The sequence below is a fragment of the Paenibacillus rhizophilus genome, assembly GCF_003854965.1.
GTDB classification, from domain to species: domain Bacteria; phylum Bacillota; class Bacilli; order Paenibacillales; family Paenibacillaceae; genus Paenibacillus_AQ; species Paenibacillus_AQ rhizophilus.
The window spans coordinates 1-57,671 of sequence record NZ_RQPI01000017.1; the positions used below are offsets into that span (position 1 = coordinate 1).

Below are 57,671 nucleotides of genomic sequence, written 5' to 3' on the forward strand. Positions count from 1 at the left end.
GTTCCCCTCCCGCGCCTTCGCTTGGGCTTTGCCCTCCACCTGTTCCCCGGGTGGTACACTGACTTTGTAATTATTTTCACACCTTAAAGAATTCAAATTCACTGTCTTGACATCGTGTAGCACCATACAATAACACATGTATTAATTGTTGAAAATATTCTCAAACTCTCCGTTTGCTCGCCGAAAGTAAAACAAGAACTGGGTATGGGCCCATATTGTGGATTTGAGGGAGCCGTTTCCCCAGCTTGATAGAGCCCTGTTTATTCTCCCATTCATCATAAATACTTGCGCACTGACCAAAAGAGATGGAGATAAAAGGCCACTATAGCCTTGAATTATTAATCTACGGACAGAAAAAGACACCACTGTGGTGTCTTTTAATTGGAAAATGTTCATCAATCCTCGTACTTCTCAATCTGCTTTTGTTGAGTTACTTTAGGATCATTTAGATATTCAATTAATTCACTTAGAACAATTAAATCCATTTCCCTTTGACCTGATGTAATGTTTGTCATAATGTGTGTCAGTCCATGGTATTGTCTTAAAGATAAATTATTCTCATCTAATAGTGAGGTTATTTTATAACTTCCCAAATAACTTTCACCTGTCTCCCACACAACTGCTAATCCAATATCGTTTGAATTTTTTGAACCATCGTGCATATTTTCTATTAATCCATCAAGCGAAAACTTATATTCTAAAATTCTTGGTTTACTTATAAAGGGAAAGTTTTTTATCGATTCAACATTTTCAGTCAATACTCCAAGCGGATTAGTCACTTCATTATATACGTGGTTTTCAATGGGCTCTTCGACGATAATTTTAAATAAGCCATCATATGTGAATCTTTCATTAGTAGACATTATTCTGATACCTCTAATTACACCACCAGCGATCATTTGATTAAACAATGCAATAACATCTTGCTCCCTTGATGGTGTCGATGTTATTGATATCTTTCTTAAAGGCAAGAAAAAGTGATTGCTAATTAGCTGCAGCGGGTGTTCTTTTTCATAATTTGCCATTTCTTCTTTCCAATCTTCTACTTCTTTTTCTCTAAATAAATCTGGTGGAGCACCGGTGTTAGTTTTCAGACAGTATTTTAGTTTCTGTAATGGTCCGTCAATTAATCTTTTCGAGATTTCTTTTGTAAATTCTACAATTTCACTTTGAAAACCCTTTCTACCTAAATCAGCACTGCAATTATCAAAATGAAAAACCATGTGCACTTGATTTTGTCTTCCTATATTTCTAAGCAAGGGAATTTGGATCATATCGCCTTGAGGCATATTATTAGCAGCTATTTGAATTCCACCGAATAATATTTTCGAGTTACTCCTTATGTTTAATGCCTTGTTAAACGTGTCCCAAACTTTCAAAGAATAAGCATATCCAAAGTAAACAGTTGGTGTGTATCTTGTACAAATTTCCAACTCATCTTTATCAACGATCTTCAGTAGAGATACCAGTTCTTCTTCTGACCATTTTCCATAGAATACGTCTAAATCCTTTAATGGTGAAGGTAATTTATGAATATCCTTTCCTTTTTCAAAAAGTTCCTTCCTTTTCTGATCCAGCTGTTTATATGAAGCTGCCTTTCTAACAATTTTTTCTGGCCATAAATATTCAATGCCATCCTGTTTAACAAAATCCTTTAAACCGTTCTTTTTGATTACGGTCAATTCTACTTTTATATTATTATTTGGGAAGAATGCCCCTAGCCCTGTCTTCACCGATAGAATCTTCAACCACGCATCAGCTGTATCAGCTTTTACCCAACTTAAGTCTTTTGGATGGGTATGCTGATCGAATTTCAAATAAATTGATACACCTTTATCAATATCGTTAAAAATCGGATCTAATGCACCAGTCTCATCATATTTCACCTGGGGATTGCCTGATGGATTTTCATCACTCAGCCATTTTCGGGCATCCACCATTTTCCCAATAGCTGTGAAGTCCTCTGCTTTTGTACTTACCTGGATAAAATTAAAACCATAAGCTAAATAAGTAGCCCCAACACCCTTATGTCCACGTGTCTTCCCAGATTTAAAAGAAAAATCAGGGGCCAGAAATGACTTGAATTTCTGTTCATTAAGACCCACGCCATTATCTGTTACAATCAAATAATTATCATTAATATTAACAGTTATCCAGATGCGTGGTATATAATCGACATTTTCCTGAAGCGCTCTCTCGTCCAACGAATCTAAAGAGTTTTGGATTAGTTCTGCAAAAGGGTCATACCATCCTACATAAGAACTCAGGATGTTTCTAATTTCCCTCTTTAGGGATCTAGCTGCTACATCAGAGGTAGCCGACTGCTTTACTTGCAACGGGTCAAAAGCTTCAAACTTATTCATACTCCACCTCCATAAATAGTTATTTCATGTATCGCTGATTGCCATATTATATTTCTTTAAGATGTCCCATTTGTATGTATTTATTGTATCTCATAGTATTTTCATGCCAACCACTGCTACTAAATAGTATAACCCTTCTAAATACAATTTAGAACAACTTGAACAAGTTACTGATAAAGTAGTCTAAACTCAGTAACTATATAGATTGAACTTAAGATCTGATCTTTTGAGAGTGTTAGCGTAACTAAGGTGAATGTTTGAACTTTCAGCCGCTGTTGTCTGTAGATTTCTTGATTTATACCGCAGTTTGCGGTGGAAATCCGCAGACAAGGCGGCCGCTACCGCTCCTCCAGTTCCAAAAATCTCCCTCCGTTACTTTCTCCTTTATGTAATTCAATTCATTAGTTCACTCCTATATAGCATCTTTATTAGAATTAAAAAATCCAATAAACTTCCATTCATGTCTTCCAATTATAACTTCGACTACACTATTCATCATTACTTAAATTTAATCATTGAAAGTACCCTTGGGGAGTTTCTCGGCTCGTGGGGTTACTCCACTCTAAAACTAGGAACCCCTTTAAGTTAGAATTGAGGATTATAATGGTTTCTACGATCTTGCAAAAAATATACCTCCTCTTTAAAAGAAAGGGACACCTAATTAGGTGCCCTTATATAGGTGCTATTCAATATAAGTGAGCACTTTCAAGCCCCCACCTTGAACAAGAAAATACTCTTGTCCATTAAAAGCTATACGTCCGGTTTGCGGCTTGCTTATTCCCTTAACTATAGGATAAGTTCCTGGTTCAATGTGACCCGTAACTTGATCAATAGAGGTAACCCAATAACATGTGCCATCTTTAACTTTTCTGTAAATACCGGCTTCTACCGGTTCTAATTTCAAACCCGTGGCACTTTCAAATACCTCTGATGCAGTTTTAAGGCCGTCTGAAACAACCAAAATTTCTGATGTAACAGCCGCTGAATCCCTTAATTTTTCCTTAATCTTTTCTGCATCAATATCATCCATTTTCTTAAGTGTGCCGTAATCATGTGTAGGTTCTGACAACAAAGTGAGATGTTTTTTACTGTTAAACCTAAGCCACTCCACATTCGGCAAATTCGCAAAAATTGTCTCCGGCTGGCTTCGACTTGAACTTGATCCGCTCAGCACACTATCTACATGAACGGCAGGTTCTTTGCAGAGTCTATCCCAGATCTTTTTTATTTCGTCAAAAGTCCGGGACAGCTCTTTACCGGAACCTGTTGTAATTAACTCAATTCTCTTTGTTGATCGGTTAACTTTGATGATTTTTATGCCTTCAGCCCTAGCAATACTATCTAATTCAAGTCCATTAAGTTTTTCAATTTCTATTAACAGGTCCTCAAAAGTCATTATATCCCCCTTGCTTAAATTATATTAATTTTTATACTTTTCTTTTATTTTCTCAGCCTTAGAATCATCCATCTTCTGCACTGTACCATATTTGCGCGTAGAATCACCTGATAAAGATAGATGCTTTAGTTTATTTACTTTAAGCCACTCGACGCTTGGTAAATTAGCAAGTATTGTTTCCGGTTGACTCCTACTTGAATTAGAGCCTTTCAGCACACTTTCCACATGGACCGCAGGTTCATTGCAAAGTTCTTCCCAAATAAGTTCTATTTTATCAAAACCCCATTTCTTCTTCTTTCTTTTTTCGAGGGTAACCATGTATATCATTTTATTCTCCCGATCAACCTCAGTAATTTCTACTCCTTCAGCTCTGGCAATACTCTTCAATTCTAAGCCAACAAGCTTATCAATCTCATTTAACAGTTCATCAAAAGTCATATTCTACCTCCTGGCATCTCTGGCGGAAATTTTAAAATGCTAGTGTCTTCCCCTGCCCCTTCTACTGCGGCGACATCTTCTAGCCATTGTCTCAGAAAAGTTTCAGTTTTATGATCTTCCCCTCCAACTTTTCTGAATGTAACCTTATGCTGCAAACTTATTCTTAAGGGTTTCCCTGGAGATGGGCTATCTTCTGAGAGTCCATCCTTCAATGAAATACCCGCTGCAAACCTTCTAATATCTGATACAAAGTCAAGCACAATTACTTTATCTTTATCCTTGGATAAGCGAAGTCCTCTGCCTAGTTGTTGAATAAAAATCCGTCTGCTGTGTGTCACACGCTGAAAAACTATAATGTTAACATCCGGCACATCTATTCCTTCGTTTAAAATATCAACTGCGCAAAGAACGTCAACGGCACCATCTTGGAAATCACAAAGCACTCTGTTACGCTCAACCGGATTCATGATACGGCCTGTTGCTGTTTGTGAGTAAATAGCTGAAGCGTTACAAAAGCCTAGAGCATTAATTCTGTCACGCATCGTTAATGCATGGTCAATGGTCCCACAGAAAACGATTGCCCGGGGTGATTTTTGTTCTAACCAGGCTCGTTTTAATTCGTGCACAACTGCATCATCCCACTCTGAAATAAAAAGTGACCGGTTGATTTGACGGGGGGAGAATTTCTTTCCGTCCAGCTTTGAAAGAGCTTCCCAATTTATATTATCAGTATACATTCTATAGTCAACATTTGACAAAAAACCTTTTCTCAACCCGTTTACAATATCAATCCGAACTACCGGTTCACCAAAATAATCAGATATTTCAACCTCGTCTGGCCTCCAGGGGGTAGCTGTAAGACCCAAGAGGAAGGGTCCTCCTTCTTGGCCTCCCTTTGACTCTTCAAGAATTGTATTGTACATTTTACCGCCAACATGGTGGCACTCATCGATAATTATTAAATCGAAATGGGGCAGTTCATTTCGGCGGTCAAAAAAATCGGCTACAGTGTTCAGACAAGCGAATACAGCACTTGCAGTGCTGATTTGTTCCATACCTGGCTGCTCATGACCGTTCCAGACAACAGTTTGTTGATATTTACTCAAAAAGGGCCAGAATGCACGTTCAATTTGATACACAAGCTCATTGGTATGTGCAATAACTAAAATACGTTTAGGCGCCAGCGCACTTATTCTGCGGACAGATTCGCTGGCAACAAATGTTTTCCCCAATCCTGTAGCCATCACAATCAGAGCTTTGTTTATTCCATTATTAAAGTTTTTCAAAATTTCTTTAATAGCATCCTCTTGATAAGGGCGCACTTCTTTATCTGATGCGCTTAATAAAGGCAATTTTTCAGCCCTTGCCACAAGAATATTGACATCCCAGAGTTGTAAAGGGATGCCTCTGCTCATCAACACCTGTTGTTGTTCTTTCACTTTTGCTTCGAAACCGTTCAAAGCAACTATTACAGGGACTTGGGCTCTGTATATTCTAAGAGATTCCAGAGTTTGATCCACTACTTCCATTCCAACTCTGTTACGCCAATGTTTCATCTGGAATAACCAGCGCTTACCAGCACGGTGGGCTAAGACATCAGCCCCCCTGTCACCGGACTGACCAACAAGCCTGATGCCCTGATACCCTTCATGAGCTAATAAGCGGCTGACTACCCTTTCGAACGCTTGCCAAGAACCAGATCTGAGGGCTTCTGCAGTAATAAACATCTATTTGCTTACCTTTTGTTGTAAATATTCAAGTGACAACCGCGTTTTAAGAGCAATACCCGGCTCCGGAATACGAAACCTGATGAAGTCTGTAATGTCGTTCAGACAATTCATATATAAACTCCGGATTCTTAATTGAGCTTGGATGAGTACGTCTCCACTAAGTTCAGCGGAACGTGAATATGACACATCCCAAATCCCCCCATCAAAAAATACCTCAGAATATTTTTTAAAGATATCTGTAATTGCCGACTCATCTAAATAAATTATAAATTGCCCATTATTTTTCATCTCACCAATAAGGCTTATATCCACCCCGTTATTAAGCATGTTGTTAACCAAATTCTTAATCTGTTCTTCAGTGAGCTCGTTATATACATCCACAGAAATACCTTCCAACAGAATTGTCAGCCGTTCTTTAATCAAAACAAAGAAAGAGATAATTTCTTCCCGGATTTTATCCGAGTTATCCTCCAACTTATTCGCCCATCTGGCATTTAATATTTTCCATTCAATATTTGTAAGTGTATGCTCTCCCTGGTACTGCTTTACTGATAATCTCCGGTTTACGTCATAAATATAAAGCGCCACTTCTGCGGCAATAAGTTGCTCTGCACGGACACGGAAAGATTTAAAAACCTTATGCATCCTGTCAACGAAGATAATTATTTCTTGATCTTTAAAAGCAATTAGAGGTATACCTTCCTTTTTGCCGGCAGGTATAATAGCGTGGGTTGTTACATAGACGTCCACATTTATGGGCGAACTATAGCTGCCGTCAGCCAGCTGAATTGAACATCCTGGATAGGACAACTCATCTGATTTATTTGAATTAGCCAGCATATATTCTAATGATACAGGGTTCTCTCTACCCTTAACTTCCCCGCAGGAATTACAATGAAGGTCATTTGCCCTGTTCCGCCCTCCGCAAACCTGGCACGTCCAAGGCTCCTCCATTTTGGGAGATTGAGAAATTCCGCAATGGGGACAGGACTGTGCTGATTTGGGGATTTCCCTTCTGCAATCGGGATTAAGGCAAGTTTTTTCAATTAGAACGTGCCCGCAAACTATACACATATCGTAATCTTTTGGATTTTGTGCTGAACATCCGGGACACTCGATAAGTTCCTCAAGAGGCGGGTTATCAGCTTCTTCAACCTTCTTCCACCACTCAGCATCATCATAATAACCAGGTAACCTCTGCAGAAATTTATCGTAGAACTCTTGCTCATCACTGCGGGAAAGGCGTTCAGGTTTATTTGATTCCTTGTCAAAGTAACCCATATACATATCTGTCCTGCCTGGGGTTCTCACCCGACGATAGCCTTGATACAATTTGTAAATGAAACTGTCATTCTTATCTGCGTTTGGCTTGGTGGGTTGAAGGGAGCTGTCACCGCGAAGAAAACTCATTGCCCTTTGCCACTCAGGACTGCTGCGTTGAAAATCTTGCTTCAAGAAGTCAACAGGCACATGATTCAAATGAATTTCGCCGACAATTCTTCCAGCTCCATCAATCGGGTAATCTTTAACCGTCTTTTTGAACTCATCCGTAAATTCAAAAAAAGCAGATTTTTCAGCTATACGAATTGATCGGCCATTTCTGATTAAATCCACACCATATTCAGTGTTACTATCAAACCGTTGAATGCCCACCCACCCCTTTATACGTTCCTCAATACTCCGGATGTTTGAAGAACCGCATGAAGGGCATTCTAAATTTTCCATTGATACAAGGGCAGTGCAGTTTGCGCACCGGCGTTGTGTACCTATAGTTTGGTCAAAATCAAACCTTGCAGGAATCCGGCCATGGATTCTCCGCTCTACGAATCTCGAAGGTCCCCAAACACAGTGTTCAAACGGCTCACAGGGTTCCCCGTTAATAAGCAGTCTTATCTCCCGTTTTCTGAGAATACTGGCATAACGCCGTCCTAACTCTGACCTTACTGTTGCAGCACCATATTGTACAAGCCTTTTTACAAAATGGCTGTTTGCGTTTCCCTCTGGCCACCACTGATCTATTTCAATAACAGTACCGCTCTGTAATTCCTTTGGTTTGTCGACCCTGTTAAAAGGTAATTGATAGCTTTTTGTAAGATTAATATGGTCCAGGTTAATAACAACATCAATCGCAGAAGAATCATCTTTTCTGGCTGTTAAAAGCCGTGTCGACCGCCCTAACTTACCGGTTGAGATATTAAAACCCATACCGAATAAACCGAGGCTGTCGTATGGATTATTACCTGAAAATCCTGCTTTAATGGCCCTTTCAGCCATTTCAGCACTGAGTCCAGGACCATTGTCACGAACCCTGATTTTTCCTGTATCTTTATTAAGTTCAGATAATTTAGGAAGCTCAACAGAGATTAAGGGACTTTCAATTTTAATGCCCATCAATTTTGCGGCTGTAAAAGAGTCAATGGCATTATCCACAATCTCACATAATGCATCAAGCGGCATCATTGGTGTATGGGTTAAGGCGATGAGCACTTTCGGATCAGGGGTAAAATCAAAAAAATTATTATTTAACGTCATTTGGCTCCTCCTCAATCATTTTTCTGATGGATTCCGCGACAGCATTTGCTAATTTTACTGCAACACCGTTCCCAATGGTCTTAAACTTATGGGTCAATGGAACATTGTCAGGCATAATGTACATGTCAGGAACACTCTGTATCCGCAAGGCCTCTCTTACAGTAAGCCGCCGGGGCTGAGTAGGGTGCAAATGCACTTCATTATTGCCGTAAGCCGCCGTTGGACTGTAACGCCAACGGTGGAGTCTCTTAAAACTTTTTCTGGAGACATCCCCTTCCGGAATAATCATGAACTTATCACTTAAAGGAATAAAAGACTCCAGACCATTTGGCAATTGAGCCATCTCCTCAAGATTACAAATAATGGACCCTACCATTAACTCATCTGGAATCAATTCCGGCTTGTCAGGTTCACCGCCAAATGGTGTCGCTTCTGGCCATTCAAACCTTGTTTTAGCGTTATTATAACGTTCATCCTCGGGCCATTCGAACCATTGAAAATCTGAAGGAATTCTCCTCAAACCCAGCTTCTTCTGTAACCACTTCTTCTTGACTCCAATCATTATCACACGCTCCCGGTCTTGAGGCACGCCAAAATCAAGGGCATTCAGCACACGAAAGTCCGTTATGTAATCAGCAGAAAGCTGTTCTCTTAAGAGCTTGAAGAATTCTCTATGTTTTGCAGTTCTGAGCAGGCCAGGAACATTTTCGAAAAGAAAGAATGTTGGTTGAAGTTCAATAATTCTATTCACGTACACCTGCGAAAGCTTGCCATGATCCCCTTCCCGGCCCCGGTTCTTGCCACCTACAGAAAAGTCTGGGCATGGAGGTCCTCCTATCATTCCAAAAACTTCTGGTATTTGTGTATTGTTAAATGCTTCTCTTGCAATTTGGTTAGGTCCAAGTTCAATTATTGAGCTGGTGTTTGAAACGCTGTGTTCTATACCTGTTAAGGAGGCGAGGCCATATTCAAAGCTTTTTACAAAGTTCTTATCATATTCATTGCACCAAATCGTCTTAAACCCTGCTTGCATAAAGCCTATATCAAGAAACCCCGCTCCAGTGAAAAAAGAGAGGATGGGTATTTGAGAATTTTGGTTTACAGAGTTTAAGAAGGTATTGTTCTCAGATGGCATAACCTGACTCTCCCTCTAGTCTTATTTCATTACACGTATTTATCAATATGGAATGCTTTCTTAGCTACTTTTCAATTCTCTGAAATGGGAACGTATATTCCTCATTATACTATCCTTTTTATGAGAGTGGTAGGAAAAAACATTGATTGATTGTTCAAATTCATTCATAATCATACTTACAAGAAAGGCGGTAAAACATAATGTCATATTCTCTCGTTTCACTATTCTCTGGAGCTGGATTCCTTGACTTCGGCTTCTCTGAAAACGGCTTTAAGGTGATTTGGGGGGCAGAATTAGTTCCATATTTTGCTGAAGCTAATAATTATAATCACCAATTAAGATACGGTACTGCCGACAATCCAGTGCAGGCGGTCGATATTACAACGGTAGATCCGGCAGACATACCGAGAACTACAGGTATCATCGGTGGACCTCCTTGCCAAGATTACTCGATAGGCAACTCCAAAAGTCCTGGGGTCAGCGGGGAACGCGGAAAACTGGTATGGGATTTCTTAGATAAAATCTCCCGTTTGGCCCCAGAGTTCTTTGTGTTTGAAAATGTTGCCGCGCTTTATAGAACAAAAAAACACCGGGAAGAAGCTCTGGAGCCTCTTATTCATCAATTTAATGAATTGGGTTATGAAGTGTACTTTAAAGTGCTAAATACACTTGATTATGGCATTCCCCAAGACAGATCACGGGTTTTCATTGTTGGTTTTAAAAAGCAAATTATTCAAACTTTAAATGACAGTGGATCTGACGCTTTTCAATGGCCTGTCCAGACCTACGAAAATCCTAAAAAGGATTTTGAATGGCCAACGACCGGTGATGCAGTCCCCGTCCTTGATGAATACGAATTTATTGAACAAATGAACCTTCCTTATGAGTTAACTGTTCATTCTGCCATTGGAAACGAGTCAGAGATGTCAAATTTACGTAATCATGTTTATTTCACACCTTACTCTGAAAGGTTCCAAACAGTCGCTGAAGGGGATGTAAAAAGAAAATCTTTTAAAAGGCTGCACCGTTTCAGATACAGCCCTACTGTCGCGTATGGCAATAATGAAGTTCACTTACACCCAACATTGCCCCGCCGGCTTTCAGTAAGGGAGGCTTTGCGTCTTCAATCAGTCCCTGATTGGTATGCCTTTATGGATAATACTCCTCTAGACAAGATGTTCAAAATGGTAAGCAACGGAGTAGCCTTCAAACTCTCTTCATTATTGGCGGTTCAAATCAAATCCGTTTTGGATAATTATCACGCAATAATCGCGAAACAGCCTGAGAAAACTTCAGTACATTGAAACAAGGACGGGCCTTTGCCCGTCCTTGTTTTTTTGGGTAATATTAAGTAAACAGCATACTTGATACCGAAATCTATACCCATTCCTTTATATATTAATGCCTAATATCTCCGCTCCATTAGCAAGATACTCAGCAAGCGGGGCTTTTCCTGCTATTTGATTGATTACAATACTTTTATTATTCCAACTTTCAGTATCAAACTCCTTTCTAATATATTCATAGCGTTCTTCATATGAGGCGTCCGGATCGTAATGTTCGTCTCTTCCTAAATACATGACTACTAGAACAGTTTTTACATCATCTAAAGAAAGACTATCCAAAAAGTCCGACAATTTCTCTTTTCTGCGCGTAATCTCAGCATACTCGTGACTTTGCCCATGCTTCTTTTGTTTTTCAAAGTCTTCTGCCGATGTGGAGAATTCATTTAGAGCATATTTGTCGTTATACTCTTGATAATCTTTTGCCAGATTAATCACTTGTCTAAAGATATCTTCTTTACCTAAATAGCTCATTTACTTCTCACCTATCCTTTTATGTATTAATTTTATTGTACCATATTTTTGAATTACCACTCCAATAAGGAGTAGCGGTTTTGAAATTGTACTTTTAAGGCGGGGATTTATATGGCTGACAAAGTATCAAAAGAAATTCGAAGTAAAAATATGAAGGCAATAAAGTCTATATCCATACTAGAAGGGCTAGTTTCTAAAGCATTATGGAGGAATGGATTGCGGTTCAGAAGAAATGCAAAAGATCTGTTCGGCAAACCGGATATTTCAATTAAAAAATATAAAGTAGTGATTTTTATCGATTCTTGTTTCTGGCATTATTGTGACATTCACGGAAGATATCCAAAAAGCAATGAGGATTTTTGGAAAGAGAAATTCACCAGAAACAAACGGAGAGATAATGAAGTTACGGAATATTATAAAGACAAAGATTGGAATATTTTGAGAATTTGGGAGCATCAAATAAAGCAAGATTTCGATGGGACGATAGAAGATATTATGGATTTTATAAATTCGGCCCGTAATCTATCAAAGAGGTGAAATATCTCCGTGTCTTGGTCATAAATTGACCAGTTTCCTGCACCAAGTTACGTCAGCCTCTTTGCGGCCTCTATTTCCCACATTATGGTTGAATGTCTGTTAGTTCTTATCCTTTGGCGAATATTTTATTTATATCGTCCCCAAAATTTTCCCCCTCGGACGGAGAATGTACAATAAGAACTTTTCCAGCGTCACAGATTGTTGCTAGCACCTTTTCTTTGTATTTCCCCCGTATCCCCTTCGCTACCAACTTCTCATATCCCTCGTCACAGGTAATACAGGTGAAATCAATCGGATGATGCGCCTTCGCGTTCGCCAAAGCCAACAGCCCATCCAACGCCGCCCCCCTGCGATCTTCCTCCAAATTGGGGCTCACCACGTAGAAGCCTTCTGATGACTTGTCAATCTCCAGCACCTGCAGGTCCCGGCTGAGCGTCGATTGGCTAATGCCGAACTCCTCGTCCAGATTCTTCTCCCTTTCCTTCAATGCGTCCAATATTGCCTGCTGTGAATAGTACTTTCCACCGAGTATGAGGTCCACCAGCGCTTCCTGTCGTTTCCGCACGGCACGGCTTTTATGTCCATTTTCTTTGTTCATCATAGTCCTCCAGAAATTTTTTTTCGTAATTCAGTATGCAGCCTATGCATTAATTTAAGGCTTGCACAGTTCAAAAAGAGCTCAGTCTTGCTTTTTCCGCCTGTATCTCGCAGCGAAACAACTCTGCATAGATTCTTCCCATGGAAGTCTTTCACGAAAGAGAGCACACACATCTTTAATGAATATTTTTATTCATAAATACACAATTAACACATAATTATCTACAGGCAAGCACACTGAGGTAATGTTTACTTCTTTTATTTTTACTGCTATTATGCGGTTACCCCATAATTTCTCTTTATGTTTATGGGTAATGATATGAATAATTATAGAGGAGAAATGTTCAATGTTCAATCGTGAAAAGAACGACATGACAACCGAAACAACTCTGCCCTACGACAGCTCGAAATTCAAAGCCCCTTCATTCTCCGGAAAGCAACGTACCAGTCGTATCGGGAAACCCGCGCTCCTGACTATTGTGAACACACCCAAGTGTGGAAAAAGAGTTGCTATTTCCCCGAAGGTGTTGGAGCATTTCGGAGCACTCACAACAGTCCAGGTTGCCATTGGTGAAGACGGGGTGGCTTTGGGCGAACGTCTTCCCGAGAACGATGCACGCTTCACGCTGAAGACACTCGCCAACAAGTCCGTCATTTACTCCGCCCCGCTGGTCGATAGCCTGACCTACAGCTTTGAGCTGGACTTCAGCGGGCGCAGCAGCATTTCCTTCGGTGAATGTTCACTCATGGAGACGGAGGACGGCGAGCCAGTAGCCTTTTTCCCAATAAAGGCACAACAGCCAGCCAGCCTCCCTCTCTCCGTCCAATCAGAGGATACCTTCGACGAAGGACAACTTTCCTAACCTCTCTGCCGCTTCTCGTCCGCAACAGGTCCTGGCAAGCATCCAAGGATATAACAGTTTGAGATGGGTTTGCCCAGCACCTTTACGGAATTTGGCTCAGTTGTTCACAAAGCTTCAAAGGACATCATATTACTCAACCCAATCAAGGAGGTACAACATGAGTTATCCATTGCGGCAAAACAGCGGTCTTCCCGAAGAGGAAATGCCGGTCGGCATCATCACCAGGGCTTACAGCATCTTACCACGCCACATCACCGACGAAGGCGACCTGACCCGGCAGACTGAGAAGTTTTGGAGAAGGCTGGGGAAAGAGTTGGGCGCTGACTACTATACTTTTACGACCCGGCAAGGCCACAGACAAATGGGTTGCCGGGCCACTCGGAGCGTCATTGACTGCTTCTACGTCGAAGAGGCGGACATTCTCAGCAGAATCACCGACTTTTCCGACCTTTACAAAGAGCGGGTCGATCATCCGCACGAAGATTTAGTCAGTTTCGGATTGTGGGTCGAGTGGCAAGGGAAAAAGTACGCGGTTTCCCGTGACCCCGAATGCAAAGACGCCGTACTGCTTCGTAACTTGTAATTGTTCTTCTCGCAGCTCAGGTGGACAATGATGGGCCTGTTATATCTGCAAAGACTACATTGCCTGTTGTAACTATCCTGCTACGTCCTAAATACATCTATCTTCCCCTACCCGTATATGACGGGTAGGGGTTTTCTTTTCCGTAAAGCAAAAAAACACAGGCAAATATTAATATATTGAACGCCAATAAATTAGGAGGAGATTGACATGGACGAGGACTTTTACACAAGTGAAAGCCTGAGGCAGCACCTGCTGGAATTTCTGAAGGAAACATTTGATTACGACGGGACAATACACCTGCTGGCAGTCGCGGCCCGTAGAGATGGAGCGAGGGACAAGTTGGGTGAATCGTACTGGAGATTACGATTGGCGCTGACCTACAGTGAAGGTGACACAGTGAATCCTTACTGGGACGGGACAGATCTCGACGTCGCGTTGGCCGGGAATGTCCTCCGGCTACTTGACGAGGAGGCGCTGGCGAACGAACCGCCAATTGTCGAGGGAAGTCCCAATGCTTTAGCGGTGAATTGGGTCTCGGAGTTGGCTTCTCCGCTGTGGGTCTCGGATGAAGCTAGGGCAGCATTTGCCGATGGACTAGATAAGCGCGAATCCAAAGAGGCCGACTGGAGAGCAAACTCCCCCACTGAAGACCCGTTTGCCGACTATTTTGGCAAGTAGCTTGCTGATTGCCGGATGAAGGCGTTGTTTAAAAGGATTTCTTACAATGTAAACACTCGAAGGGAGCATATCATGATTACATTTAGCGAAAAAGAAAAGCGCGCTGTGTCCGCTGTCATTCAGGAGCGAATCGACGAACATTTGGGGCGTTTCCCCTACGCCCGATATCCGGTAGAACCGCTAGAGGAATGGCGCAAAACTTTCTGTGATCCGGCCTCGGTTCCCCCATTGACGATCAAAAAGGCCCTCGGCTGGCACTTCGGCGGGTGGCAGCGGCAGAGCCTGCCCTCTGCCGTGTCTCGCACGATCTCTGCCATTCTCGATGCCTGGACGGAGTTCTTGCCATTGGCTTCGGCAGAGCCGAAAGAGTTTTTTCAGTTCTGGCAGGCACAACTTCCAGACTGGAACAATGGCTTCAGCGCAGCTGCGCTTCTACTTCATCTCCAGCGCCCGAACGATTTTGAGCTTGCGGATCGTCACCGAATGGATGCCATGCGGGAGTTGCTCCAGGAAATTGGCCATGCCTACCAAGGAGAAGACAACCGGTTGGGGTTTGCCGATTTGGTGGACTACACCGCCTTTTTCCGTTCCGTCCTTCCAAAACTGCCCGACAAAGAAGATACACGGATAAAACTTAATCGTTTCCTGAAGGGTTACGGCAACCGACACGCCTACAAACTAGTGTCGCCGGATTTTCGGACCAAGGAGCCTTCCATAAGGGCATTCTCTTGGAATGACCTTTCCTCAAAGCGCTTCCGGTTGGACCAAATTGTGGGACGGGCCAACTGCGACATGCTGTTCACCTGCTTTCTTCTGACTTTGGAAGCCCAAGGCAGCACCACTACAGAGTTCACGGTAGGCGAAGTGGTGGATTTGCTTCCAGTCGGCACGGCTGGGATCTGTAACGAGGCGAGCTTTAAATATGCACTCGTGAGTCTCTTTAGTCAGCAACGGCAGAGAGACTTTTGGGTTTTTGACAAACCTGAGATAAGCCGTGCATTTACCGAACAGGCGAACCAGTCCACGCGAGACATGAAATTTTATGACAGCCATTCTAAGGAGAAGGTGAATTTGAATTCCAAGTATATCGTATAAAAAAATAGACCCAACTCTTAATGAAGTGGGCCTATCATTTTATTTTCTTTTCATTGTCAAAGGTTTCAAAAATCCTTCTTAGAACATCCAGTGCCATTTTGCTCTCTCCAAGGCTTCGTGTCAACAATAGAGAATGTGCAATTTGAGCAACCTGTCTTTTTTCATGAATCTCCGTGTCAATTTCAAGCTCTTCAAAACGAAATAGCTCCCATACTGTGACTTCAAGAGCCGACGCAAGCTTGCTTAAAGACTGAACTGATAAGTTACGTGATCCACGCTCAACTGCTCCCCAGTAAACGTCTGTCACACCTACCCTCTCAGCAGCCTCCTTTTGCGACAATCCTTTTATTTTTCTTAAATATCTTAATTTTGCTCCTACCAGTACTTGAATATCAGTATTTTTCAACTTTGCCACCTCTCTATTTGAGACTAGTAAAGTTAGGAGGTGACGTGTAGTTATCTATTTGGTCGAATATTCATTGCACAATAACTTATAGGTTATTATAATTTAATTAACTTTGGTAATTTTGTCCTGTAAATGTGGGGGATTGATCTTCAGATCACTATTACCAAATCTCATACTTTCTTAAATTATACGCTTATAAGTGAAGGTGGCATTAGAAAATGAAAATTACACATCAGGCTGTTAACCAAGCATTAGACTGGGCATACGAAAAGGCGGTGACGGGAGGCATACCTGGTACAAGCGATGCCTACGAGCTGGCGGAGGAATTTTCACAAAAGAAAGGTGACTTGAACGTCCAAATTAGTTCGCTGATCCGATGGCAGAACACCAAGAGCGCAACCAGCGGATTCCTGACAGGCCTCGGTGGGATTGTCACCCTGCCTGCCGCAATTCCGGCAAATCTGGCTTCTGTTCTCTACATCCAGCTACGGATGATCGCCGCTATCGCCGTCATGTCGGGACGGGATGTGAAAGAAGACCAAGTTCGCACCATGGCGTACCTCTGTCTGTGCGGCAACGGAATCACAGATATTTTGAAGGATGTCGGTATTGTAGTGGGCAAAAAGGCAGCGGAGAGCGCACTCAGAGGTCTGTCTGGTAAGGTGCTGATAAATATCAACAAAAAAGTGGGTTTTCGTCTACTTACCAAGTTCGGAACCAAGGGGGTCATCAACCTTTCCAAGATGATTCCGCTGGTCGGAGGGGTTACAGGTGCCGTATTTGATGGTGTCTCTACCAATGTAGTTGGTAACACTGCCCGTAGACTTTTTACGGAATGAATTCAGAAGACACTGTTCATACCCTCTATGAAGCGCTTAGTTTAACAGCCATTTTCACATTATTTATTATCCAAGGAGATATTACATGAAAAGAAACTTCATTACTTTTGCTATCTTGGCAGCCACTCTGCTTATGTCCGGCTGCGCCTCAAAGAACGCCGCTGACCCGGCTCCTTCGCCAACCACAAGTACCGATGTCGTAACAACACAAACTCAGGCACCCACAACCGACACCAGTACGACAGCGGCAGAGCCTCCAGCCGGCCATCTGTGGAAAACGGAGTACAAGGGGCTTCTCATCCAAATCAACAGTGCGGAAATGACCAAAGATGTGTTCGATCATGAATTCTTGGTGTTTGACCTCACTCTGCAAAACGGCACTGACAATCCGCTGGAAGTCTCCGGTCGGGCATTCAACCTGCTCACGGTCAACAAGGAACTGTTGGAGAGCGATCCAACTGCGGAAACCGTGGAGTCCGGCGATATCCAAACCGCGACGGTTTTGCCTGGCGGACAGCGAACACTTCGCGTAGGCTTCGTCGTCCAACCTGAGGAAGTGAGTGAACTCATTTTCAACGTAGGGCAAAATGCTGTGTACCGAATCACTTCTTTTGAAGGCGGCTCGTCTTCCCCTTCTGACGCAACTGCTACTGTTACTCCTGCGGAAGAACCTTCATCTGTGGAGAACAGTCCGATCATCGAAGGCGGCGACGCCAAGTCTGACGATTTCATTTTTGAGGACAACTACCTGGGATACCTAAACTCTCTGATCGAAGCCATTAACACCGGGGACTTTTCCCTCGTGGAGATTCATTTACTATATGATAGTGACCTCTACACTCAGCAGCAAAAACTTGTCCAAACGCTCAGCGCGAAGGGCACCCGTGAAGAACTGGTTGATTACGAGATTCAATCCACGTCCTACGACGAGGACAGCAGTACGCTCGGCATGAAGGTACGAGAACAAATTAAGGTCATTTCAGCAGATGGCACAGAGAAGACGACTGAAAACGTTTGGACGTACACCGCCCTTCAGGTCGATCAAGGGGTATTTCAATTTAGTTCAATCGACAAGGCAGAGTAATTTTATTATATCTTGTTATTTTCCACATTATTTCCGTTTAGCTTCACAGCATTGCTCCTCAGCGGGCAATGCTTTTTTTGTTACCGTTGACCGCACGCGTTATAATAGACTAAAAAAACAGGAGCTAAGCATGGGAATTGAGGTACTCATACAACTAAAGCAATCCAACAATAAGCGGGCAAGCCTGCGGGCAACTTGTATATTGATGTATCTAAAAGACGGATATTCAACCACAAAAATATCTAAAGAAATGGGAATTAGCCAGCGTAGCGTTCAACGGTACATAAGGGACTTTCAACAAAATGGAATCAACAGAATACAGCAAGAAAATCGTGGAAGGAAAAGACTCATAATTCCAGAGGATATTAGCAAGCTTATCGAAGAAAGCCCTCTGAAATATGATTTTATCTTGAATAAATGGCTTCCTTCTATGTTACAAACGCAGACGGGTTCGTCGTCTTATTTAGAGTGCAACAAAGTACTCTTTGAACACTATAAAGAAAACCCCTCCAAATCTGTTGAAGCTCTTTCAACTGATCTCAAAGGTTTACGTAAGCACCTAGAACTGCATTCACTAGCAGATAGCGTTTGGCTAGTGCATGGATTTAAACTAGGTAATGATAGAGGAAAACGGGGTACGGTAAATGTTCATTATTTAATTGACTACTACTGCTTTTTTGCAATAAATTTAAATCATTATTCAGAAGGCGATAACTGTCAAGAGGACGAACCCACGGAAAGCTTGTCAAAAAAGCCGTACCTTTTTTCCATATCGCCCTTTTCTCGATCTGCGAAAAACAGCTTACAACGAGAGACTAATTTCAGAGAACTCTATGCCTCTTTTTTTCACAACATCATTGAATACTCTTTTGAGAATTTTGAACATAGTATGCATCTTCTTCTACTTCCTACACAGAAAAACAAGTCTGTTCTTTACAGATTTAGAATTTCGGAGAAGTACAAATCAACTGATAAACCAAGAGTGGAAGCTCATTTTTTAAATTCGAATCTTAAGAACGGTTATAAGCACCTTCAATATCTGGAGTCAGAATTAAAAAGAGATTTCTCCGGGATAAGAACTATAGATGAACCTAGCATTGACGCGCTTCATCGAAGAGCTGAGAAAGAGATTTGCCTAATAGCACCAGAACTGACGACACTATTTCGAAAATAAAACTAAATTTCATCAATCATCAATCACAGCACGGCCTACAAAGGCCCTGCTGTTTTTTTGTTCTGGGAACTTCCTAGCCCAAATGATGGACCAACTCGCTGGTCTAGAGTGTGCAGATGTTAATGTAAAGACGCAAGTCCAACCTACTAATAGAGGAGACTGATTCTAATGGCAAGCATTAAAAAAATACCAGCTCTAAGAAGTTCTGTGGGCAACACCTCAAACAGACCAACACTCAGAACCAACCCGGTTAGCCAAAACCCAACCTTGAATCGCCCTCCTTCATCGTCCTACGGACCGCTGACCCGACGTGAATCAGTTGAACTGAAAGATGGACCTCACACAGCCAAGATTGAGCGGGCAAGCGTTGTCTCGCCTGACAACAACCCTCAACTACGAATTCAGGCTACCTTCACCAACGGTGATGGCGAATCTTTCTCCGATTCCATTCTGGTCAAAGTGGAATGGAAAAGAACCTCTCCCTTCGTAGAATTGTTGGAAGTCAGTGGCTGCATGCCGGAGCTGGGCGAAGATGTTCAGCTAGATGATCTTGTCGGACAAGAACTGCTGCTCACAATCAAGGTCAACACCAAAAACGGCAGGTCATACCCCAACCTTGTCCAGACGGAACTCATCCCCGACGATTTCGATACCGATTCTGACGACTCTTACCCGGAAGTGACAGAAGACGAAGATCAGTACGAATAAAAAACGGACGGTTCGCCTTCGTGGGTGAGCCGTCCGCATCACCACTACTGGAGGACATGCACTTTGACAACTGAAAATCAACGCGAGACGAGAGACTTCCCTGTGGGGCAAACGTTAAACGGTCTGAGAGGGGCATTGCTCATGGCAAGCCATAGTAAGCCCGTCTTCCCCATGTGTTCGCACGATCACAGCGGGGTCACAGAAGAACATCGGGAACGGTGCAAGCGCCCAGGCAAGGCTCCATTGATTGCAAACTGGAGCCACCGATCCAGCTCCGATCCGCTCCAACTCAAGGACTGGTTCGCCAAACACCTGGAATGGAATGTTGGGCTGGTTCTCGGTCAACGCTCTGGAATTGTCGCCATTGACGTAGACGGGGATTTCGGGCGAGAGAAGCTGGAGGAACTGTCCGGCGGCGATCTTCCCCCCACTTGGCGATACTCGACGCCTGGCGGAGGTTACCGGCACTTGTACGAGGTTCCGAACGGTTGGGTGTTCAATAAAGCCTCTTTTTCCTCGCCTATCTCCAAACACGAGGCCCTTGAACTGTTGGGGGACGGCCAATGTACGGTCATTCCCGGCTCCGTTCACGCCAATGGCGGACGCTACGAATGGGAGGAAGGCGGTAGCCCCAACGACTTGCCGCTGGCCCCGGCACCGGAGTGGATGCTGCGAAGGATGAACCTCGCTTGGGCAGCAAACGACCTTTTTGACGACGATGTCCAGAAGGAGGATGCCGATCCCTCGCAGGAGGACGTTCAAGAAGTCATTCTAAAAGAGTTGGACCTTCACCCAGCTTCAACCGGAAAAAGCGCTTTAAACGCCTCCTTCGTCGTTTCTTCCCCAGCCGTCAATGTCGCTGCGCTCCTGGAACAGACCCCGACACTGGAGCGGATGTCCCGGGGGTGTCCTCGCCTCCTCCAAATCACCGACGAACAGGCGGACGACGGATGCAGCGAGGACGACTGGTTCAAGACCATCTCCCTGCTCACACGCTTGGGGAAACCGGAAGAAGCCCGTGTCTTCTCGGAAGCGTCGGAGAAACACGACGAACACAGCGAGTCCAGATTGGCCAAGATGGAGACGGACTCCAAGGCCGAAGCCTTCGGTCCTCCGCGCTGCGCCTCCTTCGGCTGTTCGCCCGATCAGGTGAAGTCCTGCTTCAGTTCCGTCCGGTCAAAAGACGGACAGATTTCCAACTCCCCGGCGGATGTGGTAAGGCAAAAGAAATCCAAGTCCGCCCTGCCGGAGCATATTGAGAAAAGGCTGGCAGAGGGACAGTACCAGATCAAGGACGGCAAGGTGGGAGAGATCTCTTACGGCAAGAAGGGCGCGGAGACTTTCCACCCCATTGCCAACTTTGTGGCTTACGCCTCCGCAACGGTTCTTGCAGATGACGGCGCAGAGGCACGGCAATTTTTCACGATTCAAGGCGTGTCCCTGGACACCTGGAAGCCCTTGCCCCCCCTTGAGGTCAAACAGGAGGAATTCGAAGCCTTGGCCTGGATTTTTCGCTGGGGGTTAAGCGCCAATCTGGAGCCGGAAATCGCGGTCAAGCAGAAAATGCGCCACCTCATCCAACATCTAAGCAAAGACGCGCTGAAGAAAACCGTGTACGCCCACCTCGGCTTCCGGCAGTTCCCCGGAGGCTGGCGGTACCTGCACGGGGGAGGTTGTGTGGGAGAGGAGAATGTCGAGGTCCAGTTGGACAAACGGCTGGAGAAGTACGTTCTGACAGAAACAGACGCTTCTCTTCAAGAACCGATTCGAGCCAGTCTGAACCTTCTGAAGATTGCCAAGCCCGAAGTCATGCTGCCGCTCCTGTCGGCCGTCTTTCTGAGTCCGCTCTGCGAGGCACTTCGGCAAGGTGGGATTGAGCCTGCCTTTCTGCTTTGGCTCTACGGCGTGACCGGCACCCGCAAGTCAACACTTTCGGCGCTGGTAATGTCCCACTTTGGACCGTTCACGCCCAAGAGCCCACCCGCCAGCTTCAAGGACACGGCCAACTCGCTGGAAAAAAGGGCCTTTGACTGCAAGGACTCTCTGCTGTGGATCGACGACTTCCACCCCAGCGCCAGCCCCGCCGAAGCGCGGAAGATGGAGCAGACCGCACAGTTCCTGATTCGCAGCTTCGGGGACAGGGTTGGCCGGGGCCGAATGAAAGCCGACGCTTCCCTGCGGACCGATTACGCCGCCAAGGGACTCGCGATTGTCACAGGGGAGCAGCAGCCCGACGGACATTCCAGCAGCGCCCGCCTCCAAGGTGTGGAGCTTCGTCCGGATGATATCAACTTAGCGAAACTGACCGTCGCCCAGCGGCAAAGCGGCCTCTTGACCCACACGATGGCTGGGTACGTCGCCTGGGTCGGGGAACAGATGTCGGAACCCGGATTTGTGGAAGAGCTCCGGCAAACGTTCCACGAACGTCGCGACCTCGCTCTGCCCGGTCAAAGCCACGGCAGATTGGCGGAAAACGCCGCCTGGCTGTTCCTGGGTTGGGACAACCTTTTGAAGTTCGCCGTCCTTGAGGGCGTTCTGACGGAGACGGAGCGACAATTGCGGCTGGATGAAGGCTGGAGCACCTTGCTTTCGCTGTCCGAACAGCAGAGTGAACAGGTTCAAGATGCCCGTCCAGGCGAACAGTTCCTGTCCATCGTCGGCGAACTGTTGCAAAACGGTTCGCTCTGCACCCTTCCGTCAAGTTCGACGAGCCAAGAGGATTTCGGAGGGACAATTTCAAGAGGAACTCACGTCGGCTGGCGTGACAACGAGCACTTTTTCTTTCTCCCGGACGTCCTGTACAACGAGGTCAGCGCCTTCTTGTCCAAGCGTCAGGAACAGGTTCCGCTCAAAATGAAAGATCTCTGGAGACAACTCCACTTCGACGGTCTGCTGGAACCAGAAATCACCCGCGAGGGCGGCAAGGAGAAGACCAAGTTCGCTCGGAGGAAGACCATTGACGGGGAGCGGATCAACACCATTTGGATCAAACGCTCGGCCATTTGGGAGAGAGACCCGGAGGCTGAAGATCGAGAAAAAGTCCGTAAGGCCGCTGTGGACCGTCCCAAGCCAAGCTCCGGCCCTTTTGAAACCTGAATCTCAACATTCCCCCCCAAAAAGGGGAACTTCCCCCCGGGCCTTTGGGCCAGGGGGCGGACAGAAGGCCAACAAAGTCAACATCATTCAAAGAAAAACCCCACCACCCCCCTGACTTTTCTCTAAAGATCCCTTTTTGTCGGTGTGGGCTTCCAGACCCCCGTTTTCTCGGTGGGTCGAGGGGGGACGGGGGGAAGTGCAGGCGAACACAGGTCGGGTCGCCTAAGTCCGTTCTAGTCTAATCAAAGCGAAACAATGTGATTTATTACCAAATATTATGATCTTGATTCCATATCTATCTACTGGAAAGGGGCAAGATCAAGACATGGTTACGATTCAATCACTGGAAGACCTGGCTAAGCCGAGAAAAGATGCACTTCCTCAGGTGCTGCTTCGCTTCGTCTACGAACTGTTGGAGAGGCTGCAGGCGGAGGCTGAACCTGGGGAGGAGGTAGAGTATCTGCTTTCACACCCACTCATTTTGTGTGAACCGGGGGACAACGTTTTGGCGTTGTTGAACGGGCAGCCCATGAGCTTAGAGTACGTAGAACGCATTGAGCTCCAAGGAACGTTTACCTTTAGGGCCGGAGTTCTGCTAGACAACGATTGGCTGGCTCAGTACATCATCCCAGCGTTTGTGCTGGACAACGAGACGTTGGACTGGCTTACCGAACGGTGTATAGGGGGCTCAACCCATGAGTAAGAGGAATGCTGCCAAGCGGATTGAGTATGTAACCCTTAAAATGTTCCGGGAAAAAACGTCGCTTCTCTACCCCCAAAGGATCATCCGCAGACCGGAGGATGCCGACGCACTCTTCCGGCAACTCATTGGGGATAGCGACTTTGATCGAGAGATTTTTGCTGTTCTAACGCTGGATACCAAGAACCAACCGAACGCCTTTCAAATCGTTTCGGTAGGAACTCTGAATGCTTCTCTTGTCCATCCCCGAGAGGTCTATAAAATCTGTATGCTTTCCAATGCTGCATCGCTGATGTGTTTCCATAACCACCCATCAGGCGACCCATCACCGAGTAAGGAAGATATTGAGGTTTCCAGGCACCTCTTTGAATCTGGGAAGCTGCTCTCTATCGACCTGCTGGACCATATTATCATCGGAGACGGCAGTTTCGTGAGCATGAAGGAACGGGGGCTGATTTAATGGCCTACGAGGGAAGTGAGCGCCTATGAAGAGGGCAGTCATTGGTTTGGTCAATGCTGTAACGTTGTTCATCTTTGAGATTATTGAGTACCGAAAGAAGAAAAAGTAAAGGAGCGTTGTCTATGGATATTCAAGTAACACAAGAAACAGGTCTAAGCCTTGCAATGGATATTCTGGCTGACATGATCGTTCGCTACTTGAACATACAGGCCCCGCCGCAGGTGAGGGCCGCCGTGCTCGAGCTGATGGAGCGCGAGGAGGAAGATCGTCTGCACTGGGAGTTGACCGCCGAGCTTCTCGGGACGAAGGACTTCCGGCTAGTGTCCTGATGTTCCTGTCCGGTTCAAGAGCCGCCGAATACCGCCGGGTCAGCTTGGAAAGGCAGGCCACCCACGGATTTAGCCTCCAAGGTCAGCACGAGGCCATTTCCAAGATGTGCGATGCAAGCCGCATTCCATTGGTTGCCGATTACGTGGATGCTGGCATTTCGGGGAAAGATGCGACAAACAGGCCCGGAGTTGACAAAATGCTGCGCGATGCGGAAAGGGGGCACTTTGATGTTCTTGTCGTGTGGTCGATAAGCCGATTGGCCCGGAATTTTCTAGACTTGCTGAACATCGTCGAACATCTTCGGCACTGCGGTGTCCGTTTGTACAGTCTCAGCGAGCGTTTTGACAGTGAGACTATTCAAGGAAGGCTGATGATGCAGGTCCACGGCATTTTCGCCGAGTTTCAGCGGTCGGTCATTGCCGAAAATGTCAGCTTGACCATGAACCGCAAAAGCCGCAGAGGGGATTGGAACGCAGGCAACAACGTGTGGGGCTACCGCCTCTCCAGCAATCCTCTCGATCCCAAAGGGACTATTGTCATTGTGCCTGAAGAAGCCGATTGGGTTCGCCGAGTCTTTAAATGGTATGCCGAAGATTCTCTGGGCTACAAGGCAATTGCTTCAAGGCTTAACCGGGAAGGCCTGAATACTGTTAACGGAAAGCGTTTCTCGGTGGCTTCAATACGGAATATCTTGCGCAACCGTAATTACCTTGGTGAAGTGAAGTACCGGGAATGGCCCGATCCATCCGGGCAAAAAACGACAGCGTTCGGTTGGACACAAGGTCCACAGCCTCCATTGATCGAACCCGCTCTATGGGACAAAGTCCAGGCCAGCCTTCAAAAAAGAAGTGCTATTCCAAGCAAGCAAATCCAGCGTCCCTTCCCGTTGGTCGGTGTTTTGAAATGTCCGTCTTGCGGAAAAGGCATGATTCCAGGCCATACTAAGAGTCCGAGAAAAGACGGAACGTTCCGAGTGAACTTTTACTATGTTTGTGGGACCTATAATAACCAAGGTGCAGGGACATGCAAGCGAAATGCCGTTCTGGCGGATGCTATTGAGGATTGGTTCTTCAAGCGGCTTCATGTGGCTCTTGAGGGAACGTTGGCTTTTGAGCCGCTGAGCAGAGCCGTGCAGGATAGGCTCGATCACCGCACTCAACCTTTACGACGGGAGCTTCTGCAGGTCAGTCACTCTCTGGCTGATACAGAAACGGAAATACGCAAACAGATGTTAAGTTTTGAGTCGGGAGAATTGGATGCCGCTACACTGTCTGAGAGTTCAGGACGGCTCAAAGCACATCTCCTCCAATTCCGGCAAGAGAAGGAACGTTTGGAAACCGAGATGGCCGAAGCCCAGCGTCAGCGCATTTCCGACAAGCAAATCCGGGAAGCGCTGGCTGTGCTCCGCTCCTTGCTGCAAGATCAGCCTCCGGGGCGACAACAGGAGTTAATCCGATTGTTGGTTGAGCGAATTGACTTGGTCTCCAACCGTAATTTTTCGCAAGCCGTGATCCACGGCAGTCCTGCTCTTTTTCAAATTCCTATTTCTGAGGAGGTATTATGACACCGCGATTACACACCACCGGGCCTCCGTCGCCCTTTCGAAGCAAGCGAAGTAAATCCCGAATTGACATTGATCAAGATCGACGCGTGGTGACCGCCATATATATCCGGGTGAGTTCCGTCCAGCAAGTCATTTTTGGTAATTCTCTGGAAGCTCAAGCGGAATTACTGCTTAAATTCTGCGAAGCTACGGGCAGAACGGTCTTCCGGGTATACGAAGACAGGGGCATCAGCGGTAAGAGCGCCGAGAACCGTCCGGGGCTGCAAAGACTGATATGTGATGCCCGGGAAGGACACTTCAATGAAGTTCTGGTCTGGAAGATTTCAAGGTTGGCCAGAAATAACTTGGAATTTTTGACACTCACCGAAGAATGGAAGGGACTCGGTATCTTCTTTCATTCATACTCCGAGCAACTCGACATGTCCACATTTCAAGGAAAAATGATGGCATCCATCATGGGTACCCTCAACGAAATGGAACGGGAGTCAATCCTGGAGAACGCTGAACTCGGCATCCATCAGCGGGTTTCCGAGGGAGGCCATATGTCCAAACCCCCTATTGGCTATCGTCTGAGAAGCAATCAGACCTCCGGACGGAAACAGGCGGGCACAGTGGAGATTGAGCCCACCGAAGCAGCCTTAGTCCAACGTATGTTTCAGCAATTTGCCTCCGGGCACGGCTACCGATATATCGCCAACGGACTGAACCGGAGCGGCTACCGGACTAAAAAGGGCAATCCCTTTTCCACCTGTGCCGTTAAGGATATTTTGGATAACCCGTTCTATATCGGTAAAATTCGCTACGGCCGGTTTATTAACTGGAATGAGCAGCGGCGCAAGGGAAAGAACGACGAACCCGTGATTGCCGATGGTCAGCATCCGCCCATCATTGAGCAGGCACTCTGGGACAAGGTCCAATTCCTCCGGCAGAAAAAATCGCACTTGTCGGTCAAAAAGTATCAGGGAGACTTCCTACTGACCGGGCTGCTTCGTTGCCCGCAATGCGGTTCGGCAATGACAGCCAGCCGCACCAACAATAAGGATAAGAACGGTAATCTGGTTATTCGTCTTTATTATTCTTGTTCGGCCATGAGAAGTAAGGGAAGCTCCGTATGCAGCGCCAACAGTGTCCGTAAAGCAGAAGCAGAGCAATATGTGTTTGATCGTTTGAAGGAAGTCATCGACAAGCCGCACATTCTGCGGGGAATCTTACAAAACGTCAACGCGCGGAGAAAAGGGGGCTCTGGGTCTCTCCGGCAAGAGCTTATCACTCTGACCGCGAAACTGGAAGATAACTCGGTCAAGCGGCAGAGGTATATGGAGCTGTTCGAGACTGAGGATTTCGACAAAGAGATGTTCTCCCGTCGCCTGAATGAACTGGAGGAAGAGTTTTCCGAGTTAGATTACCGCCGGGTTCAATTGGTAAGAGAACTGGAGAGAAGCGGCGGCGAGCCCATCGATTACGACACGTTGCGAACTTTGATCGGCCATCTGGAGGGCTTGCTCCGCTTGTCTGACACCGAGCAACGTAAGACACTGCTTCGGATGATGGTGAAGAAAATAACGATCGGTCCTGACAAAAGGATAGACCGGATTGAATTGGCTTTTGACGAGGAGAGCCAAGAGCATTTTTTAAACGCAGCCCCTTCTGGCGTGAACGCGCCGGAAGGGGCATTTTCTTTGAAAGGAGGTGAAACACTAAAGGGAGGAGTGACGGTGGTAATTTGATTTAGAACATTAGACAGTTGAAAATCTTATACTGGGAATAAGTATCGTGTCAATTATTTCCAAACACGTGAGCCCCTCCGCTCAAAATCGAATGAAGGGGCTCAAAAGGATAAGCGACATCAAGTGATTTCAGCATGCACAGTTCATACCTCTAAATCTAGAGTCTATGCACTATAAGGGGCATGATTGTTTTCTCTGGCATAGTGAACTCAAATTTTTGGGATATCAGTCCTGCATTAAGCATGTAAGTTTCTTCTGCTTCCAGTATGCTGCTTATTGCAAATTCGGAATACATCGTTCTTGCCAAAATATATTCGATGATGTCTTCTTCATCAATGCGTGTTGACCCTTCTTCCACTTCTGGACGTTGATCCATTACTAAGCCCTTTTCCTCTAAGAAATCCAACTCCGTATTTAATACGGTTTGTACTATGAATAACGGGTAGTTCGTTTCCTTTGCGACATACTGTTCCATTTCCTCAACATCCAAAACTCTCTCTTCCATTACCTCCAGCTCCTTCGTCATGTTGATAGATTAATAGTTTCAACTTAGGATATGACGAGAAATCGGAAATGTTCCGGAAAATTATATTATTTTAGCGATTGATCGAAGAATTCACAAGTTAGACTCAATTTAAAATGAAGGAACAAAAAATGAATGGCGCTAAATCAATTGTTCCCTCATGCATTTCCTCCCAGCATAATAGGCATAGATTAATATTAATACAGAAATAATAATCCCCCTGAACCAATACTCTGTTAAAAATACGACCAGAGGTGGCACAACAATAAATATTATAAATGTACTCCAATTTTTTAGAGAGTGTTTAAACCTCTTCTTTAGAAAACCTTCACTAATAACAAGATATAAAGTCATAAAATAAAATAACACGACGATTATTAAAGAAAAGATGGATATTTGTTCGGTTACGGAAGAAGCACCTATTATTAAAGTAGTGCCAAAAACTAGCATTAGTAAAATCATTAAATTGAAATAAGTATGGATCAAGGGAATTCCAAAAGGAGCAATCTTTGTTTTTATGTATAAATCAATACTGGACAATATGTCTTTATCCGTTTTGAAAGTCACTGAGTCAGTTTGCATTAACTTAAGTCTGTATATTTCATTCTCGACCTCTTTATGAAACTTAAGTAACAAATCCTTTTTTAGGGCTTCGTCAGTTGTTTCTTTAAACTTGATGTACTGTTTTAGTAAATCGTAGGTCATCAGAGAGGATGCTTTTGACATCTTTTCTGTAACAGTAAAAAGATCGGACCTCTCATTAGAATATTTGTATATCTCAAATTCTAAATCAGAGTAAGCTTCAAGAGCTTTATCAATTCGTTGTTGATTAGATTTACTACTTTCAAGGAAATTATTTCTTAATTCTTTATACATCCAAAAAACCAAAACTGTAAGAATAATCACAATGGCAGCAGTTAATGAATCCGGAAACATAGATTTTATGAATTCGATGGTATAACTCATTTTTTCACCCCTTTTATTTATAACTACGTACTAAAAGTTATTTTGTTCCATTAAAAAAGAGAAGCAACATGCTTCTCTTTTCTATATCTTTGAACTTCTGATTTAGTTTTGAAGATTTCCTAAATATCTCAGCTTGATAATGGAATCTCCTCTTCTAAGGGATAATGTCCCTGGATTCAATTCACAAAGAGCTTCTACGTCCTTAGGATTCAAGCGAACGTGTTTTTGAACCAATTCAAATCCATCGATACCCGATTGTAATATAGCCTCAAACGCTTTTTTAAACAACGTTGGGTATGGAACAGGTAGTACATCGTCAAGCGGTTCTTTATGTCTCATTTTGCGCATAGAGATTTGCTTTTGCAATGATGTATACCGACTAGCCGATAATATCCCTAAGTCCTTGGCACGGTGTATCATTGCACCAATGGAAACGCGCCAATACTTCTTTAGTTCAGTATAACCATCAAGCGTTGTTTCACTTGTAACCATGGAGGAGAATGCATCCTCTGGTAAAAGAAAAGCCGAGGCGAACTGATGGGCCTGATTCTCCATTATCTTGAACTCTTCTTTAGTCAAACTATCCTGATTATGAATATCTAAATGCATCAGCAAATGTCCTAATTCATGAGCAGCATCAAAATGCCGTCTAGCAGCAGATTTCTTGTCTTCTCCAAGTATTACAAATGATCTACCCGATCTGGGCTGGCAAAACGCATCTACCTTCACATCTCCCAGTTCAACTGAAGCTACAATGATGCCATTGCTTTCTAAAACGTTGACTAAGTTATTAATCGGCTTGTCGCCGAGTTCCCAATGATTTCTCATTGTGATTGCCAGTTCCTCTATCCTGTCTGAATCCCATTCTCCTTCCGGAAAATCCGAAAGATCAGGCAGATTTAGTGAAGGAAACTCAACATATTGATTGAGAACAGAATAAACCTTCGAAACCCACCCTGCACGTTCCTTTTGCATCTCTCTGACTCGTTTCGGAATCGAAGTTGAAGCCCGAAAAAAGGTGTTTCCAACGTATTGCTCCTCTTCAGCTTCAAAGAAATAACCTTTTGGAAAATCCAGTGTGTTTATAATGAGCATCATCGTCTCAGCTTTAGGGATGGCCTGCCCTAATTCAAACTGTGATATAGCTTGTTTACTGACTCCAATCCGCTCAGATAATTCTTTGATAGTGTACCCCCGAGCAATTCTAGCCGAGGATAACCGCTTAGGATTAAATTGTGTTTGCATCGTCATCACTCATTTTATTTGCTCTATCCTTATCCTTTTTGATGGTCACGTTCGGAGTATCTTGATATTCCTTGACTTGAGATGTATCTATTCTCAGCTTACGCCGCTTCTTCAATTCAATAGGTGCCTTAATCTCAAGTTCAGTGTCCTTAGATAGACTATACTCCTTTAGTAAGTCTATGTTGTCACAAAAGATATAACGTTCCTGATCAGGAGTTAAGGCAGCAAGTCGAATAGATACTTTAGGATCAGTGCCGTCGTAAATCAATAGCAAACCGAAAGGAATATCTTTTATATTTGATGGAATCTCAGGCTCGGTTACTAACGAAATTCCATTGTCAAAATCAATATAGGTTTGAAAATCGACTTCTGATACCATTCCGCGATCCTTCATTATTGCAAGATTGAACGCGGAAATATCACCACGATATCGACTTGGTTTAGGTAGTTTTGCATGAGAAAGAAGATGGATCGGTATCAGATTAAGGTTTAGATCTTCAAAGTGAACGACAACATAATCAAAATTGCCCCCAGCTCTTTTCTTTCTTGCGGACATTCTCCATTCCTTTGACAAACCATTCACAACCTTAAGAATGGCATTCATTACATCCTGCCGACGAACAAAAGGCTTGGCATCATCAACAAGTTCAGGATTGGGGGTATTCTCTTGTAAAGCTTTGATGACCTCAACCGTTGCTTTACTTAATACATTAATCCGTTCATAGGTAGGAACCAAGCTGTTCTTGTAGAATGAAGCCAGTTTCATTTATACCGCCGCCCTTGTCACTGGTAATATATTCTCATTAAATATATTACTTTCATCGACATTTTGTCAAGTGAATAAGGTATTAAAGATTATTGCTCCTGACATAACATTCTGAATTCCTTTAGAGTTTGATGTTGCCCAATTAATTGAAGGATTCATTGCACATGTACCGAATCTATATATTAAAGATTGTAAAGGAGCGGACAGAATGAATATTTTCAAGGCACTAAGTATGGGAAAAGGACGACTAAACGAAGAAAATATGAGTGCGATGCTCGGATACTTACTCTCACCCAGGCAGCCACATGGATTAGGTGATTTATTTCTCAAGAGATTTTTAAGTACGCTTAATAACTTTGGAGGATGTAACGGTAGATTTGATAATGTATTAGATACAAAAAATCCGCTGGAAGCCGAGGTTTTACTTGAAGAACCTTATTCTTATTTAGGTAAGAAGTGGTTTGTAGACTTGGTGATTCAAATATATACTAAGGGCAGCTCGCTCAATGAAAAAAATGAGGTTCACCGCATAATTATTGAAAATAAGATCCATCCCCAATCTTCTAACTTTATACAACTAAAGAGTGAATTTTTAGCAGTATTAGAGGACTTAAAGAGCCAACAAGCTCAGAACACCACCGATATTACTATGGTGTTCCTGACCCCTGATATTACAATTGGGCCACTACAATCCGAGTTCAGCGCTCTGCTAGATAGTGATTTAGAAAACCATCGGAAGGCTTGGTTAAAGTGGACTGGTGACTCCTCTATTATATCCATCATCCGCTCAGTACTTAAAGATGAGTCCATTGGGGATATAGATCCAATCTCTGACTACATGAGACATACTCTTAAAGCATTCATTCGACATGTTCTTGATAGTCAGGAGGAACTTAAAAATCCTTCTACAATAAAATCGAATGATCCAGGAGAGATCAAAGAATTCGTTCTTGCACGTATGGATGATGTCCTTTACCGCATTGAACAGTACGACAGTTCAACAATCAGGGTATACAATCTAGAAACCCAAGAGAATGAGGTTGCTTTGCCGATGCTAAAAAGGATCAATATTGAATTGCAGCTCGGATTGGACACCCATTTTTCCAGTGGACAACCTAAAAATACTCGCCACCTAGGAAAGGAAATCATTCGCTCCTTGAAGGAGCAAGGAAAGGCTGAATCAAACCCCTCGACTTAATTTTAAGGTTATCATAAATGATAATTTGGACCTGCAAACAGGCATTGTTCGATTCAAACTACCTTACTGGCACTTCCCAAAGAGCCTGGAGGCCCCGTTCCGCGCCCGGCAAACGCCTAAGGCCGATTTTTTCGCCTCATTTATGATACGGTTCCCCCCGATTGATCTTCACCGCCCGATAAATCTGCTCCACCAGCACCAGGCGCATGAGCTGGTGGGGCAGCGTCATGCGCCCGAAGCTGAGCGTCTGCTGCGCACGGCTCAGGACCGCATCGGAGAGCCCGTGGCTGCCTCCGATGACGAACACGACATGGCTCGTCCCGTAGGTGCCGAGCCTGTCGAGCTCCCCGGCAAGCTCCTCCGAGCTCCAGAGCTTGCCGTCGATAGCGAGCGCGATGACATGCGCGCCCTCTTTCACATGCGCGAGGATGCGCTCTCCCTCGCGCGCCTTCACGCCCGATACCTCGGCTTCGCTTAAGGTATCGGGCGCTTTTTCATCCGCTACCTCGATCATCTGGAATTTGAGGTAAGGCGTAAGCCGCTTGGCATATTCCTGGATGCCCTGAACCAGGTATTTCTCTTTCAATTTGCCGACCGCAATGAGCTGAATGAACATAAAGATCCGAACTCCCCTTTCTACGTCCTCTAATGATAAACAAGGTCCGATGAATACACAAACACGGATCTTTCCTTAACTTAAGTCAAGGAAGTCCCGTTTCCTCCTTAGTACAATGTAACCACGAAGAATTCTTAAGAGGAGGGTTATTCGAATGTCGACTCCAGCGGCCCGGGCTGCCGGGATTTCACTCATTTTGATGGCGGCTGCCGCCGCATTCTCGTACGGATATGTACATGGAGGTCTGGTCACGGAGGGAGACCCGGGTGCTACATTTGGCAGCTTGACCGCCGCTCCCCTGCTGTTCAGGGTTGAGATTTTGGGATGGACCCTGATTATGGTCTGTGACATCGTGGCTGCATGGGGATTATATAAGGTGCTGAAGCCGGTGCAACCGGACCTGTCCCTGCTGGGCGCATGGCTGCGCCTCTCGTATACGGCGGTCTTGGCTGTCGCCGTCTCGAGCCTTGTTGTGGTTTCCCTGATTACAGGCAGCGGAAACGGGGCATTTCCGGGCTTCACGGCCGGTCAGCTGGAGACGGAGACGATGCTGTTTCTGCGGGTTTTTGAAGCGGTATGGTCGGTTGGTTTGATCATTTTTGGCGGGCATCTTCTGATTGTGGGGGTTCTGGCTCTCCGGACAGGGAATATACCGAAGATCATCAGCGTACTGCTGCTGTTGGCCGGGGTGGGTTATATCGTCATCCATGTGTGCCGCACGCTTTGGCCTGAAGCCGAGAGTCTTGTAAAGGGGCTGGAATGGGTGTTTATGCTGCCGATGACGGCCGGGGAATTGGGCTTTGGGATCTGGCTGTTGTTCAGAGCTCCGTCTCCGCGCGTTCGCGGTGAAGCCGCTTCTTGATCCGGCTCAGCGACTCCGGCGTCATGCCGAGATAGCTCGCCAGCTGATGCTGAGGGACACGGTCGATGAATCCGGGTCTTCGAAGAAACAGGGTCTTGTAACGCTCCTCGGGAGAAGAGGCGATAAAGGCGGCGAACTCCTCCTTAACCTGACCGAAACTCTCCTCAATCATCCGGCGCGTCATCGACTCCAACTGCGTGTATTTGGCGTACATCTCCCTCTCGGTGTCCAGCCGGCCGACGACCAATACAGAGTCCTCCAGACAGGTCAGGGTGTAATCCGACGATTTATCCGGCTTATGTACGTTGAAGATGGCGATCGCCTGCTCCTCCGTGTAGAAGTTCGAGGTCATGTCCCGCCCCATCACATCCACCGCATGCTGCCGGACGCATCCCTTCAGGACGAAATAGCATTTGCCGGGAATCTCCCCCTGCCTGTGCAGAACGGTTCCCTTCTTGTATTCTTCTACCTGAATTTCATCCAGAATGGCGTGCTGCTCTTCTTCGCTCAAGGAGGTCAGCCGGGTCATATATTTCAGTAAAAGATGCTTCATTTTTTCCAGCCTCCCTCCTTCAATGTAGAAGTTACCGCGTTCAGGGCACCTCAAAATTACCCGAGTGAAAGTGGTTGTAGTACCGCCCACTCTCCGCCGTAAATTTCAGCACGCAGTAGTCCGGATCGGTCACGCCGAGCGGATAATAGTCCGTATCGCCCTCACGCCAGATCAGGTCTTTGGATTCCTGGTCCTCCAGCACCTCCATCGTCTCTCTCAGCATAACGCCCTTAGTTGTACATTACTCACCTTTACGTAGGCGGGAGAATACCATGCCTTTGATAATATCGTGTGTCCTCATATGAAAGTGTTGGTCTTGAGACTAGCTAAGCTCCTTATCTCTATGCTCCGCCAGCTGCACCTCAAAGCCATCCGGGTCCAGGATATAAAAGAACCGCAGACGTGGATTGGGCGCGACCGGCCCGCGGACAGTCGGGATGCCCTCGCTCTTTAGGTATTCCATCGCCTCATCCAGGGATTCCACCTCAAAACCAATGGACACACCGCATTCCGCCTTCAACACCGGCTCGCTTCCCTGAATCAGCTCAACCTTCGGCTGCCCATCCGTCCCCAGCATGGCGATTTGCCTGCCTCTGCTCTCGAATCTTCGCTGAATCGGGAGTTTGAGAATCCCGTGATAGAAGTTCAGGGACGCCTCCAGATCGCGCACCCGGAGTGTAATCCAATTCATGCTCAAATTCATGCGTGTATCCCCCTCTGTTGATTGTCCCATCCGCTAATATGCGATCAACCAAGAAGAAACGGCTGCACCGTCCTCTGGAAGAGGACGGTATCCGTTTCTCGTAGAAATATCAGGCCAAGGATAAGCGCGAAGCTTATACTTTCTGATATTTGGAAAAAGACGGCGGGAAGCCGTCTTTTTCTCTCCCATTTCTATTTACACCACCAAATACTCCGCGTTCTTCTCACACTCCGCGCATTTGGCCGGCGGGTCCCAGTCCGAGAATTCCGTATCTTTCAGATCCACGATGTCGGGCGCGTCCTCGTATTCGTCGACAAACATATCAATGGCCAGCTCCAGATGTTCTTTACAGACAACATACATGTAATGCAAGCATCCCTTTCCCTTAGCTCATTAAAGCGTAATACTCCTCTTACTGTTCTACCACAATTCCGCCGAAAAAGAAATCCAAATAACCCGCAAAAGCGGCCGCCTGACGCAACCTTGCCTTTACGGGTCTATGAATGGCCTTGCACTATAAAAAATACTTCGTTTTCGCTCAATTCGCCGAAGTGGCGCGCTGCGCCGCATACCCCGGCCGGTCGAGCTCATACAATCTGCGGTAGCGGGGCTCGGAAGCCATCAGCTCGGCGTGGGTTCCGCGCATTTCGACTCTGCCATTCTCCATAAAAATCACCTCGTCCATCCGCTCTGCGCCGACGAGATGATGGGTCACCCAGATCAGCGTCTTGTCCTCCATTGCGGCAAAAATCGTCGAAAGCAGCTCCCGCTCGGTGCGCGGGTCAAGGCCGACGGTCGGCTCGTCGAGCAGAACGACCGGCGTGTTTTGCAGCAGGATGCGCGCCAGGGCGATCCGCTGGCGTTCCCCGCCGGAGAAGCGCTGGCCTGCTTCGCGCACCCGCGTGTCGTAACCTGCGGGCAGACAGGCGATCAGATCGCCCAGCTTCGCCAATGCTCCCGCTTTGGCGATATCCTCCTCCGAAGCATCCGGGTCGCCGAGGCGGATATTGTTCGCCACTGTTGTGTCGAACAGATGGGGGCGCTGGTTCAGCACGGAGATTATGGATGGAATCCGATCTCCATAGGAGGCGGCATCCCGGCCGTTAATGGTCACAGCTCCTGCGGTGGGAGCAATCGCCCCCTGGATCATCTTCAGCAGCGTCGATTTGCCTGCCCCGCTGCGGCCGATGATGGCGATTTTTGCGCCCTGGGGGATGTCCAGCGCCAAGTCTCGGACCGACCATTCCCCCGCTTCACCGTAACGGTAGCTTGCATTGTGCAACGATATATGCGCCGAATGACCTTCTTGGCCATTGGCCACAGACAGGTCCGAAGCAGCGCGGCTGGAATCGCTCCCGACTACACCACCAGCCTCAGACTGCTCCAAATTAGCGCTGCCCGATTCGCCGCCGTCTGCGCCACCTGCCTTAGACAGCGCTGAATCTCCTCCATCTACACCATCGGCCTCAGCAAGTTTTGAATCTCCCTCATATGACGTGTTACCCGCCTTTTCGCCACCCGCCGCCAACTCCGTTGGCCTCTCCTCCACACTAGCAAGCCGTTCCAGCGAATTGCGGTACTGCGGGATTTTTTCGATGGCCTCGGATATCGGCAGGAAAGCGTCAGCGACCGGAAAGACCACCAGGGCGAAGGCGGCGATCAGCGTGCCGGGAATGGCCCCCTGTGCGAACTCGCCTCCCGCCCACCAGATCATGGATACGACACCGATGCCGATAACCGTCTGGCCCAGGAACATGCGCAGTCTTGCCCAGCGCCGCAGAGCGGCATCTGTACGGGCGACCGCCCGCTCATCCGCTTCGTACGTTTCAACGAACTGGCCCTGCCGTCCGCTGATCATCCAGTCGCTCATGCCGAGCACTGCGTCCGTCAGCTTCTGGTACAGCCGGTTCCGTTCCTGCTTGATTTCACGCTGGCGCTTTTGCGTCAGCAGCAGCGAAACAAGCGGCAGCACGGCGACCAGCACCAGAATGTACAGGCCGACCAGCACCGCGAAGCGCACATCGAATGTACCGATGGCTATAACCGCCGCCGCGTAAAGAATCAGCGCGATGACGGCGGGGAATACGGTGCGCAGATACACATTTTGCAAATACTCAATATCGTCGGCCAGCATGCCGAGAATATCGCCCGTGCGGAAGCGCGAGGACAGGAATAATGCCTGCGGTTCCAGGATGCGGTACAGGCGCTGGCGCATTTTGGACAAAATCCGCAAAATCGTATCATGCCCGACCAGCCGCTCTACATAATGAATGACCGCCCGGCTTGTGCCGAACGCGCGCACGCCGACAATCGGAACATAAATCATCAGGATGTTCTCCGGCGGAATGGAAGCTTTGGAAATCAAAAAGCCGGAGGTATACATCAGGGATGAAGCCGAGAATATCGTCAGCGCGCCCAGCAGGACAATCAGCAGGAAACGCCAGAAATAGGACGACACATATGGAGCAAACCAGCCTTCCCGTTTCAATGAATCCCCTCCAGTTGCGCTTCTACAAGCTCGTAATAGGTTCCTTTGCGTTCAAGCAGCTCCTGATGGGTGCCCACTTCAGCAACCCTGCCCTGCTTCATGACAATAATAACGTCCATGTCCGACATCCAGTGCAGACGGTGCGTAGCCAGAAAGACGAGCTTGCCCTCAAACAGCGGCAGCATCGTTTCCTTCAGCTCATATTCCGTCTCGATATCCAGATGCGCCGTCGGTTCATCCAGCAGCATGATCGGACGGCTGCTCAGCAGAGCCCGCGCCAGCGCGACCCGCTGCTCCTGACCGCCGCTTAAGGAACGTCCTCCTCCGCCGATCATCTCGTTCAATCCGTCAGGCAACGAGTCGGCAAGCGGCGACAGTCCGGCGGCAGCGACTGCCCCTGCAACGGCATCCAGCGAGGCCTCCGGGTAATAAAACCGGACATTATCCGCCAATGTTCCGCTGAAAATGTACGGCCGCTGCGGAATATACGATGTCTGGCGCCGCCAGGTGTCATCGGTCAGCGCGCTTACTCCGTATCCGTTAATCTTTATACTGCCTTGGCTCGGATGCAAAAACCCGGCCAGCACATCGATCAACGTCGATTTTCCGGCTCCGCTCTCACCGATGATGCCGATTGTGCCGGTGCCGGTGAACTGCAAACTAATCTCCTCCAGCGAGGAAGGGCCGTCTTCTTCATGCCGTATGCCGATACCTTGGAGAGACAGCGAACTGCTGTCGGTCCAGGCAAATACAGAATCCGGCAATGCCGAAACGTCAGGACCGGAGGCTCCTGTTGCGTTCCCGCCGCCAGACGGATTCGTACCCGGTTTACCCGCCGCCGACGAGGCATACGCCGTGTCCTCTTCCCCGGAGAGGTCTTCCGGCCGCCCCTCATCTCCTGCCACAGCTTCCGAAGAAGATGGCGCCGAATGCTCCAACGCCACCGCCTTGACCGTCTCCCGGTCGATGATGCTTTTCATCGCTTCGCCCGCCTCCTTGCCGTCAAGCGTGGCGTGGAAGTCGGCGCCGACGAGCCGAACCGGCAGGAAATATTCCGGTGCGAGGATCAGGATCATCAGCCCCGTCACAAGCGTCATTTCGCCGTTCACCAGCCGCAGACCGAGACTGACGGCCACGGAAGCGACGGACAGCATCGTGAAGAAATCAAGCGCAAACGAGGACAGGAACGCGACCCGCAGCGTCCGCATCGTTGCCGAGCGGTAGCGGTCGCTCACCTCGGTAATGGCCTCGCTGTGGTCCTTGCTGCGGCCAAGAAACTTCAGCGTCTCAAGTCCCCGCAGAGAGTCCACAAAATGATTGGACAGCGTGCGGTACGACTCCAGCTGCCGGTCCATCTGCTTACGCGCCGTCATGCCGATCAGAATCATGAACACAATGATAATCGGCATCGTCAGAGTCAGTATAATGCCGCTCATTCGATCCTGCGTATACACATAAACGAGCAGCAGCGCAGGCGTTACCGCCATTCCAACCATGCGCGGAATAATCAGCTCCAAGTAGGTACGAAACTTGGTAACTCCCTCCAGTACGAGCGTCACCAGGGTTCCGGTTCCTTGATCCCCAGCCATTCTCGGCCCCAGCCGGAACAGCCTGTCCATCATCTCACGCCGCATGGCGCTGCCCGTCTTCTCGGCGAACCGATACGAGATGCTGCTCATCAGCAGCCCGCAGGCATGCCGCACCAGAAACGCAAGAAGGAACAATAGCGCAGTGCCCCATTGTTCCTTCAGCGGATTGCCCGCGAACAGCGCGGAGATAACTTCTGCCAGCGACGTGGCCAGCAGCAGGATGGACAAGCTTTGCACCAGGGTAAGGAAGCCCACCGCCAGAAAGACCGGCCTCACTCCTTTATACCCAAGCAAATTTCTATCCATTAATATTCAAGAGTCTCCTTATCGCTAAGCCGTTTATGGAAGATAAAATAGCTCCAGATCTGATAGCCCAGCACGAACGGCAGCATGGTCAGCGCCACGATCGTCATCACTTTAAGCGAATAATGACCGGATGCGGCGTTCGTAATCGTTAAGTTGTAAGCTTCGCCAAGTGAGCTGACCATAACCCGGGGGAACAGGCCGACGAATACTGAGATTACCGAGAGGCCCAGCACCGCGCCGGTCATGCCGAATGCCCAGCCGTCACGCTTGCGCTTGCAGAAGTAACCCGCCAGCACGAAAGCGACAACTCCGAGAACCACAATGGCCCACAGCAGCGCGCCGCGCACGTCGAAGATATCCGTCTGGAAGTAAGTCATGATGACAAAAGCCAGCAGCACTACGCCCGTCGGTAGCAGCAGAGCGCGTGCCCGCTTGCGCGCCCGTTCCTGAAGCTCACCGAAGGTGCGAAGCGCCGTGAACAGGAGGCCGTGGATGTTGCACATCAGAACGACCGCAATACCGGCCAGAACGGTATAGACATTGACAATGTCCCCGAAAAAGGCTGCGTGCATCTGCATGTCGCCGTCAATCGGCAGACCTTTGATGAAGCTGGCAAACACTATGGCCAGCAGGAAAGGCGGCAGGAAGCTGCCAATGAGGATCGACAGATCCCAGGTCGTTCTCCAGCCCGCTGATTGCGCTTTGCCTCTGTATTCAAAGGCCACCCCGCGGAGAATCAGACCGAACAAAGCGAATACAAACGGTACATAAAATCCGCTGAACAGCGTCGCATACCATTCGGGGAAAGCGGCGAACATCGCCCCCGCCCCGGTAATCAGCCATACCTCGTTCGCATCCCAGAAAGGACCGATGGAGTTAATCATAACCCGGCGCTGCCTTTCGTCCTTCGGGAGCATTTGAGACTGCATTCCCACACCGAAGTCGAAGCCTTCCAGGAAGAAGAATCCGACGAAGAGAACCGCAATCAGCACAAACCAAAGTTCATTAAGTGAGAGCATGGTGTCCCTCCTTTTTGTTATAAGGGTCCGTCGAATGTGAGTCTTCGTCGATGGCGTACGGGCCTTTTTTGATAACTTTGACGAACAAATAGATTAGCACAATAAACAGAGCCGCATAGATACCGTTGAAGGTAATGAGCGAGAATAATACCTGGCCTGCTGTAATATTGGGCGAGATGCTTTGCTCGGTGGTCATCAGACCGAATACCGTCCACGGCTGACGACCGAATTCCGTCATGAGCCAGCCCGCCGTATTGGCGATCGGAGGCAGCAGCAGTCCGGATAAGCAGATGCGCATAAACCGGGTGTTCGGCTGATCGAATTTCTTGCGCCACATCAGATACACGGCCCACAGTGTAATGAAAATCATGGCCATACCTGCCGCAATCATGATCCGGAAGCTCCAGAAGGTCGTACGTACTGGCGGTATGTAATTGCCCGGACCGTATTTTTGTTCATACTCGGCCTGCAGCTCATTCATCCCTTTGACTTCACCGGAGAATTTGCTGTAGGAGAGGAAGCTGAGCGCGTATGGTATCTTAAGTTCGTGAGTGCTTACCATATTCTCAGGATCAATATTGGCGACTACCGTCCACGGCGCAGGGTCGCCGCTCTTGCCCCACAGGCCTTCGGAAGCGGCCATCTTCATTGGTTGGGTCTTAACCAGGTATTGCGCCTGCCAGTGGCCGGCGAAGGCAACGCCGATCGAAGAGATAATGCCGACGATCGCCGCAATTTTGAAAGACTTTTGAAAGAACGAGACGTCTTGCTTTCTCAGCAGCTTGATTGCGCTGACACCGATAATCAGAAAGGCTCCGGTGGCAAAGGCTCCCAGTACGGTATGCGGAAATTCAACCAGAACTTGACCGTTGGTGATCAGCGACAGAAAATCGTTCATCTCCGCGCGGCCGTTGTTGATGGTGTACCCTACAGGATGCTGCATAAAGGAATTCGCCGCCAGAATCCAGAAAGCCGACAGCGTGGTGCCAATCGCAACAAACCAGATAGACAGCAGATGGATCTTCTTGGAGACCTTGTCCCAACCGAAAATCCAAATCCCGATAAACGTCGATTCCAGGAAAAACGCGAGTAAGGCTTCAACCGCAAGCGGAGCCCCGAATACGTCCCCGACGAAGCGCGAGTAGTCCGACCAGTTCATCCCGAACTGGAATTCCTGCAAAATCCCGGTCACAACCCCGATTGCAAAGTTAACCAGGAAGAGCTTTCCCCAAAATTTAGCCATTCGCTTGTACTCTTCGTTGCCGCTGCGTACGTACATCGTCTCCATAATCGCGATGATGAACGACAATCCGATCGTCACCGGCACAAAGAAAAAGTGAAAAATCGTTGTCGACGCAAACTGCATGCGCGACAGCATAAGTGTGTCCATGTTTTCCCTTCCTTCCCCCCGTTTAGTTGCTTATATTTTGTCAAAATTTTAAGATGTGAATTGTGATTTATGTCACACTATAATCCGCTTTTCCAGCATAAAAATCAATAAATTTGTGACATTGATCACAAATTTTTCGACAAAAACAAAAAAAATAAGACGGTTTTCCGTCTTAAACCTTTTCGGCTTATAAATCTATACTATACTTGTACCCTTGACTTGCACCCTTAAGAAATGGAAATGCCCTTTTTCAGCGATTTGGGATCGCCGTTGGAATTGAACAATTGTGGAAGCATTCTCATCCCCTGCTCCATTGGCGCGTGACATAGAGGGCAGGTAGGCGCAACATCAAACGAAAAATTATCTCTCATCCAGCCGTTGCAATCATCGTTCGTGCAGGACCATACGGCCGTATTCTCTTCCGGTATTTCTTCCAGCGGTTTCTTCCGGTAGTTCAATGCCGTTCCCTCCATTTCTCTACGTGCAAAGGTTGGTATAAGGTTTAAAAAAAGACCGTCCCGACTCTTCTCAAGCGGGACGGTGTTTGGTTGATTTACAGTTTTACAACGTTCTCGGCTTGTGGTCCACGGTTGCCTTGAACAACGTTGAATTCAACGCGTTGGCCTTCGTCCAACGTTTTGAAGCCGTCGCCGGTGATTGCGCTGAAGTGTACGAATACGTCGCTTCCGCCTTCAACTTCGATAAAGCCAAAGCCTTTCTCTGCGTTGAACCATTTAACTGTACCTGTTTGCATGGTGTATGCCTCCAAAAAATAAAATTAACATGTTATTTTTATCTTTGAACAAAGAAAAAATTCACACATTGAGAAAGGCTGTTCTTACCAACTTGACAACCCTTCTCAATGTGAAAATTCAAGTTCCAAATTAGATTATGATTAATATCATAGTAACACATCGCGGCAGCAAAGGCAAGCTAACGACCGGTAAATTCTCCATTTTTTGCCGTAAAAGGCTGGCGCTCCAATCCTGCACAGCCAGCCTTTTCTTCGGCGCTTTAGTATTATATCCTGCAAGTTCCGGAATTATTCCCCCGGTTTTTCTTCAAGCGTAAGCGTAATTTCTTTCTCTATCCCGTTCCGGTAAAAGGTTATGGCGAGCGGGTCGCCGATCCGGGTCTCATTGTACAAATACTTGCGCAGGCTCAGCGTAGAATCAATCGTTTGGCCATTGAATTTCGTAATGACATCATTCAGCTTGAGCCCAGCTTCCTTGGCCGGCCCGACGACATCAAGAACGACGACGCCTTCCTTGACGCTGCTCGGCAATTTGAGCGCCTTGCGTTGGTCTTCGGCAAGCGGAACATACGGGTTGTTCAGATCCATCGAGTATACCCCCAGGTAGGAGCGGGCGATTTTCCCTTTCAGGACCAGTTCCTCCGCAATCTTGATGACATGGTTGGCCGGAATGGCAAACCCAAGGCCTTCCACGCCGGTATCGGAAATCTTCATCGTATTGATGCCGATCACCCGGCCGTTCAGGTCGACGAGCGCTCCGCCGCTGTTGCCTTCGTTGATGGCTGCATCGGTCTGGATAACCTCCTGCTCCCAGTCATAAACGCCGTCCTGGTTAAGGGATACCGGAATCGTGCGGTTCGCATAGCTGACAATGCCCGAGGTAAGCGTATCGCCAAGGCCGAGCGGATTGCCGATCGCAATCACCGTCTCCCCAAGCTGAAGCTTCGAGGAATCTCCCAGTTTGGCGACAGTGTTGATCCCCCCGGCATCAATGGAGAGGACGGCAAGATCGCTGACTTTATCCGCGCCGACAAGCTCGGCTTTGCGGGTTTCGCCGTCCACGGTGACAATCTCAAGCTTGCCCGCACCGGAGATGACATGGTTGTTGGTTATAATAAACGCCTTGTCGTCCGTTTTCTTATAAATTACGCCCGATCCGAGCGCCGACTCATCCAGCGTATCTTTTGTATTCTCTTCTTTATGATTGATTATGCTGACAACCGCCGGACGGACGGTAGCCGCTGCCTTGATAATCCGGTCGTAAGGGTCCCCGCTGCTTGGCGTGACATTCTGAATGAAAGCGGGCTGGGCTCCTTTTTCATGGGACAACTGACCCGTAACAAGACTGAACAGCAGAACCGCGACTACCGCGCTGAACAGGGAGCAGATCGCGGAGACTTGCATCGTTGACAGCCTCAGCCGTCTGCTGCGGGCCGACCAGCGGCGGGGCATAGACCGCTGCTTCGAGACTTTTCGTTCTCTCCGTCTGGATACTTTGGTGGAATAGAAATCATCATCAAACAGTCCCAACTTGTCATCCTCTCCCCTCTTTAACTCGCGCCTGAAGCGTGGGGCAGCCTGCCCTGCAGCCGTCTCGTTCTCATTTTATAGACTGCGCCTTGCGCAAAAAGGTTTCAGCTATACTCATTCAATGTAAAAAGGCCATCTTGCTGCATTAAAGAAGCGCCCAATCTCTTAAGTGCGGAATACTTTAAAGCCTGTCAGACTATAATACTAGTAATACTGACGATAGGCAGCGTGCAAACGGACTGCTATGTCTCTCTATTGTATCATAGCGCCGAGAGGCAGCGCCGTGTTCATCAAAATAAAAAAACGACAAATAGTGGCAGGAGGCATGACTATGGATTCTTTTTCTTCAAACATGGATTTGGTGCAGTTCATCGGCAAGCTGGGCGATTTGAAGGACGATCACTATCATATGACGCTGACTCTTAGCGCAGCCGTAGAACTACTGATTGAAAAAGGATTGATCACGCGCCAGGAGCTGGAGCGCAAAATGTCGGAGCTTGACCATCTTATGATTCGCTCACCGTATCCCATGGCGTAGGCTGGTCGTAATACGTGTCGCAGAGCCGAAACTCGCTGTCTTTGTAGAAGCAGCCTCTGTCTTCCATCGCCCCGCGTACCGACATTCTCGCAAGCTCGATCATATTATGATCGCGGCTTAGATGGGCCAGGTAGGTCCGCTTGGTGCGTCCTGTCAAAATCTCGCTCAGAGCCGCGCCCGCCGCGTCGTTGGACAAATGGCCCATGTCGCCGAGTATCCGCCGTTTCGTATTCCACGGGTAGCGTCCCATCCGCAGCATCTCAATATCATGGTTCGCCTCCAGCACGAGTACGTCGGCGTCCGAGATCGCCGCTTTGACCTTATCGCTGACATAGCCGAGGTCCGTCGCTACGCTTAGTTTCTCTTTGCCTTCATAAAAGTTATAGCCGACCGGCTCGGCGGCGTCGTGGGAAATGGCGAAGGATTCCACCCGCATATCTCCAAAATCCTTAAATTGTCCGGTCTCCAGAACGAGCCGGTTATGCTCCTCGATGTTCCCTATCCCTTTCTCAATTGCGCTCCATGTGCTGCTGTTGGCGTAGATCGGCAGGCCATACTTGCGCGCGACCGCCCCAAGACCCTTGATATGGTCGGAATGCTCATGCGTCACGAGTATCCCTTCAATCTCCTCGCCCTTCAGTTCACGCATGGTCAGCAGTTCCTCGATCCGCCGCGCGCTTAGACCGGCATCGATCATCAGTGTCGTCCCGCCCCCCCGCACAATTGTGGCATTGCCGGTTGAACCGCTGGACAGCACCGTAAATGAAATCCCCATAGCTCCTGCTCCTTTTTTCTTAATCCATTCATTACTCAGATGTCTTGGGACTGATAATATCGGCGCTGATGCCGTTGACGTAATAGGATTTGCCGTCCTCGAGCATGAACCGCCACATCGGCGCCGCCACCTGGCTCTCGGAATTGAACAATTCCCCGTAATAGCCGAGTTCAATTTCCTTGACCGCTGCGCCCTGCGGGAAAAACTTCTCGATCAGACTGCCCAGCGCCTTCGAAGCCGGAAGCACCTTCTGCGCTTCGCCCTTTCCGCCTTCCCCGATATCGATTTGCGGCCGGCGGTAGGCAACGATTTTCTGATTGTCGTAGACCAGCTCCAGTCTTACGCTGAACAGCGGCCATTTGCCGTCGACCAGCGGATGCAGCACGAACCTGCCGACCTCGCTCTCCAAGGGATCAAACCGGTAGCTGCCGATATCGGGAATTTGAGGCTTCAACTGTCCGCTCAGTTCAGTGAAGGAGAAAATCAGTTTGCTGTCTACCGGCCGGTCCAGTTTGACCGTTCTTCCTTCACCGATCGAATAACGGTACGTTAAGTCGGGAAGCTGTGGCACAGCCGCCGGAATGGGGCACAGAATGCGAATATCCTTCTGTTCCATAATCTGCTGGGTCGTATCGGAGAGAGAGGTAAAGTCAAGATTGGCGCTGACCTGCTCCCGCAGGTCGATCCACAGCTGGTAGCACAGCAGCAGATTCAGCAGCAGAAACGAATAGATCAGCACATTTTTCGCTCTTCCCCAGTCCATGCCTTTCCTCCCCTTCTCCTTGATAATTAATTCAGCGTAAGCGAACTGCCGTCTCTGAAAACGGCCTTCCAGACGGGAATCAGCTCCAGCTTGTTCCCCTTGACCACCGGCATATAGACAGGGTACAAGTCGCGGATCGGCGAAGATTTGCCAACCTCGGCCAGCCGCTTTCGCAGGGTATCCCCGCCGGAAAGCTCCACAATCTTTTTCGAACCCATATCATCCTTGCTGTACATTAAGGACCGTTCATAGGCCGTTACCGTTCCCTGCTGCAGCTGCAAATGGATGAGTCCGTAATGCAGCTGCGGCTGATCCAGAACAGGATAAGAGCCGTAGGGATAAGAGCCGTAGTACTGCTGGAAGGAAACGAGCCGGTCCTGATCGCTTTCCGCCGCCGCCTCCAGCCTGTAAGTTCCGTTCCATCCTCCATGCTGATTGACGAAGTCGACCGCCTCCAGCACATCTTTGGCATCGGTGCTCTCGCCTGCCGGAAGTGCCGTAGGGTCGCTGTAGCTCATCCAGTTCCGTTCCTGATCTACCTGCAGGCTGCGCTTGCTGTCCGTATAAATTTCGGAGCCGTCCTTTTCCCGGATATAACGGGTGCTGCCGGCATCGAAGAACAGACTGCTCTGCATCTGCTCTACCGTATACAGCCCGGAAGGCATCTCGGATGCCACCAGGGACAAGCTGCTCTCCGGAACGTAATACTCGCCGGTTAACGTTGAGTAAGGCGTCCACGACTTTCCGAAATCGACATGCTGCTGAACGTCCTGCACGGTAAGATCGGCTTTGGCCGCTTCATAGACGATATCTCCCCTTGTGCTGAAGAAAACGGCATGGGCTTTCGAATCATTCTTTGCGCTGTATATCCAGATCCGGTCGATGCTTTCCCCCGCGAACAGGGAATCCGGAGACAGCTGCATCACCCGCTGCAGCAGCGCTACGGGAATGCCCGAACCGAACGACAGCTCGATTCCGGGGTTCTCGCTGCGGATCTTGGTCCAGTCGAAATCCTGGACGGAACGGCGCTGAAAGCTCTCGAAGCTCCGCCCCTTCAGCCGGTTCAGAATCAGGTTATAGAAAGTCGAGCTTGGGTAAAACAGCGTGTGCTTGTTGTTTCCCAGATGAATAATCATTTTGTCAGGAAATAGCAAATTTTCGACTTTTTCCTCTGGCCCCATGTTGTCCGTCTTTACATATAGATTCTCGGAAAAGACCGCCGAATCGCTCCCCGGCAGACGGTAGATCAAATAGTAACTCTCCACCAGGCTGCTCAGGACGAGCAGCGCCAGAATCCATGACTTGATTCTTTCCTTCACGCCCGGTCCCTCCTTTGCTTCTCCAGAGGCAGCGTAAAGGTGACCTTAGAGCCTTTGTTCAGTTCGGATTGCAGGGATATGGCGCCCCCGTGCGCTTTTACAATTTCCCGGGCAATGGAGAGTCCGAGGCCGGTTCCGCCCATATTCCGCGAACGCGCCTTGTCCACCCTGTAAAAGCGCTCGAAAATACGCTCAATATCCTTCTTGGGAATGCCGATTCCGGTGTCGCGGACGGAAATCTCCAGCATCCCTTCGGAATTGCAGCCCGCCTCCAGTCCGATGCTCCCGCCCTCCGGCGTATATTTCAGGGCATTGGATACCAGATTGCCCAGCACCTGGTCGATCTGATCTCTGTCGAGCCAGGCCGTAGAGACGCCCCGGCGGATGACGGTGCTGATGGAAATCCGCTTCTGCCGGATTTGGAAGGAGAAGCGGTCGGCCACATCCTCCAGCATCTCGGAAATATCGGTCTCCTGATAGCGCAGCTGCGCTTCCCTGGAATCAAGGCGGGACAGATGCAGCAGATCGGTGACGAGGCGGATCATCCGCTCCGTCTCGCTGCGGATCACGCCGACAAAGCGTCCGGCCAGCTGCGGATCTTCCAGCGCGCCGTCATCGAGCGCTTCCGCATAGCTCTTGATGGTCGTCAGCGGCGTGCGCAGCTCATGCGACACATTAGCCACAAATTCGCGGCGGGACGCTTCCAGGTTCTCCTGCTCGGTGACATCCTGCAGCACCGCGATCGTTCCGGCGATTCCGCCCTCGCGGCGGTGAATCGGCGTGAATGTCACCCGCACGATGTTGGGCTCTTCCCCTTCGAAAGATTTAAGCCGCAGCATCGTGGACTGCGCGGTGCCGCCGGACAAAGCGAGCGTCTGATCGCCTTCGAGGCCAAGCAGCCCGTCCAGCGCAAGGCTCCGGGGGAGCGATTCATCCGCTCCCAGCATCAAAGATGCCCGGCGGTTCATCAGAATGACGCGGCCGGTTTCATCCGTCGCCACCACGCCGTCGCTCATATTGGTCAGAATGGAGGCGAGCTTCTCTTTCTCTTCCTCGTTCTGGGCAAGCGCATCCCGCAGCCTTCCGGTCATATAGTTGAACGCCTTGCTCAGCTGCCCGATTTCATCATTGCCGAATATCGGCATTTTCCGGTCGAAGCTTCCTTCGGCGACTTCCTTGGCATGCCGGGTCATCTCTTTGATCGGCTGCGTGATGGTATGGGCGAGGATAACGCCGAGCACGGCCGTCAATGTGAGCGCCAGCAGGAGGCCGGAGATAAACACGCTGTTGATCCGGCTCATCGTCGCGTACAGATCCTTCATGTCGGCGGCGATGTAAATGGCGCCAACCACCTTGCCGCCCGACCATACCGGCTTGGCCACGACCTTTTTCCGCACATTGTCATCGCCGATAATGTACTCCTCGTTGTCGCTGATGCCCTGCAGCGCGCGGCTGACTACCGTCTGCGTATTGCGCTGCCCGACATAGTCGCTCTGAGACGGCACCGAGGTCGTGATGATTTTGCCGCTCGCATCAAGCACTTGGATTTCCGCGCCGCTGATATACAGATTGTTGACCATGCCGCGCAGGCCGTCCACCGAAGACTGCTCATCCGCTCCGCCGGCTCCGCTGCTGAATTTGTCGGCCGTAAGAATCGACAGCATTTCCGCCCGGGCCTTCAGATCCTTCGTGAAGTTGTCGGTCAGCGAATTCTTCATCGAGCTTACAAAATACACGCCGATCAGCTGCATCGCAATCAGAATCAGCAGTACATAAATAATAATCAGCTTCGCCTGAATTGTCCGGAAAAAGGACATGACCTTCATCACAATCCTCCGTTTTTGGGACTGTGCATCAAATATCCGAGCCCGCGCCGCGTAAAGATATACTCCGGCTTGCTCGGGTTCTCCTCGATCTTCTCTCTCAGCCGCCGAATCGTCACATCGACGGTCCGTACGTCTCCGAAATATTCAAATCCCCATACCGCCTGGAGCAAATGCTCCCTGGTCATGACCTTGCCGGCGTTGCGGACCATATAATAGAGCAGTTCGTATTCGCGGTGCGTCAGATCCAGAGGTTCCCCGCCCTTATAGACGGTGTACATGTCGGTATCTATAAACAGATCGAAATGGTGGACGCCCTGCTTTCCTTCGTCCGGCCCGCTCTGCGTCTCCGCGGGAGTCGGCTTGTGCTGTCGGCGCATTTGCGCCTTGACCCGGGCAAGCAGCTCGCGCGTGCTGAACGGCTTGGTTACATAATCGTCCGCCCCAAGCTCAAGGCCGAGAACCTTGTCGATTTCCCCGTCCTTTGCGGTCAGCATGATGATTGGAAGATCCAGATGGGCAGACCGCACCTCGCGGCAGACATCCATGCCGTCCTTGCCGGGCAGCATGAGATCCAGCAGCATGAGATCGGGCCGTTTGGACAAGGCCAGATCCACGGCGCTTATACCGTCAAAAGCGCAAATGACCTCATACCCTTCTTTTTCCAAATTAAACTTTAATATATCGGCAATAGGCTGCTCATCGTCGACTACCAAAATCGTTCCCATTCCCATAATCCACCGTTTCACCCTTCTATCTTTCTGGTAAGTTTCCTATTCATTTTACCATACCTGTCCGCACGTCACATCCTACGAAGTACGCAGGCCGGCCTTTTAGAGCGCAAACCGGCGCTTACTCCTTATAATAACGAAGCCGTCCGGGAAACTCCCGGGCGGCCTCTATTCACGATAAACTATTGCAGGTATTTCAACGGATTCATGGCCGTGCCGCTCTTGCGGATTTCAAAATGCAAATGCGTACCCGTGGAGCGGCCGGTATTGCCCATGATGCCGATCCTTTCGCCCTGCTCCAGCTTCTGGCCGACCGATACGGAAATTTTGCTCAAGTGGCCGTAATACGTTTCATATCCGTTGCCATGGTTGATGATGACGACATTGCCGTAGCCGTGTTGTACTCCGGCAAAGCTTACCGTCCCGGCATCGGCGGCCTTGATCGTCCGGTTGCCGGATACGAGATCCACCCCTTTATGGCTCCGGCCCCAGCGTTCGCCGAAGGTGCTGGAAATGACCGCGCCGATAACCGGCCAGGCGAATGATCCGGAGGCTTCGTGCGCTATCTTGGTGCCGCGGTATACGACTTCAGGCAGCGAAGCCTTGACAACCGTCTGGCCCAGCCATTCCTCTTTGACGACCTCGCCGTTCTCCTTGGTCAGCCGGTACTGCATTACCTTGAGCCCGGTCTGGCCGGGACGAACCACCTTCGTCTTACCTTTAGGCAGCAGCTCGCTCGTGCGCACAATCACTTCGGGTTCCGTCACAATTTGCTCCTCCGCCTTCTCCGTCGTTACAACAGTAATCGGCGGCTGTGGAACCGTCAGTTTAAGCTCATCCCCGATCTGCAGCGTCAGTTCCTTCACTTCCGGGTTGTTCTGGAAGATTTCCTTCTGCGAAATTCCATAACGGCCGGCAATGCTCGAAACCGTGTCTCCTTCTTGAACCGAGTAAACCAGCGGCGCGTCCACGCCTACGGTAAGCGCCTTGACCGCCTCCTGCACGTCCATCACCTTGTTCGGGTCGGCCTTTATCGGCATGACGGATAACTGTTCGCGTATATCCGCAGACTCTACCTTATCTTCGGGGGAAGCCGAAGCCGATGACGCGGCCGTTTTTTTCAGCTGCGGCGCACCGGAGGCTTCCTTCTTCCCTGATATGTAGTAGGCTTTGACTCCCTGAAGCACGGCGCTGGCCGTTTCCTGGTCTTTAACGATACCGACGGCTTTGCCGTCCACGACCAGTTGAACGCCCACCGCATAGGCCTTAAGCAAGCCGTCCAGCTTATCTATCGTTCCCTCGTTGTCGATGACCGGCTTATAGTTGCGGGCCGCCTGCGTTGTGATGCCATCCGTCTGCAGGACCATAACCTCGTCCGGATATTTCTTCTGATACTCTTGCTGCTTTTCCTCAAACAAAGCCTTGAGCCGATCCTTGCCGGAAAGCGTTCCGATTTCCTTGCCGTGCAGCAGAACGCGGTAGTAGGCCTCCGTATTCGCTTCCACATAGTGCTTGTGCGCCCCAATGAACGAGACGGTCAGCAGCGCAATGCCAGCGGTTGCCGCAAGGCAGGTTAGGCGCAGACGCCGCAGTGAATCTTTCGGTACCGGAACGTTAACCATGCCCTCCCCGGCATCGTCATTCCGCCCTGACCCAGGCATGGAAGCTTGCCCTTCGTGCTTCTTCAGCCCGTTTATAAACTTCAATCCTTTCACGAAACTCTCCCTTTCAGCCTCTCCCTTATACTGCGCTATGCAGCCGGAACTATGGTAGACCGCTTAATCTATATTTTGCCGAAAATGTATCCTGTGTTAAATGAAATTGCTATTAAAATGATATGGCAAAAGGTTACAAAAAATTAACCAAATTCGGTCCCTGTTTACTTTACCATAGCCTGCGGAAAAATTTCAACTTCACCAAGAAGAAACAGTCTTCCCTATTTCCACGCAAAAACGCCGTCCACCCGCGCCCCTTCAGGCGTTTCGGAACAGCGTTTTTCCTGAAATATGCAAAGGTTGCAATCTGCGTGCCGGACAAGGAGTATAATTCTCTATTGTCCGCCCGTGCCGGAAGTCAGGATCTTCATCAGCTTATTATATTCCTCCTGGGTTACGTATTTGGAAATAATCGACTGAATCTCTGTCACCTCCTGTTCCGTTAGCCCGCCCTCCATGGCGGCGGAAATCTTCTGCATCTCATCCTGAGGAACCTTGTTCATTAGAATGTTAAAAATATTAACTTTTTCCTCAGACGGCAAATTGTCCTTCAAATCCTTCATCGCTTCCGGAGTCATGACCAATTGCTGGTCCTGCGCGCCGTTCTGCTCCTCCGTAGTCGCCTCGCCCATGACGGGAAGCGCGTTGTCCGGCGCCTTCTCTTCCACGGAGCTTCCGCCGCCGCTATCCGCTGTCGCTGCCGGAACCGTCTCATTTGTGCCGCCTGTCCCGGAAGGCTTGTTCGCATCTGGATTTCCAGCCGCAGTGCTGTCAACCTGTGCCGCCGGTTCCTTAGAGGGCGCCCTGCCGCTTGTACCCATAAGGCTGCTCAGCATTCCGCCGAACCCCGGAGCCGGCATATCCACCTTGAGGCCGAGCCCGGACATTACCGACTGAACATACGCATTTACGATAACGCCCGTCGTCAGTATGGACAGACTGCTGGCCAGTACTACGATCAGACATACGCCCAGCGCGCGTTTAACCCATTTCATTCCCATCTCTCCCTTGCATGAGTGCATTCCGCCTTCCCGCTTGTATCCAAATCCAAACGTTTGTCTGCTATCTTTCAAGTATTGACCGTTATCTGCTTCGGGAAACGTTAGGTACGCTCATTCATGCGGAAGTTAAGGAGTTGCGCTGAGGCAAATGGGCGACCATGTGCGAAATCTGCACACGCACAAAAACCGCAGGAAGCCGTTGAAGGCTCTCTGCGGTTCTTAAAATCAGCATTTCGCAAAATGCTCTAAATACGTATAATCGCGGGGTCTTGCCGCTTATTATTCGTAAATCGGCAGAACTTGGTTCGTCTGGTCGCGGTTGCGTCCGACTGAGAAGATCGCAATCGGAATACCGGTCAGCTCGGACACGCGCTCAACATACTTGCGTGTGTTCTCCGGCAGGTCGTCCAGCGTCTTGGCCGAGGTGATATCCTCGCTCCAGCCTGGAAGCTCTTCGTAGACCGCTTCGCATTCGGCCAGCATTTTCAGGCTTGCGGGATAATGAGTAATTACCTCCCCGCGGTATTTATAGCCGGTGCAAATCTTAACCGTCTTCAGGCCGCTAAGTACGTCCAGCGAGTTCAGGGACAGTCCGGTCAGGCCGCTGACACGGCGGGCATGGCGGACAACGACGCTGTCGAACCAGCCGACACGGCGCGGACGTCCGGTAACGGTGCCGTATTCATGGCCGGTCTCGCGGATTAAATCGCCGATTTCGTCGTTCAGCTCTGTCGGGAAAGGACCATCGCCGACGCGTGTCGTATACGATTTGGCCACTCCGATGACCTGTTTGATCTTGGAAGGTCCTACGCCTGAGCCAATGCAGACGCCGCCTGCGGACGGGTTGGACGACGTTACGAACGGATACGTTCCTTGGTCGATGTCGAGCATCACGCCCTGGGCGCCTTCAAACAGCACCTTGCTATCGGCGTCGATGGCGTCGTTCAGTACGACCGACGTATCGGTTACATAGCGTCGCAGAACTTCTGCATACTCCAGATACTGCTGCAGTGTCTCTTCCACATCAAGCGGCTCACCGCTATACACCTGAGTGATGACCTGGTTCTTCTCATTCATCAGGTGCCGCAGCTTCAGTTCGAACTCCTCGGCATCCATCAAATCAGCAATCCGGATACCGTTTCTGGCCGCCTTGTCCATATAAGCGGGACCGATGCCTTTGCGGGTCGTGCCGATTTTGTTCGGGCCCTTGCGGTCTTCCTCAAGTCCATCCAACACCATATGATAGGGCATAATGACATGGGCGCGGTCGCTGATGACCAGATTTTCCGTGTCGAACCCGTTTTCGTGAATATAATTGATTTCTTCAATCAGGGCGGCTGGATTGATTACCATGCCGTTGCCGATGACACAGGTCTTGTCTTTATAGAAGACGCCCGACGGGATCAGGCTGAGCTTGAATTTCTTGCCGTCAATCAGAATCGTGTGGCCGGCATTGTTGCCCCCTTGATAGCGGGCGACCACATCCGCGCTCTCTGCCAGAAAGTCCGTGATCTTGCCTTTGCCTTCGTCTCCCCATTGTGTTCCCACAACGACTACCGTGGACATGTTCATTCCTCCGTAGGTGCTGCCATAAGCACCATTATTTTTCTTATAGGGCTCTGTACTTTACCGCTATGTACGCAGCCCTGACGGACGCTTTAGACGGTTTAATCCGCTAAAGCACAATTATCAGTGTAACAGCCGTCTTTTTTAAAGTCAAACAAAAACGAACGATTGCACCAAGAAATGTACAATCGTTCGGAAATTGTCATGATTATCCTTAACCTGCAAATGGTTCGGAGTGAGCGCGCTCGTAGTTGACGAACTTGTTGAAATTTTTCAAAAATACAAGCTCCACCGTGCCGACAGGACCGTTACGCTGTTTGGCGATAATAATTTCGATAATGTTCTTCTTCTCGGTTTCCTGATTATAGTAATCATCCCGGTACAAGAATGCGACGATATCGGCATCCTGCTCGATCGAACCCGATTCCCGGAGGTCCGACATCATCGGCCGCTTATCCTGGCGCTGCTCGACGCCCCGGCTGAGCTGGGATAGGGCGATTACCGGCACGTCAAGCTCCCGCGCGATTTGCTTCAGCGTCCGGGAAATATCCGAGACCTCCTGCTGGCGGTTCTCACCGCCCTTGCCGCGGCCCTGGATGAGCTGGAGGTAGTCGATCACGATCATGCCCAGCCCTTTTTCTTTCTTCAGCCTCCGGCATTTGGCGCGAATATCGGCCACGGTTATGCCCGGCGTGTCGTCGATATAGATTTCCGATTCCGAAAGCGACGCAATCCCCATCGTCAGCTTAGACCAGTCATCGTCGCTCTTGAAATCGCCGGTACGCATAATGTTCGCATCCAGATTCGCTTCGGCGCAGATCATCCGCTGCACAAGCTGGGCGGCCGACATTTCCAGACTGAAGATGGCTACCGTCTCCTTCGCGCGCACCGCCACGTTCTGGGCGATGTTCAGCGCAAAGGCCGTCTTGCCCACGGAAGGGCGGGCGGCCACAATAATAAGGTCATTGCGCTGAAAACCGTTCGTCATATGGTCGAGATCGGCAAAGCCGGAAGGAATACCGGACGTGCCCCCCTTGTTCTGGTGGAGCATCTCCACCCGGTCGAACACTTCCATCAGCACGTCGCGGATGGCGATGAACCCGCTGCCGCTTCTCCGGTTGGAGATTTCGAGAATGCGGCGTTCGGCGTCGCTCAGCATATCCGCAACATCCTCGCCGCCGGTGTAGCCTTCGCTTACGATTTGCGTCGCGGTCCGGATAAGCCTGCGCAGCATGGCCTTCTCTTCGATAATCTGCGCATAATAATCGACATTGGCCGCCGTAGGCACCGCATGCGCAAGCTTGGCCAAATAGCTGACCCCGCCGATGTCTTCAAGCTCTCCCTTGTCCTGAAGCTTGGCCGTCAGGGTAACCAAATCAATCGGCTGGTTCTCTTCTCCGAGCTGTATCATCGCCTCAAAGATCATTTGATGCGGCTTGTCGTAAAAGTCTTCGGTATTCACCCGCTCCATGGCCGAAATCAGCGCTTCGTCCTGCAGCAGGATTGCGCCGATTACCGCCTGTTCCGCTTCCAGATTCTGCGGGGGAACCCGATCGAAAAAGAGATCTCCGCCCATACTACTCCTCCGTTACCTGAACCTTCAGCACGGCCTTGACTTCCGTATGCAATTTCACCTGAACCTGCAGCGTGCCCAGATGGCGGATCGGCTCATCCATCTCGATTTTACGCTTGTCGATGGTTATGCCGCTTTGCTTCACCAGCGCTTCGGCGATCTGCTTGCTCGTAATCGCGCCGAACAACCGGCCGCCCTCTCCCGCTTTCGCTTTCATCGAAAGCGTAAGCTCGCTCAGCTTCTCTCCAAGCTGCTGCGCTTCTTCTTTCTCCTGCTCCTTGCGGCGCTGCTCGGCAGCAGCCTGATTCTCAATTGTTTTCATATTTCCTTCGGTAGCCGGACGGGCCATGCCCCGCGGCAGCAGGAAGTTGGTAGCGTAGCCTTCCGACACCTCTTTGATTTGACCCTTCTTGCCTTGACCTTTAACGTCTTTAATGAATATGACCTTCATTCGAACAGACCCTCTTTCGCTTCAATTTCCGCCAGCACCTCGAGCAGTCTGGCCTCTGCTTCCTTGCTTGTTCCTTCCAGTTGTACGGCCGCGTTGGTCAAATGCCCTCCGCCGCCCAGCTTCTCCATGACGACCTGCACGTTCATCCTTCCGAGCGAGCGGGCACTGATGCCAATCAGCCCGTCTGGGCGCTCGCTGATCACAAAGGAGGCGAGCACATTCGTCATTCCCAGCAGCGTGTCCGCCGTCTGGGCGATCAGGAGCTGCGGAATTTTCATGCCCGGCGCCGTCACCACCAGGGCGATATGGTCATACACCATCCGGGCATGCTTGATAATTTCCGCTTTCGAGATGTACTCCTGCAAATCTTCTTTCAGCATCCGCTGAATCAAAATGGTATCGGCGCCGAGCCGCCGCAAGAAGCCCGCCGCCTCAAATGTACGCGATCCCGTATGGAGGGCAAAATGCTTCGTATCCACCGTAATGCCGGCAAGCAGCATCGTCGCCTCCAGCGTACTGAGCTTGACCTTCTCATGAATATACTGCAGCAGCTCCGTCACCAACTCACAGGTGGAGGACGCATACGGCTCCAGATAGACGAGCACGGCTTCGTTGATAAATTCCTCGCCCCGCCGGTGATGGTCTACGACGACAATCCGGCTGGCATATTGAACAAGCCGCGGCTCCATCGTCATCGAAGCCTTGTGCGTGTCGACTACGATCAGCAGCGTATGCTCGGTCATCACCTGCAGCGCCTGTTCGGTCGTGATGAAAGAGCTGTACAGCTCTTCATCTCTGCGAAGCTGCTCCAGCATGCGCGTGATGGACGGATTTGGCCCTTCGAGCACGATGTCGGCCTCCACGTTATACATCTGCGCTGCACGGAGCAGGCCGATGGAGGCTCCCACGGCGTCGATATCGGGATTGCGGTGTCCCATAATGATGACACGGTCGCTCTCCTGAATCAGATCGCGGAGGGCATGCGCGATTACGCGCGCGCGCACGCGGGTGCGCTTCTCCGCTGCGTTGCTCTTTCCGCCGTAGAACGAAAGTCGC

Annotated in this window: 55 protein-coding genes (1 of these 55 running past the window's edge); 19 read left to right on the top strand and 36 right to left on the bottom strand. The window is 48.9% G+C overall.

All coding sequences use genetic code 11. The features are described 5' to 3' along the window. Window positions 1-395 precede the first annotated feature (395 nt). From EH198_RS20720 to EH198_RS20745, 6 genes are all read right to left on the bottom strand, one after another. Window positions 396-2,363 (bottom strand): ATP-binding protein, encoded by a 1,968-nt coding sequence (locus tag EH198_RS20720; RefSeq protein WP_124697436.1) that lies wholly within the window; start codon window positions 2,361-2,363, stop codon window positions 396-398. 682 nt (window positions 2,364-3,045) lie between these two features. Next, the gene (locus tag EH198_RS20725; protein ID WP_124697437.1) at window positions 3,046-3,759 is read right to left on the bottom strand and encodes a hypothetical protein; all 714 of its coding nucleotides are present in this window, start codon (window positions 3,757-3,759) and stop codon (window positions 3,046-3,048) included. Window positions 3,760-3,783: 24 nt separating this feature from the next. Beyond that, entirely contained in the window at window positions 3,784-4,197 is a 414-nt protein-coding gene (locus EH198_RS20730) for a hypothetical protein (RefSeq protein ID WP_124697438.1), read from the bottom strand. Then, the gene (locus EH198_RS20735; RefSeq protein ID WP_124697439.1) at window positions 4,194-5,924 is read right to left on the bottom strand and encodes a DEAD/DEAH box helicase family protein; all 1,731 of its coding nucleotides are present in this window, start codon (window positions 5,922-5,924) and stop codon (window positions 4,194-4,196) included. Before EH198_RS20735 ends, EH198_RS20730 begins: the two co-directional genes overlap by 4 nt. Continuing rightward, window positions 5,925-8,459: a double zinc ribbon domain-containing protein gene (locus tag EH198_RS20740; RefSeq protein WP_124697440.1), complete on the bottom strand. Its 2,535-nt coding sequence runs from the start codon at window positions 8,457-8,459 to the stop codon at window positions 5,925-5,927. It abuts the gene before it with no gap. Further along, window positions 8,446-9,594: a DNA cytosine methyltransferase gene (locus EH198_RS20745; protein ID WP_124697441.1), complete on the bottom strand. Its 1,149-nt coding sequence runs from the start codon at window positions 9,592-9,594 to the stop codon at window positions 8,446-8,448. Before EH198_RS20745 ends, EH198_RS20740 begins: the two co-directional genes overlap by 14 nt. A gap of 200 nt (window positions 9,595-9,794) precedes the next feature. On the opposite strand from EH198_RS20745, the gene EH198_RS20750 reads away from it, so the two are divergent. Continuing rightward, window positions 9,795-10,898 carry a DNA cytosine methyltransferase gene (locus tag EH198_RS20750; RefSeq protein WP_124697442.1) on the top strand — a complete coding sequence of 368 codons (1,104 nt, stop codon included), beginning with the start codon at window positions 9,795-9,797 and terminating at the stop codon, window positions 10,896-10,898. Between the two features lie 87 nt (window positions 10,899-10,985). Here the strand turns inward: EH198_RS20750 and EH198_RS20755 are convergent, their stop codons facing one another. Beyond that, window positions 10,986-11,411 (bottom strand): DUF3775 domain-containing protein, encoded by a 426-nt coding sequence (locus EH198_RS20755; RefSeq protein WP_124697443.1) that lies wholly within the window; start codon window positions 11,409-11,411, stop codon window positions 10,986-10,988. A 111-nt stretch (window positions 11,412-11,522) separates the two neighbouring features. Between EH198_RS20755 and EH198_RS20760 the strand changes: the two genes are divergently transcribed. Beyond that, window positions 11,523-11,948 carry a very short patch repair endonuclease gene (locus EH198_RS20760; RefSeq protein WP_124697444.1) on the top strand — a complete coding sequence of 142 codons (426 nt, stop codon included), beginning with the start codon at window positions 11,523-11,525 and terminating at the stop codon, window positions 11,946-11,948. A gap of 106 nt (window positions 11,949-12,054) precedes the next feature. Here EH198_RS20760 and EH198_RS20765 read toward each other — a convergent pair whose 3' ends face one another. Beyond that, window positions 12,055-12,546 (bottom strand): arginine repressor, encoded by a 492-nt coding sequence (locus EH198_RS20765; RefSeq protein ID WP_185703001.1) that lies wholly within the window; start codon window positions 12,544-12,546, stop codon window positions 12,055-12,057. Between the two features lie 346 nt (window positions 12,547-12,892). On the opposite strand from EH198_RS20765, the gene EH198_RS20770 reads away from it, so the two are divergent. The 4 genes from EH198_RS20770 (at window position 12,893) to EH198_RS20785 (ending at window position 15,764) form a co-directional block, all read left to right on the top strand. Continuing rightward, entirely contained in the window at window positions 12,893-13,408 is a 516-nt protein-coding gene (locus EH198_RS20770; protein WP_124697446.1) for a hypothetical protein, read from the top strand. Window positions 13,409-13,565: 157 nt separating this feature from the next. Further along, window positions 13,566-13,991: a hypothetical protein gene (locus tag EH198_RS20775; RefSeq protein ID WP_124697447.1), complete on the top strand. Its 426-nt coding sequence runs from the start codon at window positions 13,566-13,568 to the stop codon at window positions 13,989-13,991. 207 nt (window positions 13,992-14,198) lie between these two features. Then, on the top strand, window positions 14,199-14,669 hold the full coding sequence (locus EH198_RS20780; protein WP_124697448.1) for a hypothetical protein: 471 nt from the start codon (window positions 14,199-14,201) through the stop codon (window positions 14,667-14,669). Window positions 14,670-14,741: 72 nt separating this feature from the next. Next, window positions 14,742-15,764 carry a hypothetical protein gene (locus tag EH198_RS20785; RefSeq protein ID WP_124697449.1) on the top strand — a complete coding sequence of 341 codons (1,023 nt, stop codon included), beginning with the start codon at window positions 14,742-14,744 and terminating at the stop codon, window positions 15,762-15,764. A 34-nt stretch (window positions 15,765-15,798) separates the two neighbouring features. Here EH198_RS20785 and EH198_RS20790 read toward each other — a convergent pair whose 3' ends face one another. Further along, the gene (locus EH198_RS20790; protein WP_185703002.1) at window positions 15,799-16,170 is read right to left on the bottom strand and encodes a helix-turn-helix domain-containing protein; all 372 of its coding nucleotides are present in this window, start codon (window positions 16,168-16,170) and stop codon (window positions 15,799-15,801) included. A gap of 218 nt (window positions 16,171-16,388) precedes the next feature. Here EH198_RS20790 and EH198_RS20795 point away from each other — a divergent pair, with 218 nt between their 5' ends. The 10 genes from EH198_RS20795 (at window position 16,389) to EH198_RS20840 (ending at window position 27,852) form a co-directional block, all read left to right on the top strand. Further along, window positions 16,389-17,009, top strand: a complete 621-nt coding sequence (locus EH198_RS20795) for an EcsC family protein (RefSeq protein WP_124697451.1) — start codon at window positions 16,389-16,391, stop codon at window positions 17,007-17,009. Between the two features lie 85 nt (window positions 17,010-17,094). Then, on the top strand, window positions 17,095-18,093 hold the full coding sequence (locus EH198_RS20800; protein ID WP_124697452.1) for a TcaA NTF2-like domain-containing protein: 999 nt from the start codon (window positions 17,095-17,097) through the stop codon (window positions 18,091-18,093). Between the two features lie 130 nt (window positions 18,094-18,223). Continuing rightward, on the top strand, window positions 18,224-19,267 hold the full coding sequence (locus tag EH198_RS20805; protein WP_185703003.1) for a helix-turn-helix domain-containing protein: 1,044 nt from the start codon (window positions 18,224-18,226) through the stop codon (window positions 19,265-19,267). 168 nt (window positions 19,268-19,435) lie between these two features. Then, window positions 19,436-19,975: a hypothetical protein gene (locus EH198_RS20810; protein WP_124697454.1), complete on the top strand. Its 540-nt coding sequence runs from the start codon at window positions 19,436-19,438 to the stop codon at window positions 19,973-19,975. 141 nt (window positions 19,976-20,116) lie between these two features. Continuing rightward, window positions 20,117-23,071, top strand: coding sequence for a bifunctional DNA primase/polymerase (locus tag EH198_RS20815; protein WP_124697455.1), 2,955 nt, complete (start codon window positions 20,117-20,119; stop codon window positions 23,069-23,071). A gap of 325 nt (window positions 23,072-23,396) precedes the next feature. Next, window positions 23,397-23,774 (top strand): hypothetical protein, encoded by a 378-nt coding sequence (locus EH198_RS20820; RefSeq protein ID WP_124697456.1) that lies wholly within the window; start codon window positions 23,397-23,399, stop codon window positions 23,772-23,774. Further along, complete coding sequence (locus EH198_RS20825) at window positions 23,767-24,231, top strand: JAB domain-containing protein (protein ID WP_124697457.1); 465 nt, start codon at window positions 23,767-23,769, stop codon at window positions 24,229-24,231. Before EH198_RS20820 ends, EH198_RS20825 begins: the two co-directional genes overlap by 8 nt. A 116-nt stretch (window positions 24,232-24,347) precedes the next feature. Further along, window positions 24,348-24,560, top strand: coding sequence for a hypothetical protein (locus tag EH198_RS20830; protein ID WP_148091525.1), 213 nt, complete (start codon window positions 24,348-24,350; stop codon window positions 24,558-24,560). Then, window positions 24,560-26,125 carry a recombinase family protein gene (locus EH198_RS20835; protein ID WP_124697459.1) on the top strand — a complete coding sequence of 522 codons (1,566 nt, stop codon included), beginning with the start codon at window positions 24,560-24,562 and terminating at the stop codon, window positions 26,123-26,125. Before EH198_RS20830 ends, EH198_RS20835 begins: the two co-directional genes overlap by 1 nt. After that, the gene (locus tag EH198_RS20840; RefSeq protein ID WP_124697460.1) at window positions 26,122-27,852 is read left to right on the top strand and encodes a recombinase family protein; all 1,731 of its coding nucleotides are present in this window, start codon (window positions 26,122-26,124) and stop codon (window positions 27,850-27,852) included. The genes EH198_RS20835 and EH198_RS20840 overlap by 4 nt, the downstream gene beginning before the upstream one ends. A gap of 157 nt (window positions 27,853-28,009) precedes the next feature. Here EH198_RS20840 and EH198_RS20845 read toward each other — a convergent pair whose 3' ends face one another. The 4 genes from EH198_RS20845 to EH198_RS20860 all read right to left on the bottom strand — a co-directional run bounded on the left by EH198_RS20845 (window position 28,010) and on the right by EH198_RS20860 (window position 31,352). Beyond that, window positions 28,010-28,378, bottom strand: coding sequence for a hypothetical protein (locus tag EH198_RS20845; RefSeq protein ID WP_185703005.1), 369 nt, complete (start codon window positions 28,376-28,378; stop codon window positions 28,010-28,012). Between the two features lie 138 nt (window positions 28,379-28,516). Continuing rightward, entirely contained in the window at window positions 28,517-29,341 is an 825-nt protein-coding gene (locus EH198_RS20850) for a hypothetical protein (protein WP_124697462.1), read from the bottom strand. A 102-nt stretch (window positions 29,342-29,443) separates the two neighbouring features. Beyond that, window positions 29,444-30,592, bottom strand: a complete 1,149-nt coding sequence (locus EH198_RS20855; RefSeq protein ID WP_124697518.1) for a helix-turn-helix domain-containing protein — start codon at window positions 30,590-30,592, stop codon at window positions 29,444-29,446. Next, window positions 30,570-31,352: a hypothetical protein gene (locus EH198_RS20860; protein ID WP_124697463.1), complete on the bottom strand. Its 783-nt coding sequence runs from the start codon at window positions 31,350-31,352 to the stop codon at window positions 30,570-30,572. The genes EH198_RS20855 and EH198_RS20860 overlap by 23 nt, the downstream gene beginning before the upstream one ends. A gap of 208 nt (window positions 31,353-31,560) precedes the next feature. Here EH198_RS20860 and EH198_RS20865 point away from each other — a divergent pair, with 208 nt between their 5' ends. Further along, window positions 31,561-32,550, top strand: a complete 990-nt coding sequence (locus tag EH198_RS20865) for a PD-(D/E)XK nuclease family protein (RefSeq protein WP_124697464.1) — start codon at window positions 31,561-31,563, stop codon at window positions 32,548-32,550. A gap of 136 nt (window positions 32,551-32,686) precedes the next feature. Here EH198_RS20865 and rlmH read toward each other — a convergent pair whose 3' ends face one another. Further along, complete coding sequence (gene rlmH / locus EH198_RS20870; protein ID WP_124697465.1) at window positions 32,687-33,166, bottom strand: 23S rRNA (pseudouridine(1915)-N(3))-methyltransferase RlmH; 480 nt, start codon at window positions 33,164-33,166, stop codon at window positions 32,687-32,689. Window positions 33,167-33,320: 154 nt separating this feature from the next. Here rlmH and EH198_RS20875 point away from each other — a divergent pair, with 154 nt between their 5' ends. Further along, the gene (locus tag EH198_RS20875; RefSeq protein WP_124697466.1) at window positions 33,321-34,028 is read left to right on the top strand and encodes a DUF4386 domain-containing protein; all 708 of its coding nucleotides are present in this window, start codon (window positions 33,321-33,323) and stop codon (window positions 34,026-34,028) included. Here EH198_RS20875 and EH198_RS20880 read toward each other — a convergent pair. The 11 genes from EH198_RS20880 to EH198_RS20930 form a co-directional block, all read right to left on the bottom strand. Next, entirely contained in the window at window positions 33,985-34,581 is a 597-nt protein-coding gene (locus tag EH198_RS20880) for a Crp/Fnr family transcriptional regulator (RefSeq protein ID WP_124697467.1), read from the bottom strand. The two genes, EH198_RS20875 and EH198_RS20880, sit on opposite strands and share 44 nt — an antisense overlap. Window positions 34,582-34,621: 40 nt before the next feature. Continuing rightward, the gene (locus tag EH198_RS20885; RefSeq protein WP_221621557.1) at window positions 34,622-34,804 is read right to left on the bottom strand and encodes a pyridoxamine 5'-phosphate oxidase family protein; all 183 of its coding nucleotides are present in this window, start codon (window positions 34,802-34,804) and stop codon (window positions 34,622-34,624) included. A 99-nt stretch (window positions 34,805-34,903) separates the two neighbouring features. Then, window positions 34,904-35,284: a VOC family protein gene (locus EH198_RS20890; RefSeq protein ID WP_124697468.1), complete on the bottom strand. Its 381-nt coding sequence runs from the start codon at window positions 35,282-35,284 to the stop codon at window positions 34,904-34,906. 195 nt (window positions 35,285-35,479) lie between these two features. Next, the gene (locus EH198_RS20895) at window positions 35,480-35,647 is read right to left on the bottom strand and encodes a CxxH/CxxC protein (protein ID WP_084065344.1); all 168 of its coding nucleotides are present in this window, start codon (window positions 35,645-35,647) and stop codon (window positions 35,480-35,482) included. Window positions 35,648-35,822: 175 nt separating this feature from the next. Continuing rightward, entirely contained in the window at window positions 35,823-37,772 is a 1,950-nt protein-coding gene (locus EH198_RS20900; protein WP_124697469.1) for an amino acid ABC transporter ATP-binding/permease protein, read from the bottom strand. Continuing rightward, window positions 37,769-39,667 carry a thiol reductant ABC exporter subunit CydD gene (gene cydD, locus EH198_RS20905; protein ID WP_124697470.1) on the bottom strand — a complete coding sequence of 633 codons (1,899 nt, stop codon included), beginning with the start codon at window positions 39,665-39,667 and terminating at the stop codon, window positions 37,769-37,771. The genes EH198_RS20900 and cydD overlap by 4 nt, the downstream gene beginning before the upstream one ends. Then, window positions 39,667-40,686 (bottom strand): cytochrome d ubiquinol oxidase subunit II, encoded by a 1,020-nt coding sequence (gene cydB, locus EH198_RS20910; RefSeq protein ID WP_124697471.1) that lies wholly within the window; start codon window positions 40,684-40,686, stop codon window positions 39,667-39,669. The genes cydD and cydB overlap by 1 nt, the downstream gene beginning before the upstream one ends. Beyond that, window positions 40,673-42,076, bottom strand: coding sequence for a cytochrome ubiquinol oxidase subunit I (locus EH198_RS20915; RefSeq protein ID WP_124697472.1), 1,404 nt, complete (start codon window positions 42,074-42,076; stop codon window positions 40,673-40,675). Before EH198_RS20915 ends, cydB begins: the two co-directional genes overlap by 14 nt. Before the next feature lie 227 nt (window positions 42,077-42,303). Further along, complete coding sequence (locus tag EH198_RS20920) at window positions 42,304-42,534, bottom strand: cold-shock protein (RefSeq protein ID WP_124697473.1); 231 nt, start codon at window positions 42,532-42,534, stop codon at window positions 42,304-42,306. A gap of 95 nt (window positions 42,535-42,629) precedes the next feature. Further along, window positions 42,630-42,830, bottom strand: a complete 201-nt coding sequence (locus EH198_RS20925) for a cold-shock protein (RefSeq protein ID WP_019914582.1) — start codon at window positions 42,828-42,830, stop codon at window positions 42,630-42,632. A 288-nt stretch (window positions 42,831-43,118) separates the two neighbouring features. Continuing rightward, entirely contained in the window at window positions 43,119-44,360 is a 1,242-nt protein-coding gene (locus tag EH198_RS20930; protein WP_124697474.1) for a S1C family serine protease, read from the bottom strand. A 331-nt stretch (window positions 44,361-44,691) separates the two neighbouring features. Here EH198_RS20930 and EH198_RS20935 point away from each other — a divergent pair, with 331 nt between their 5' ends. Further along, entirely contained in the window at window positions 44,692-44,898 is a 207-nt protein-coding gene (locus tag EH198_RS20935; protein ID WP_124697475.1) for a hypothetical protein, read from the top strand. On the opposite strand, the gene EH198_RS20940 is transcribed toward EH198_RS20935, so the two are convergent. From EH198_RS20940 to EH198_RS20990, 11 genes are all read right to left on the bottom strand, one after another. Beyond that, window positions 44,867-45,673, bottom strand: a complete 807-nt coding sequence (locus EH198_RS20940) for an MBL fold metallo-hydrolase (RefSeq protein ID WP_124697476.1) — start codon at window positions 45,671-45,673, stop codon at window positions 44,867-44,869. The genes EH198_RS20935 and EH198_RS20940 overlap by 32 nt on opposite strands. Before the next feature lie 31 nt (window positions 45,674-45,704). After that, a complete protein-coding gene (yycI, locus tag EH198_RS20945; RefSeq protein WP_124697477.1) occupies window positions 45,705-46,436 on the bottom strand; it encodes a two-component system regulatory protein YycI in 732 nt (243 codons plus the stop codon). A 26-nt stretch (window positions 46,437-46,462) separates the two neighbouring features. After that, the gene (locus tag EH198_RS20950) at window positions 46,463-47,755 is read right to left on the bottom strand and encodes a YycH family regulatory protein (RefSeq protein WP_124697478.1); all 1,293 of its coding nucleotides are present in this window, start codon (window positions 47,753-47,755) and stop codon (window positions 46,463-46,465) included. Further along, entirely contained in the window at window positions 47,752-49,581 is a 1,830-nt protein-coding gene (gene walK / locus EH198_RS20955) for a cell wall metabolism sensor histidine kinase WalK (RefSeq protein ID WP_124697479.1), read from the bottom strand. Before walK ends, EH198_RS20950 begins: the two co-directional genes overlap by 4 nt. Continuing rightward, complete coding sequence (yycF, locus tag EH198_RS20960) at window positions 49,581-50,312, bottom strand: response regulator YycF (RefSeq protein WP_124697519.1); 732 nt, start codon at window positions 50,310-50,312, stop codon at window positions 49,581-49,583. The genes walK and yycF overlap by 1 nt, the downstream gene beginning before the upstream one ends. Window positions 50,313-50,491: 179 nt before the next feature. Continuing rightward, on the bottom strand, window positions 50,492-52,024 hold the full coding sequence (locus EH198_RS25385; RefSeq protein ID WP_281278027.1) for a peptidoglycan DD-metalloendopeptidase family protein: 1,533 nt from the start codon (window positions 52,022-52,024) through the stop codon (window positions 50,492-50,494). 335 nt (window positions 52,025-52,359) lie between these two features. Further along, a complete protein-coding gene (locus EH198_RS20970) occupies window positions 52,360-53,019 on the bottom strand; it encodes a hypothetical protein (protein ID WP_124697480.1) in 660 nt (219 codons plus the stop codon). 285 nt (window positions 53,020-53,304) lie between these two features. Next, window positions 53,305-54,591: an adenylosuccinate synthase gene (locus EH198_RS20975; protein WP_124697481.1), complete on the bottom strand. Its 1,287-nt coding sequence runs from the start codon at window positions 54,589-54,591 to the stop codon at window positions 53,305-53,307. 214 nt (window positions 54,592-54,805) lie between these two features. Continuing rightward, window positions 54,806-56,167, bottom strand: a complete 1,362-nt coding sequence (dnaB, locus tag EH198_RS20980; protein WP_124697482.1) for a replicative DNA helicase — start codon at window positions 56,165-56,167, stop codon at window positions 54,806-54,808. A gap of 1 nt (window position 56,168) precedes the next feature. Next, entirely contained in the window at window positions 56,169-56,615 is a 447-nt protein-coding gene (gene rplI / locus EH198_RS20985) for a 50S ribosomal protein L9 (RefSeq protein ID WP_124697483.1), read from the bottom strand. Continuing rightward, a protein-coding gene (locus tag EH198_RS20990; RefSeq protein ID WP_124697484.1) for a DHH family phosphoesterase crosses the window boundary here: on the bottom strand, window positions 56,612-57,671 show its 3' portion. It continues 947 nt past the right edge of the window; only the last 1,060 of its 2,007 coding nucleotides appear in the window; the start codon falls outside the window, past its right edge — the gene reads right to left on this strand; it ends in the stop codon at window positions 56,612-56,614. The genes rplI and EH198_RS20990 overlap by 4 nt, the downstream gene beginning before the upstream one ends.

Excerpts from the sequence above, each read along its gene's own strand:
- EH198_RS20720 (WP_124697436.1), bottom strand. The coding sequence starts at position 2,363 with ATGAATAAGTTTGAAGCTTTTGACCCGTTGCAAGTAAAGCAGTCGGCT.
- EH198_RS20725 (WP_124697437.1), bottom strand. The coding sequence starts at position 3,759 with ATGACTTTTGAGGACCTGTTAATAGAAATTGAAAAACTTAATGGACTT.
- EH198_RS20730 (WP_124697438.1), bottom strand. The coding sequence starts at position 4,197 with ATGACTTTTGATGAACTGTTAAATGAGATTGATAAGCTTGTTGGCTTA.
- EH198_RS20735 (WP_124697439.1), bottom strand. The coding sequence starts at position 5,924 with ATGTTTATTACTGCAGAAGCCCTCAGATCTGGTTCTTGGCAAGCGTTC.
- EH198_RS20740 (WP_124697440.1), bottom strand. The coding sequence starts at position 8,459 with ATGACGTTAAATAATAATTTTTTTGATTTTACCCCTGATCCGAAAGTG.
- EH198_RS20745 (WP_124697441.1), bottom strand. The coding sequence starts at position 9,594 with ATGCCATCTGAGAACAATACCTTCTTAAACTCTGTAAACCAAAATTCT.
- EH198_RS20750 (WP_124697442.1), top strand. The coding sequence starts at position 9,795 with ATGTCATATTCTCTCGTTTCACTATTCTCTGGAGCTGGATTCCTTGAC.
- EH198_RS20755 (WP_124697443.1), bottom strand. The coding sequence starts at position 11,411 with ATGAGCTATTTAGGTAAAGAAGATATCTTTAGACAAGTGATTAATCTG.
- EH198_RS20760 (WP_124697444.1), top strand. The coding sequence starts at position 11,523 with ATGGCTGACAAAGTATCAAAAGAAATTCGAAGTAAAAATATGAAGGCA.
- EH198_RS20765 (WP_185703001.1), bottom strand. The coding sequence starts at position 12,546 with ATGAACAAAGAAAATGGACATAAAAGCCGTGCCGTGCGGAAACGACAG.
- EH198_RS20770 (WP_124697446.1), top strand. The coding sequence starts at position 12,893 with ATGTTCAATCGTGAAAAGAACGACATGACAACCGAAACAACTCTGCCC.
- EH198_RS20775 (WP_124697447.1), top strand. The coding sequence starts at position 13,566 with ATGAGTTATCCATTGCGGCAAAACAGCGGTCTTCCCGAAGAGGAAATG.
- EH198_RS20780 (WP_124697448.1), top strand. The coding sequence starts at position 14,199 with ATGGACGAGGACTTTTACACAAGTGAAAGCCTGAGGCAGCACCTGCTG.
- EH198_RS20785 (WP_124697449.1), top strand. The coding sequence starts at position 14,742 with ATGATTACATTTAGCGAAAAAGAAAAGCGCGCTGTGTCCGCTGTCATT.
- EH198_RS20795 (WP_124697451.1), top strand. The coding sequence starts at position 16,389 with ATGAAAATTACACATCAGGCTGTTAACCAAGCATTAGACTGGGCATAC.
- EH198_RS20800 (WP_124697452.1), top strand. The coding sequence starts at position 17,095 with ATGAAAAGAAACTTCATTACTTTTGCTATCTTGGCAGCCACTCTGCTT.
- EH198_RS20805 (WP_185703003.1), top strand. The coding sequence starts at position 18,224 with ATGGGAATTGAGGTACTCATACAACTAAAGCAATCCAACAATAAGCGG.
- EH198_RS20810 (WP_124697454.1), top strand. The coding sequence starts at position 19,436 with ATGGCAAGCATTAAAAAAATACCAGCTCTAAGAAGTTCTGTGGGCAAC.
- EH198_RS20815 (WP_124697455.1), top strand. The coding sequence starts at position 20,117 with ATGGCAAGCCATAGTAAGCCCGTCTTCCCCATGTGTTCGCACGATCAC.
- EH198_RS20820 (WP_124697456.1), top strand. The coding sequence starts at position 23,397 with ATGGTTACGATTCAATCACTGGAAGACCTGGCTAAGCCGAGAAAAGAT.
- EH198_RS20825 (WP_124697457.1), top strand. The coding sequence starts at position 23,767 with ATGAGTAAGAGGAATGCTGCCAAGCGGATTGAGTATGTAACCCTTAAA.
- EH198_RS20835 (WP_124697459.1), top strand. The coding sequence starts at position 24,560 with ATGTTCCTGTCCGGTTCAAGAGCCGCCGAATACCGCCGGGTCAGCTTG.
- EH198_RS20840 (WP_124697460.1), top strand. The coding sequence starts at position 26,122 with ATGACACCGCGATTACACACCACCGGGCCTCCGTCGCCCTTTCGAAGC.
- EH198_RS20845 (WP_185703005.1), bottom strand. The coding sequence starts at position 28,378 with ATGACGAAGGAGCTGGAGGTAATGGAAGAGAGAGTTTTGGATGTTGAG.
- EH198_RS20850 (WP_124697462.1), bottom strand. The coding sequence starts at position 29,341 with ATGAGTTATACCATCGAATTCATAAAATCTATGTTTCCGGATTCATTA.
- EH198_RS20855 (WP_124697518.1), bottom strand. The coding sequence starts at position 30,592 with ATGACGATGCAAACACAATTTAATCCTAAGCGGTTATCCTCGGCTAGA.
- EH198_RS20860 (WP_124697463.1), bottom strand. The coding sequence starts at position 31,352 with ATGAAACTGGCTTCATTCTACAAGAACAGCTTGGTTCCTACCTATGAA.
- EH198_RS20865 (WP_124697464.1), top strand. The coding sequence starts at position 31,561 with ATGAATATTTTCAAGGCACTAAGTATGGGAAAAGGACGACTAAACGAA.
- rlmH (WP_124697465.1), bottom strand. The coding sequence starts at position 33,166 with ATGTTCATTCAGCTCATTGCGGTCGGCAAATTGAAAGAGAAATACCTG.
- EH198_RS20875 (WP_124697466.1), top strand. The coding sequence starts at position 33,321 with ATGTCGACTCCAGCGGCCCGGGCTGCCGGGATTTCACTCATTTTGATG.
- EH198_RS20880 (WP_124697467.1), bottom strand. The coding sequence starts at position 34,581 with ATGAAGCATCTTTTACTGAAATATATGACCCGGCTGACCTCCTTGAGC.
- EH198_RS20885 (WP_221621557.1), bottom strand. The coding sequence starts at position 34,804 with ATGCTGAGAGAGACGATGGAGGTGCTGGAGGACCAGGAATCCAAAGAC.
- EH198_RS20890 (WP_124697468.1), bottom strand. The coding sequence starts at position 35,284 with ATGAATTTGAGCATGAATTGGATTACACTCCGGGTGCGCGATCTGGAG.
- EH198_RS20895 (WP_084065344.1), bottom strand. The coding sequence starts at position 35,647 with ATGTATGTTGTCTGTAAAGAACATCTGGAGCTGGCCATTGATATGTTT.
- cydD (WP_124697470.1), bottom strand. The coding sequence starts at position 39,667 with ATGGATAGAAATTTGCTTGGGTATAAAGGAGTGAGGCCGGTCTTTCTG.
- cydB (WP_124697471.1), bottom strand. The coding sequence starts at position 40,686 with ATGCTCTCACTTAATGAACTTTGGTTTGTGCTGATTGCGGTTCTCTTC.
- EH198_RS20915 (WP_124697472.1), bottom strand. The coding sequence starts at position 42,076 with ATGGACACACTTATGCTGTCGCGCATGCAGTTTGCGTCGACAACGATT.
- EH198_RS20925 (WP_019914582.1), bottom strand. The coding sequence starts at position 42,830 with ATGCAAACAGGTACAGTTAAATGGTTCAACGCAGAGAAAGGCTTTGGC.
- EH198_RS20935 (WP_124697475.1), top strand. The coding sequence starts at position 44,692 with ATGGATTCTTTTTCTTCAAACATGGATTTGGTGCAGTTCATCGGCAAG.
- EH198_RS20940 (WP_124697476.1), bottom strand. The coding sequence starts at position 45,673 with ATGGGGATTTCATTTACGGTGCTGTCCAGCGGTTCAACCGGCAATGCC.
- yycI (WP_124697477.1), bottom strand. The coding sequence starts at position 46,436 with ATGGACTGGGGAAGAGCGAAAAATGTGCTGATCTATTCGTTTCTGCTG.
- walK (WP_124697479.1), bottom strand. The coding sequence starts at position 49,581 with ATGAAGGTCATGTCCTTTTTCCGGACAATTCAGGCGAAGCTGATTATT.
- yycF (WP_124697519.1), bottom strand. The coding sequence starts at position 50,312 with ATGGGAATGGGAACGATTTTGGTAGTCGACGATGAGCAGCCTATTGCC.
- EH198_RS20970 (WP_124697480.1), bottom strand. The coding sequence starts at position 53,019 with ATGAAATGGGTTAAACGCGCGCTGGGCGTATGTCTGATCGTAGTACTG.
- EH198_RS20975 (WP_124697481.1), bottom strand. The coding sequence starts at position 54,591 with ATGTCCACGGTAGTCGTTGTGGGAACACAATGGGGAGACGAAGGCAAA.
- dnaB (WP_124697482.1), bottom strand. The coding sequence starts at position 56,167 with ATGGGCGGAGATCTCTTTTTCGATCGGGTTCCCCCGCAGAATCTGGAA.
- rplI (WP_124697483.1), bottom strand. The coding sequence starts at position 56,615 with ATGAAGGTCATATTCATTAAAGACGTTAAAGGTCAAGGCAAGAAGGGT.